The sequence below is a fragment of the Arthrobacter sp. B0316-1-20 genome, from assembly GCF_059091865.1.
Map to the genome: position 1 here is coordinate 1 of NZ_JBNHHC010000010.1, position 57,011 is coordinate 57,011.

The 57,011-nt window shown below is 65.5% G+C and carries 50 protein-coding genes and 1 pseudogene (1 of these 51 running past the window's edge); 30 read left to right on the plus strand and 21 right to left on the minus strand.

The window, feature by feature from the left end; all coding sequences use genetic code 11:
• Nucleotides 1–1,353: 1,353 nt before the first annotated feature.
• Entirely contained in the window at nt 1,354–1,635 is a 282-nt protein-coding gene (locus tag AC5RW2_RS17310; protein WP_493962788.1) for a hypothetical protein, read from the minus strand.
• Complete coding sequence (locus tag AC5RW2_RS17315; RefSeq protein ID WP_493962787.1) at nt 1,635–2,792, minus strand: 3-ketosteroid-9-alpha-monooxygenase, oxygenase component; 1,158 nt, start codon at nt 2,790–2,792, stop codon at nt 1,635–1,637. The genes AC5RW2_RS17310 and AC5RW2_RS17315 overlap by 1 nt, the downstream gene beginning before the upstream one ends.
• 197 nt (nt 2,793–2,989) lie before the next feature.
• Here AC5RW2_RS17315 and AC5RW2_RS17320 point away from each other — a divergent pair, with 197 nt between their 5' ends.
• Nucleotides 2,990–4,546 carry an FAD-binding protein gene (locus AC5RW2_RS17320; RefSeq protein ID WP_493962786.1) on the plus strand — a complete coding sequence of 519 codons (1,557 nt, stop codon included), beginning with the start codon at nt 2,990–2,992 and terminating at the stop codon, nt 4,544–4,546.
• A 497-nt stretch (nt 4,547–5,043) separates the two neighbouring features.
• Here AC5RW2_RS17320 and AC5RW2_RS17325 read toward each other — a convergent pair whose 3' ends face one another.
• Complete coding sequence (locus AC5RW2_RS17325) at nt 5,044–5,631, minus strand: TetR/AcrR family transcriptional regulator (protein WP_493962785.1); 588 nt, start codon at nt 5,629–5,631, stop codon at nt 5,044–5,046.
• 380 nt (nt 5,632–6,011) lie between these two features.
• A complete protein-coding gene (locus tag AC5RW2_RS17330; RefSeq protein WP_493962784.1) occupies nt 6,012–7,361 on the minus strand; it encodes an MFS transporter in 1,350 nt (449 codons plus the stop codon).
• 165 nt (nt 7,362–7,526) lie between these two features.
• Here AC5RW2_RS17330 and AC5RW2_RS17335 point away from each other — a divergent pair, with 165 nt between their 5' ends.
• Nucleotides 7,527–8,618, plus strand: a complete 1,092-nt coding sequence (locus AC5RW2_RS17335; RefSeq protein ID WP_493962783.1) for an MBL fold metallo-hydrolase — start codon at nt 7,527–7,529, stop codon at nt 8,616–8,618.
• Nucleotides 8,619–8,721: 103 nt separating this feature from the next.
• Here AC5RW2_RS17335 and AC5RW2_RS17340 read toward each other — a convergent pair whose 3' ends face one another.
• A complete protein-coding gene (locus AC5RW2_RS17340; RefSeq protein ID WP_493962782.1) occupies nt 8,722–8,850 on the minus strand; it encodes a hotdog domain-containing protein in 129 nt (42 codons plus the stop codon).
• A gap of 294 nt (nt 8,851–9,144) precedes the next feature.
• Between AC5RW2_RS17340 and AC5RW2_RS17345 the strand changes: the two genes are divergently transcribed.
• The 3 genes from AC5RW2_RS17345 to AC5RW2_RS17355 all read left to right on the plus strand — a co-directional run bounded on the left by AC5RW2_RS17345 (nt 9,145) and on the right by AC5RW2_RS17355 (nt 12,559).
• Nucleotides 9,145–9,888, plus strand: coding sequence for an SDR family NAD(P)-dependent oxidoreductase (locus AC5RW2_RS17345; RefSeq protein WP_493962781.1), 744 nt, complete (start codon nt 9,145–9,147; stop codon nt 9,886–9,888).
• A 702-nt stretch (nt 9,889–10,590) separates the two neighbouring features.
• Entirely contained in the window at nt 10,591–11,310 is a 720-nt protein-coding gene (locus AC5RW2_RS17350) for an SDR family oxidoreductase (RefSeq protein ID WP_493962780.1), read from the plus strand.
• Between the two features lie 28 nt (nt 11,311–11,338).
• Nucleotides 11,339–12,559 (plus strand): acetyl-CoA C-acetyltransferase, encoded by a 1,221-nt coding sequence (locus AC5RW2_RS17355; protein ID WP_493962779.1) that lies wholly within the window; start codon nt 11,339–11,341, stop codon nt 12,557–12,559.
• A gap of 1,190 nt (nt 12,560–13,749) precedes the next feature.
• Here the strand turns inward: AC5RW2_RS17355 and AC5RW2_RS17360 are convergent.
• The 3 genes from AC5RW2_RS17360 to AC5RW2_RS17370 form a co-directional block, all read right to left on the minus strand.
• The gene (locus AC5RW2_RS17360) at nt 13,750–15,369 is read right to left on the minus strand and encodes an AMP-binding protein (protein WP_493962777.1); all 1,620 of its coding nucleotides are present in this window, start codon (nt 15,367–15,369) and stop codon (nt 13,750–13,752) included.
• 247 nt (nt 15,370–15,616) lie between these two features.
• Nucleotides 15,617–16,375 carry a CoA-transferase subunit beta gene (locus tag AC5RW2_RS17365; RefSeq protein ID WP_493962776.1) on the minus strand — a complete coding sequence of 253 codons (759 nt, stop codon included), beginning with the start codon at nt 16,373–16,375 and terminating at the stop codon, nt 15,617–15,619.
• Nucleotides 16,375–17,244, minus strand: a complete 870-nt coding sequence (locus tag AC5RW2_RS17370) for a CoA transferase subunit A (protein ID WP_493962775.1) — start codon at nt 17,242–17,244, stop codon at nt 16,375–16,377. The genes AC5RW2_RS17365 and AC5RW2_RS17370 overlap by 1 nt, the downstream gene beginning before the upstream one ends.
• A gap of 114 nt (nt 17,245–17,358) precedes the next feature.
• On the opposite strand from AC5RW2_RS17370, the gene AC5RW2_RS17375 reads away from it, so the two are divergent.
• Nucleotides 17,359–18,099, plus strand: coding sequence for an SDR family NAD(P)-dependent oxidoreductase (locus AC5RW2_RS17375; RefSeq protein ID WP_493962774.1), 741 nt, complete (start codon nt 17,359–17,361; stop codon nt 18,097–18,099).
• A 50-nt stretch (nt 18,100–18,149) separates the two neighbouring features.
• Entirely contained in the window at nt 18,150–18,965 is an 816-nt protein-coding gene (locus AC5RW2_RS17380; RefSeq protein WP_493962773.1) for an aldo/keto reductase, read from the plus strand.
• Here AC5RW2_RS17380 and AC5RW2_RS17385 read toward each other — a convergent pair.
• Nucleotides 18,962–19,405 carry a VOC family protein gene (locus AC5RW2_RS17385; RefSeq protein WP_494074329.1) on the minus strand — a complete coding sequence of 148 codons (444 nt, stop codon included), beginning with the start codon at nt 19,403–19,405 and terminating at the stop codon, nt 18,962–18,964. The two genes, AC5RW2_RS17380 and AC5RW2_RS17385, sit on opposite strands and share 4 nt — an antisense overlap.
• Before the next feature lie 50 nt (nt 19,406–19,455).
• On the opposite strand from AC5RW2_RS17385, the gene AC5RW2_RS17390 reads away from it, so the two are divergent.
• Together AC5RW2_RS17390 and AC5RW2_RS17395 are read left to right on the plus strand one after the other, a co-directional pair.
• Entirely contained in the window at nt 19,456–20,202 is a 747-nt protein-coding gene (locus tag AC5RW2_RS17390) for an SDR family NAD(P)-dependent oxidoreductase (protein ID WP_493962771.1), read from the plus strand.
• Between the two features lie 58 nt (nt 20,203–20,260).
• Nucleotides 20,261–21,031, plus strand: coding sequence for a glucose 1-dehydrogenase (locus AC5RW2_RS17395; protein ID WP_493962770.1), 771 nt, complete (start codon nt 20,261–20,263; stop codon nt 21,029–21,031).
• 485 nt (nt 21,032–21,516) lie between these two features.
• Here AC5RW2_RS17395 and AC5RW2_RS17400 read toward each other — a convergent pair whose 3' ends face one another.
• Genes AC5RW2_RS17400 through AC5RW2_RS17415 form a run of 4 tightly spaced genes read right to left on the minus strand, consistent with a single transcriptional unit; the run spans nt 21,517 to nt 25,634 of the window.
• Nucleotides 21,517–22,629, minus strand: a complete 1,113-nt coding sequence (locus tag AC5RW2_RS17400; RefSeq protein WP_493962769.1) for an acyl-CoA dehydrogenase family protein — start codon at nt 22,627–22,629, stop codon at nt 21,517–21,519.
• Between the two features lie 7 nt (nt 22,630–22,636).
• Nucleotides 22,637–23,605, minus strand: coding sequence for an acyl-CoA dehydrogenase family protein (locus tag AC5RW2_RS17405; protein ID WP_493962768.1), 969 nt, complete (start codon nt 23,603–23,605; stop codon nt 22,637–22,639).
• Nucleotides 23,602–24,780: an acyl-CoA dehydrogenase family protein gene (locus AC5RW2_RS17410; protein WP_493962767.1), complete on the minus strand. Its 1,179-nt coding sequence runs from the start codon at nt 24,778–24,780 to the stop codon at nt 23,602–23,604. Before AC5RW2_RS17410 ends, AC5RW2_RS17405 begins: the two co-directional genes overlap by 4 nt.
• On the minus strand, nt 24,777–25,634 hold the full coding sequence (locus AC5RW2_RS17415; protein ID WP_493962766.1) for an enoyl-CoA hydratase: 858 nt from the start codon (nt 25,632–25,634) through the stop codon (nt 24,777–24,779). Before AC5RW2_RS17415 ends, AC5RW2_RS17410 begins: the two co-directional genes overlap by 4 nt.
• 150 nt (nt 25,635–25,784) lie before the next feature.
• On the opposite strand from AC5RW2_RS17415, the gene AC5RW2_RS17420 reads away from it, so the two are divergent.
• The 3 genes from AC5RW2_RS17420 to AC5RW2_RS17430 are packed head-to-tail and all read left to right on the plus strand — an operon-like array spanning nt 25,785 to nt 28,901.
• A complete protein-coding gene (locus AC5RW2_RS17420) occupies nt 25,785–26,936 on the plus strand; it encodes an acyl-CoA dehydrogenase family protein (RefSeq protein ID WP_493962765.1) in 1,152 nt (383 codons plus the stop codon).
• Nucleotides 26,933–27,736 carry an SDR family oxidoreductase gene (locus AC5RW2_RS17425; RefSeq protein ID WP_493962764.1) on the plus strand — a complete coding sequence of 268 codons (804 nt, stop codon included), beginning with the start codon at nt 26,933–26,935 and terminating at the stop codon, nt 27,734–27,736. The genes AC5RW2_RS17420 and AC5RW2_RS17425 overlap by 4 nt, the downstream gene beginning before the upstream one ends.
• Before the next feature lie 13 nt (nt 27,737–27,749).
• The gene (locus AC5RW2_RS17430; protein WP_493962763.1) at nt 27,750–28,901 is read left to right on the plus strand and encodes an acetyl-CoA C-acetyltransferase; all 1,152 of its coding nucleotides are present in this window, start codon (nt 27,750–27,752) and stop codon (nt 28,899–28,901) included.
• Nucleotides 28,902–29,758: 857 nt separating this feature from the next.
• Here the strand turns inward: AC5RW2_RS17430 and AC5RW2_RS17435 are convergent.
• The 4 genes from AC5RW2_RS17435 to AC5RW2_RS17450 form a co-directional block, all read right to left on the minus strand.
• Entirely contained in the window at nt 29,759–31,360 is a 1,602-nt protein-coding gene (locus AC5RW2_RS17435; RefSeq protein WP_493962762.1) for a flavin-containing monooxygenase, read from the minus strand.
• 2 nt (nt 31,361–31,362) lie between these two features.
• Nucleotides 31,363–32,280, minus strand: a complete 918-nt coding sequence (locus AC5RW2_RS17440) for an alpha/beta hydrolase (RefSeq protein WP_493962761.1) — start codon at nt 32,278–32,280, stop codon at nt 31,363–31,365.
• A gap of 176 nt (nt 32,281–32,456) precedes the next feature.
• Nucleotides 32,457–33,296, minus strand: a complete 840-nt coding sequence (locus AC5RW2_RS17445; protein WP_493962760.1) for an SDR family NAD(P)-dependent oxidoreductase — start codon at nt 33,294–33,296, stop codon at nt 32,457–32,459.
• Nucleotides 33,293–33,808 carry a PadR family transcriptional regulator gene (locus AC5RW2_RS17450; RefSeq protein ID WP_493962759.1) on the minus strand — a complete coding sequence of 172 codons (516 nt, stop codon included), beginning with the start codon at nt 33,806–33,808 and terminating at the stop codon, nt 33,293–33,295. The genes AC5RW2_RS17445 and AC5RW2_RS17450 overlap by 4 nt, the downstream gene beginning before the upstream one ends.
• A gap of 319 nt (nt 33,809–34,127) precedes the next feature.
• On the opposite strand from AC5RW2_RS17450, the gene AC5RW2_RS17455 reads away from it, so the two are divergent.
• From AC5RW2_RS17455 to AC5RW2_RS17485, 7 genes are all read left to right on the plus strand, one after another.
• Nucleotides 34,128–35,336, plus strand: a complete 1,209-nt coding sequence (locus AC5RW2_RS17455) for an ABC transporter substrate-binding protein (protein WP_493962758.1) — start codon at nt 34,128–34,130, stop codon at nt 35,334–35,336.
• A 90-nt stretch (nt 35,337–35,426) separates the two neighbouring features.
• A complete protein-coding gene (locus AC5RW2_RS17460; protein WP_493962757.1) occupies nt 35,427–36,284 on the plus strand; it encodes a branched-chain amino acid ABC transporter permease in 858 nt (285 codons plus the stop codon).
• A gap of 2 nt (nt 36,285–36,286) precedes the next feature.
• Nucleotides 36,287–38,107 (plus strand): branched-chain amino acid ABC transporter ATP-binding protein/permease, encoded by a 1,821-nt coding sequence (locus AC5RW2_RS17465; protein ID WP_493962815.1) that lies wholly within the window; start codon nt 36,287–36,289, stop codon nt 38,105–38,107.
• Nucleotides 38,100–38,825: an ABC transporter ATP-binding protein gene (locus AC5RW2_RS17470; protein WP_493962756.1), complete on the plus strand. Its 726-nt coding sequence runs from the start codon at nt 38,100–38,102 to the stop codon at nt 38,823–38,825. Before AC5RW2_RS17465 ends, AC5RW2_RS17470 begins: the two co-directional genes overlap by 8 nt.
• A 160-nt stretch (nt 38,826–38,985) precedes the next feature.
• Nucleotides 38,986–40,266 (plus strand): LLM class flavin-dependent oxidoreductase, encoded by a 1,281-nt coding sequence (locus AC5RW2_RS17475; protein WP_493962755.1) that lies wholly within the window; start codon nt 38,986–38,988, stop codon nt 40,264–40,266.
• Between the two features lie 98 nt (nt 40,267–40,364).
• On the plus strand, nt 40,365–41,486 hold the full coding sequence (locus tag AC5RW2_RS17480; protein ID WP_493962814.1) for a flavin reductase: 1,122 nt from the start codon (nt 40,365–40,367) through the stop codon (nt 41,484–41,486).
• Nucleotides 41,487–41,732: 246 nt separating this feature from the next.
• Nucleotides 41,733–42,083, plus strand: coding sequence for a hypothetical protein (locus AC5RW2_RS17485; protein WP_493962754.1), 351 nt, complete (start codon nt 41,733–41,735; stop codon nt 42,081–42,083).
• On the opposite strand, the gene AC5RW2_RS17490 is transcribed toward AC5RW2_RS17485, so the two are convergent.
• The 4 genes from AC5RW2_RS17490 to AC5RW2_RS17505 are packed head-to-tail and all read right to left on the minus strand — an operon-like array spanning nt 42,080 to nt 45,507.
• Nucleotides 42,080–43,153, minus strand: a complete 1,074-nt coding sequence (locus AC5RW2_RS17490) for an NAD(P)H-dependent flavin oxidoreductase (RefSeq protein ID WP_493962753.1) — start codon at nt 43,151–43,153, stop codon at nt 42,080–42,082. The genes AC5RW2_RS17485 and AC5RW2_RS17490 overlap by 4 nt on opposite strands.
• The gene (locus tag AC5RW2_RS17495) at nt 43,150–43,905 is read right to left on the minus strand and encodes a CoA-transferase subunit beta (RefSeq protein WP_493962752.1); all 756 of its coding nucleotides are present in this window, start codon (nt 43,903–43,905) and stop codon (nt 43,150–43,152) included. Before AC5RW2_RS17495 ends, AC5RW2_RS17490 begins: the two co-directional genes overlap by 4 nt.
• Nucleotides 43,898–44,752 (minus strand): CoA transferase subunit A, encoded by an 855-nt coding sequence (locus AC5RW2_RS17500; protein ID WP_493962751.1) that lies wholly within the window; start codon nt 44,750–44,752, stop codon nt 43,898–43,900. Before AC5RW2_RS17500 ends, AC5RW2_RS17495 begins: the two co-directional genes overlap by 8 nt.
• Nucleotides 44,749–45,507, minus strand: coding sequence for an enoyl-CoA hydratase family protein (locus AC5RW2_RS17505; protein ID WP_493962750.1), 759 nt, complete (start codon nt 45,505–45,507; stop codon nt 44,749–44,751). Before AC5RW2_RS17505 ends, AC5RW2_RS17500 begins: the two co-directional genes overlap by 4 nt.
• Nucleotides 45,508–45,624: 117 nt before the next feature.
• Between AC5RW2_RS17505 and AC5RW2_RS17510 the strand changes: the two genes are divergently transcribed.
• From AC5RW2_RS17510 to AC5RW2_RS17560, 11 genes and pseudogenes are all read left to right on the plus strand, one after another.
• Nucleotides 45,625–46,530, plus strand: a complete 906-nt coding sequence (locus tag AC5RW2_RS17510; RefSeq protein ID WP_493962749.1) for an SDR family oxidoreductase — start codon at nt 45,625–45,627, stop codon at nt 46,528–46,530.
• Nucleotides 46,527–47,318, plus strand: a complete 792-nt coding sequence (locus AC5RW2_RS17515) for a MaoC/PaaZ C-terminal domain-containing protein (protein ID WP_493962748.1) — start codon at nt 46,527–46,529, stop codon at nt 47,316–47,318. Before AC5RW2_RS17510 ends, AC5RW2_RS17515 begins: the two co-directional genes overlap by 4 nt.
• A 36-nt stretch (nt 47,319–47,354) precedes the next feature.
• A complete protein-coding gene (locus AC5RW2_RS17520; RefSeq protein WP_493962747.1) occupies nt 47,355–47,567 on the plus strand; it encodes a hypothetical protein in 213 nt (70 codons plus the stop codon).
• A gap of 54 nt (nt 47,568–47,621) precedes the next feature.
• Complete coding sequence (locus tag AC5RW2_RS17525) at nt 47,622–48,413, plus strand: electron transfer flavoprotein subunit beta/FixA family protein (RefSeq protein ID WP_493962813.1); 792 nt, start codon at nt 47,622–47,624, stop codon at nt 48,411–48,413.
• Nucleotides 48,410–49,396, plus strand: coding sequence for an electron transfer flavoprotein subunit alpha/FixB family protein (locus tag AC5RW2_RS17530; RefSeq protein WP_493962746.1), 987 nt, complete (start codon nt 48,410–48,412; stop codon nt 49,394–49,396). The genes AC5RW2_RS17525 and AC5RW2_RS17530 overlap by 4 nt, the downstream gene beginning before the upstream one ends.
• Before the next feature lie 193 nt (nt 49,397–49,589).
• A complete protein-coding gene (locus AC5RW2_RS17535) occupies nt 49,590–50,543 on the plus strand; it encodes a cytochrome b/b6 domain-containing protein (protein WP_493962745.1) in 954 nt (317 codons plus the stop codon).
• A 195-nt stretch (nt 50,544–50,738) separates the two neighbouring features.
• Nucleotides 50,739–51,941 (plus strand): acetyl-CoA C-acetyltransferase, encoded by a 1,203-nt coding sequence (locus AC5RW2_RS17540; protein ID WP_493962744.1) that lies wholly within the window; start codon nt 50,739–50,741, stop codon nt 51,939–51,941.
• Nucleotides 51,938–54,097 (plus strand): 3-hydroxyacyl-CoA dehydrogenase NAD-binding domain-containing protein, encoded by a 2,160-nt coding sequence (locus tag AC5RW2_RS17545; RefSeq protein WP_493962743.1) that lies wholly within the window; start codon nt 51,938–51,940, stop codon nt 54,095–54,097. The genes AC5RW2_RS17540 and AC5RW2_RS17545 overlap by 4 nt, the downstream gene beginning before the upstream one ends.
• 216 nt (nt 54,098–54,313) lie before the next feature.
• Nucleotides 54,314–55,234: an SDR family NAD(P)-dependent oxidoreductase gene (locus tag AC5RW2_RS17550; RefSeq protein WP_493962742.1), complete on the plus strand. Its 921-nt coding sequence runs from the start codon at nt 54,314–54,316 to the stop codon at nt 55,232–55,234.
• Nucleotides 55,235–55,570: 336 nt separating this feature from the next.
• A complete protein-coding gene (locus AC5RW2_RS17555; protein WP_493962741.1) occupies nt 55,571–56,215 on the plus strand; it encodes a nuclear transport factor 2 family protein in 645 nt (214 codons plus the stop codon).
• Between the two features lie 250 nt (nt 56,216–56,465).
• Nucleotides 56,466–57,011, plus strand: a pseudogene (locus AC5RW2_RS17560) (transposase) (it continues 454 nt past the right edge of the window).

Genomic DNA, 57,011 nt, shown 5'->3' on the forward strand with positions numbered 1-57,011 from the left:
CGCGCTGTTCCTCGGATAGTGAACTACTTGCCTGCATAAAACTGCTCCCCGGGAGTCGGAACTGAATTTCTCAGTCCAACTTCCGGGGAGCAGTTCAAAGGCAGCATGACCCCTTGACGAAGAACATAGGGACACCCCCCCGATTCCCCCGATGAGCGGCTGACCGTCTGCCGCAACCCCGCCCTGGCCAAAGACGGGCCGCCAACGCACCGAGCTGCTCGCAGCCACCGAAGAAGAACGCGCCGCCGTTGCCGCTGCCGTCAAGCGGGCCGGCTCACCGGGGCCGGGAAGATCGGATCCTTGCCGGCAAAATCATCCACATATACAAGATGGCCAAACACTTCGACCTGCACATCACCGACACCACGTCGGCCCCACAAGACGGCAGTAGGAGATCGAAGACGAGAGCGCGCTCGACGTGATCTACATCATCCGCATCTCTGTAGTCGCCGAGCGGATGGATGCGGCCGAAACCGTGCATGCCTACAAGTCGCTGGCCAAGGTGGAGAAGATGTTTGATCGCTGAAATCCGTCGGACTGCTGATCCGCCGGGTTTACCACCGTACCGAGGACAGCACTCGCGCCCACGTCTTCCTCTGTATGCTCGCCGGGCACCTGATCTGGCACTGTGCCACGTCTGGGCGGCGCTGACCTACACGGATGAGAACCAACCCGAGCCCGAAAAACCGGTCGCGGCCGGCCTATCCGCTCACCCGAAGCCGGGCCAAAAGGCTTCCACCCGCACCCTCGCCGACGACACCCGGCCTACAGCTTTCCGCGCCCTGCGGGGCCATTTAGCCACCCGGGCCCGGAACACCCTGCGCTCGACCGGCACCACTACCAACTTCGAACTCACCGCCCTGTCGACACCCGTCCAACGCCAAGTACAGGACCTCATCGACCAGCCTGAACACCTGGCGCAAGTAGAAAACCACCCACAAGAACTCCCGGAATCCCCGAAAACGCCGGGATTCCGGCGTCTCCGCTTAATGATCGATCCCTGTTGCCGCGATTGGCCGGAGGACTGCTCGCTGGGCACGAGCTCGAGGTAGGAGCCGATGGAGGAACCGGCGAACCCGGTCAAGGTCACATACGACGCGTAGGGCGCCGATTCCGAGCAGGATCCTGCTCCGGACCGGCCGTCCCGGTCATTCCGATCTGCCGAATCCGGGAACAGCCGCCCAACCGACAAAGCGCCGTCCGGCTTCGAGTGGAGCCGGACGGCGCTTTGTCGGTGCTCAGGCAGGGCGGGGGATGAATTCGAACCGCCAGGTGGGGCGACACACATGTCTGGTGACCGGAAGAGGGCCGGGAGATCCGGCCCTCTTCCCAGCCCCCGCTTCCTTCCGGAAACTACGCCGCGGGCACGTCCCGGTATATGACGTCGATCCTGCCTTCAAGAGAGGCTTCACTGATACTGTCCCGCAGCGTCTCGCAGCCGGCGAACTGTTCCACCGGATCATCCCCCCGGCAGGAGGCGGGGCGTTCCCGGCAGGCGTTCATGGCCTCCGCGGTCCACTGGATGCTGGTCTGCTGCCAGCTCGACTTGCGGACCAGCACTCGGGCGATGCATTCGCGGCAGGCCAGCGGCTGCATCGGCTTGTCCAGCAGCCTGTCATCAGTTGTCGCTTCCATCAGACCAGCTGCCCCGCTGCAGCCTTGCGCAAGGCCAGGTTGTTGGCTACTTCCTTCTGCCAGCTTTCCATCGGCCTGGTGGTATCCAGCTCGTACTCAAAGCGGTCCGTCATTTCCGGTTCAACGTCCGCAACGTCCCGGAAGAATTGTTCGTACCACCGCCGGAGCTGGTAAACGGGCCCGTCCTCCTCGCACAGGAGCGGATTGTCGATCCGGGCCTTGTTCTTCCAAATCTCCACGTCCTGGCCGAATCCATAAAGGACCCAGGCAGCCTGCTCGGACGCGATTTCGTCCGGGTCACCCTCCAAGTCCGGGTTCTTATCCACAATGATGCCGGACATAAGCACAAACGAGTTCGCATCTATGGGGTAGTGCGCATTGATCAGCACCGTGTCCAACTCGAACTTGTCATAAACGTAGTTCAGTTCATCGATCATGAAAGAAGGTCCAAAGTACGATGCCACGGAGTTGGTCCTCAGCATCTTCGGTGCATTGGGATCGGCATTTTCCGGGGCAAGATCTTCACGGACAATGCCGTCGAAATACTGGGTTGCCACATGGCCCTCAAAGACGTTCTTGAAGTAGGTGGGGAAGCTGCCGTGGATGTAGAAGAAGTGCGCCATGTCGACGATGTTGTCCACGACCTCGCGCGTGTTGGTGTGGACCACGATCTCGTTCCACACCCACTTTGTCCACCTGTCGGACGTCGCCCCCTCAATCCGGGGAATGATGACGTCCTCCGGCGGAGGATTGCCTTCGGGATCATTCCAGACAAACAGCAGGCCGTCCTGGTCCAGCGTCTGCCAGGTGCTGGTCCGCGCGCGCAGTGGAACCCGGCGCCCGTAGGGAATTTCCTTGCAGCGCCCATCGCCTCCCCAGCGCCAGTCATGGAACGGGCAAGCAATCTCGTTGCCTTTGACGGTGCCTTGCGAAAGATCCCCGCCCATGTGGCGGCAGTAGGCGTCCAAGACGTTGACCTTGCCGTCGCTGCCGGTGAAGATCACCAGCTTCTGGCCGAACGCGTTGATGGTGTGCGGCTTGCCGTCCTTGTACTTCTCCGACAGTCCCAGGCAGTGCCACCCCCTGGCATAGCGTGTTGGTACCTCGCTGGTTTCGATCTTCCTGATTTCGTCCTGCTCCGGCTCAACAGTGCTCATGTGGAATCCGTCCTTTCAGATACGCCTATTCGGACTCGAACGTCTCGAACCTGAAATCTAGGCACACCTCACGGCGCGCGCGGGGAGAAGTCCCGATGTGCGGGACAGGCAATGGTCCTGCTGGGTGGGACGGCCCGCCGACGGATGCCTACCGTTCTGGTTGTCTGGGTCCGTACCGGCCAACGACAGGAGGGGCAATGATGGAAAGCGAACAGGATTGGGACGGCGAGTACGACGTCGTCGTGGTGGGTTCCGGGGCGGGAGCCATGGCGGGGGCCTTCAGCGCAGCATCCCGTGGATTGCAGACAGTGGTGGTAGAGAAGACGGAACTTCTGGGCGGCGCCTCGGCCTATGCCGGCGCCTCCTGCTGGCTGCCCGGCACCCAGGTGCAGGAGAGGGCAGGGGTGGAGGACTCCACCGAGGCAGCAGAGGCCTATCTGGTATCCGTGCTAGGCGAGGAGCAGGCCGAACGCCGAGAAGCCTTCCTTGCGACCGCGCCTGAGCTGGTCAAGACGCTTGAGCATGATCCGGCGATCGAATTCTATTGGACCGCCTTTCCCGACTACTTTCCGGGCCCCGGCCGAATGGACCTGGGACGCTCGATGATGCCGGTAGACCTTCCGCGCGAGGAGATCGGTGAGCTGGCCGCCCTGGTGCGCCCGCGGGTGGAGAATGACCGCTACGGCGATCCGCATCCGGATGGCCCGCTGACCGCAGGGCAGGCACTGATCGGACGCCTGCTGCTGGCCTTCACCAACACCGGCAACGGCACCGTCCGCACTGGAACCGCGATGACAGGCCTCATCATCGAGGACGGGAGGGTGGTTGGCGTCAGCGTCGACACTGCCCACGGCCCGCAGCGGCTTCGCGCCGCCTCGGGAGTGCTCCTTGGTGCCGGAGGCTTCGAGGCCAACGGGCAGATGCGGCGGGAAAGCGGGACCCCCGGATCCGCAGACTGGACCATGGCTCCTCGTGGTGCCAACACCGGCACTGCCATCCGTGCCGCGCAGGCGGCCGGGGCCGTCGTCGAGCTGATGGATGAGGCCTGGTGGTGCCCCGGTGCAGCGCAGCCTTCGGGAAGTGCCGCTTTCACCCTTGGTCTCCGGGGCGGCCTGATCGTGGACGGAACCGGGAAACGCTACGCCAACGAGTCCCAGCCCTACGACCGGATGGGCCGCGAGATGGCGTCCGCAGCAGGGGAGCGCATTCCGTCCTGGTTCATCTTCGATTCGCGCTTCGGCGGGCAGCTGCCGGCCATTATGCGCCCGGACAATACACCGCCGGCGGATCATCTTGCCGCCGGAACCTGGATCCAGGCGGACAGCCTCGGCGAGCTGGCCGAACACACCGGACTTCCCGCGGATGCGCTGGAGGAGACCGTGGGGCGGTTCAACGGCTTCGCCGAAAACGGAATTGACGAGGACTTCCACCGGGGAGAGGACCCCTACGACCTCTTCTTCACCGACCCCTCGCATGGCCCCAATCCCGCCCTCGTAGCGCTGGACACGCCGCCGTACTTCGCCGCGCGCATGGTGCTCAGCGATCTTGGCACCAAGGGCGGACTGCGCACCGACCCGGACGCCCGCGTCCTCACGGACAGCGGGGAGCCGCTTCCCGGGCTCTACGCGGTGGGCAATACCAGCGCCTCCTTCTCCGGCCGCTTCTACCCCGGGCCCGGCATCCCGCTCGGCTCCGCCATGGTCTTCGCCTACCGTGCGGTCCAGGACATGGCCGCCCCGGCAGCTGCCGGCTGAGCATATCCATTGCCTCCGGCCTCGGATACATGAGGCGGGGGCCAGGACAGGGAGGGCACCGGCTAGGGAATGGGGCAAGCCCTATCTTCGCTGATGCGCAACGCAGAGACCCGTTTCCCCAACCCTCCGGCGCCGTCCCGTTCTGCTCCAGCCCGTCCAGGAAGACGACGGCGACGTCACCGGAGAGGTCCTCATAGGAGTATTCCGGGGAGAGCCGGGGAACCGTCGGCCGGTCACCCAGGTCTAGTCGTGCATCATCCCGTGCGCCGCCTTGCCACCCCGGGAATGCGCCTGCCCGAATGCCCCTCTCGGGCGTTTCCACCCAAGCGTTTCCACCCGGGCGTGTCACGGCGGGCCGTTCTGCGCCGCTGACTCTTGTCGGATGGTTCCCTCGGTGTCAAGAGTTGTTGAAACTGCCCGCCAATGCTCTCCACCCAGACGGTTATTTTCGACAAGTGGCGAAATCACACCCCAGTGGTCTCAGCGGGCTACTGGAACTAGGCCATCAACCCATCGAGAAAAAGAATGGCGCAATCGTCGGCTAGCCGGTCCATCGAATATGTCGATGACGGCTTGAACCATCGGGCAGTCAGCCAAATGGAATCGCGCAGCAGCCGGTGGACAACGTGTGCATCGAGATCTTTTCTAAAAATACCAGCGTCGAGGCCGCTTTCTAGGGTGTCAACCCACATCCGGGCGATCTCGCTACTAATTGCACGGGCTCCCGTGGCTTTCGGAAGCTTCTGAACGTAGGCGACTTCATTCTGATAGATCTGCGTAGCATTCGGGTGGTCCTGGATGATCTCCAGGGTCACGCGAATGAGGCTCTCGAGGGTGGCACGCGGGTCAAGTTCGCGGTCAATCACGTTCTGGTAGCGGCCCTGCAAGTCGGCGAGGAAGCGCTGGAGTATCTCCTCAACCATTTCGTCCTTTGACACAAAATAGTGGTAAAGGCTGCCTGAGAGTATGCCCACGGACGCCGAGATGTCTCGGACCGATGTCGTTCCTATCCCCTGGACTGCGAAGAGTCGGGCGGCGTTGTTGAGGATCTCGGTCCGACGGTCAGGCGCTGTCTTTCCAGCCATGGTTACTCTTTCCGGGTTGGAAGCTGATCACACCTGGCGGTGGATCGAAGGATCATGAACAATCCTAGCAACTAACCAAGCGCTAGTTTTTAGGACACTCTCTGGCGGTCTGGGCTATAGCGGCCAGGGCTTCGTGTTGCGGCAGGAGTGATGCCCGTAGAGCGGTTCTGTGAAGCATGGCGCTTCATCACGCACGGCACACGTGAAGGGTCTGAAAACGGACATGCCGCGGCGTAGGACTTCCTCCTCGGGCAAAGCTTGATGACAAGGGCGGAAGTGGCCATGCCGCGGTGATACGGTCACGCGGCGAATCATGACCGATAAAAGGTGATCCTGATACCAGTCGCACCGTATCAATGGGAGCCAAACGCTTGCTCGAGTCATGCCGCGACATTGCCTGGTTCCGGTCGTGCGGACGGCAGCAGGACGGCCAGCAGTGCGGCGATACCGCAGCTCGTCGCAATTGCCAAGAAGGCGATGCCGAGACCGGTGCCGTTCAGGAATTCGACACCGCCGGCATCGACGGCGAACGCCGAGATGAGTAATGCAAAGACCGAGCTCGCCGCGGCTCCAGAGAGCGCACGGACGAGTGAATTGATGCCATTCGCTGATGCCGATTCGGCTGGGGGCACGTAACTCATGATGAGGGCGGGCATGGCTGCGAAGCTAAATGCCGTGCCGACACCCACGAATGTCGCCCCGATCAACACGGTCGCCAGTTCGTCATGGGTGAGCAGGCGAAAAACGAATGACAGCGACATGATCAGCGAGCCCAGTGCGAGCACCGGCCGTCCGCCGAAGCGATTTAACAGCAGTGCGGCCACCGGGGCGAGCGCGATCATGGCGATGGCCGCAGGGATCATGGTGAGCCCAGCGCCGAGCGGGCTCAGAGCAAGGCCGGCTCCGGTACCGACCGGAGCCTGAACCTCGTGCACTGTGAGTAGATGATTGCCGAACATGCCAACAGCGGCAAAAAACGTCGCGAGATTAGTTTGCAAGACGGGGCGTCGAAACGAGGTCCTCAGATCGACGACGGCGTTCGGGTGCCGCAGCTGGAGTGGCACCCAGACGATGAGAGCCACGATTCCCCCCGCGGCCACGGACAGGAATAGGCCACTGTTCCACCCCCAGACAAGCCCCTTGGAGATGACGAGCAGGATGCAGGCGAGGGCGACCGTCAGAATTGTCGCCCCGACCAGGTCGAATCTACCGCCGGTCTGTGCACTTGATTCGCTCACGGTAAGCAGTATGCCGATGCCAGCGATCGTTCCGGCGATCGCCGAGAACCAGAACAGTGCCGCGATCCCGAGATTTTGGCTGAGCACGCCAGAGAGCAGCAGCCCTGCAGCCGACCCCATGCCGACCGTGGCACTCATGAGCGCCATGGCCGAGCTCGCCCCCTCGGACGAGAGTTGATCGCGCAACAGGCTGATGCCAATCGGAATGATCGAGGTGGCGAAGCCCTGCAGGGCGCGCCCGATTAGTGCGGTTGGAAACGTCATTCCGAGGGCAGCGATCACCGAGCCGAGGACGAGCAGGCCGAGCGAAATCAGGAGGAGCCGGCGTCTCCCGTACATGTCGGCCATCCTTGTCAAAATGGGCGTCCCGACTGTTCCTGTGAGAAGCGTGATCGTTATCAGCCACGCCGCGTCATTGGTGGAGGTGTCCAGCGAGGCGGCCATCGCATGCAGCGAGGGCACGACGAGCGTGAACTGCAGGGAGGAGAGCATCCCACTCGCGGTGAGAATGGCGATAGCCAGTCTCTGGGCGCTTTGGGGGCGGTTCCCGGGCATGTTGTGGTTTCCGATCGTTTCAATGACCTGGTCAACAAGCTTGACTGGGGAAATGTTAGAGGTTTAGCCGGTTTCGGCCAAGCGCTTGCTAGTCTAGTCGATATGAGTGGCCAAGTAGCAAGCTGTGTCCGTCCGACCAGCATCACGCAGGTGGCAGCGCTCCAGGCCGGGGAACTGCCTCGGCCGGAGCGTGTCGCGGACGGCGTGTGGGCGATTGCTGCCCCGATACCCGAGGGGCCCATCAGCCACACGCTGAGCTATGTTCTGATCGGCGTCGGCTCGAAGTTCCATCTCGTCGACCCGGGCTGGGACTCGCCGGAGAACTTAGCGGCGCTTTGTCACTCATTGGGGGTGATCGGCCTATCACTGCAGCAGCTCGAGACCATCCTGGTCACCCATCACCACCCCGATCATCTCGGCATCGCAGCCAGGCTCAGGACCACCACGGGAGCAAAGATCGTGCTCTCCCGCAGGGAACGCGCGGTGCTCGCGCACCAGGTCAGCCCGGAGCGTCGCGATCCGGCGCACTACGCCGGGGTGCTGGACTCCTGGGGTGTGCCCGAAGGGCGCCGTGGGGAGCTCATCGCATCTTTTGCTCGTGCACCGCTGTACTCGGATATAGAGCCGGACCTGCTCCTGCGCGACGGCGACACGCTGGAGCTGCACAGCCACCGGCTGAGTGCTGTCGCGACCCCCGGCCATACTGGAGGGCATCTGTGCTTCGTCGACCATGGGCGCGCCGTCGTCTACAGCGGTGACCACGTTCTGCCGCAGATCTACCCGGGGATCGGGCTGGGGGCTCTCTCCGGCGATGAACCACTCGGTGACTACCTCACCTCGCTGCGGGCCCTGGGACCGATCGCCGACTACGAGGTTCTACCCGGGCACGAGTTCCGCTTCCGGGGTCTGGCCGCGCGGGCGGACGCCATCGCCAGACATCACCTGCGCCGGACGCAATCCGTCGTAACCCTGCTTACGGAGCTGGGTGACGCCCCAGTGTGGGAATATGCACGGCGCTTGTACTGGACCGCCGGATGGGACAACCTCGAAGACTTTTTCCTGCACTCGGCCCTACATCAGACCGAGATGCACGTCGAGCTGGTCCGGAGCGGCCTAGCAACCGACATGATCGCGAGGCATTCAGGACCGGATGCCGCCTGGCCGCCGGCGTCGCCATCAGGCGTCGGTGGCTAGGTGCTCGCGCAGGATCTCGGGGGTATGCGGATGGTCACTGATTGAATGAGACCCTGACAAGCCAGTTCGAGGCCGTAGCAACGAGTGTGCCGTCGGCACAGCGCTACATCGCGAAGTCTAAGCGGATCGAGGACGTGCCGATCTCACCGACGCGTAGTTCAATCGTGATCTCGTCGAAGAGCCGGGCCGCCTCGAGATAATTACAGCGCGTCGCGCGAGACCGTCCACCCAACCGAATTACTCCAACAGCGTGTCTTGCCGGAACCCGTGAAGGAACAGCCTTTCGGTTTGCAGCGCCTCCATGCGGGGGAATTGGTCACATGCCGGCCGCCCCGACAGCAACTTCGAATGGGCGAGAGGCGCCCCGGCGCACCAGCACACACAACGGCTGAGCTACGCAGACACCGACCCCGCTGGAATCCACCTTCCTCGCCTTCGCGAAATACCACGGTCTCTGGGCCGCGGGCCCACGCTGAGTTAGTGTAATGCACAAGCAAACGCTTGGTTGCAGTACAAGGAGCATCACGTGATCTCACCAGACTTCGGATTCCATCCGGGCGACGCCATCATAATCACCGGCGCTGGAAGTGGTATCGGCCGCGCGACGGCGCTGCGGGCATCCCAGCTCGGGCTGCACGTGAGCGCCTGGGATATGAGCGCGGCTGGATTGGCGGAGACTGCTGCGCTGATCCGTGCCGCAGGCGGCGACGTTCACACGGTGGTCGGGGATGTCGCCGATGAGGCCGTCGTCGCGGAAGGCCTCAAGGCCGCGAGCGGCGCACTGGGCCAACTGCGATACCTGCACAACAACGCAGGCCCGTCATCCGCCGCACCGCTGGCTTTCGATGACGCGCTGGGCGTCAGCGTCGGCAGCGTACGCCGGCTGACTGAGGCATGGGCGGCTGGTGGGCTCCCCAACGGTGCCGCGATGGTGGTAACCACATCGGTCGCCGGTAACGTCGTCGGCACGGAGGTCGACTGGTACTCGGCCTCCAAGGCCGCGCTGATGGGTTATGTGCGGCACACCGCCGCCCATCGGGCGGCACTGTTTCGCTCTAACGGCGTGGCGCCAGGCATGACGGACACCCCCCGGCTGCAGGGCTTCACCGAAAGTGACCGCGGGCAAGCCGTTCTCAAGCGCATCCCGCTCGCGCGCATGGCGAGCCCGGATGACATCGCCTTTGCGGTACTGTTCCTGCTCTCGCCGCTCGCTTCCTACATCAACGGTGTGTTCCTGCCGGTCGACGGAGGATGGACTATAACGCAGTAGCAGCAGAGGAGCGCCGTCGCTCGCGGGCCGCTCGTTAGCGCCCACTGGAGGCGAGGTGTACTCCTTGTCTGCCAGCGCCAGGTCAGGCCGACTATATACGGCCGTTCCGGGAAAACGCCGGCGGCCAAGATGGTCTCCAGCGCTGTTTAGGAAATGACTTTTCGGCGGCTTGGCCGGCAATGAGGGCCATGTCCACCCCGCCAGCAGGTCCCGTTCGTGGAGCCTCTGCCACTGCTCGGCGGTGCTGCCGAGGATCACCGTCGACGCCGACCGGAAGTCGCCAACATTGTTGTCCAGCAAGTCGGACCCGTCCGACGGCCCAATCACATATCGGGGCATATGGCGTATCGACGCTCGCCTGCTACGTGATGTCTCCGACGAGCACCGTGCAGCGGCCGCTCACAGCTGCGATGTCCGAGCTGGTCGTGGCCGCCGCAGCGTCCCAGCCTACTAGGATCCCTTGGTCGCCGCTCGACGCAAAGCGCCGCTGATGGCCCTGCTCATACCGTCCCGTCCGGTGACAACAAGTACCGTGTCGAGTCGGACGCGGAGAAAGTTGACGCTAGGGCGGATAAAGCAAAGCAAGCACTTGTTTGGTATGATTGGCGAGTTGCACCGTGGCGGAAGAAGGGCAGGGAGCGGATGCCGATTGTTATCGATCTCACAGGATGGGTCGTACTCGTCACAGGGGGAGCCCGCGGCGTGGGCGCCGGCATTGTTGAGGCTTTCGTCAACGCCGGCGCCAATGTGGAGATCTGCGGCAGAACAGGGCCGGAACCATCCGAGACGTTGAGTCGGCCCCCCGTGCAATACAGCCGTGTCGACGTGCGCGACGATGAGCAGGTGCGGGGGTGGGTCGCCGATGTCGTCGGTCGCCGCGGGCGCATCGACGTCGCCGTCAACAACGCCGGTGGCTCGCCATTCGGACGCTTTGAAAGTGGCTCGGCGCGCTACCAGCGCGCAATCACCGAACTGAACTTCCTGTCGGCGGCCCACATGGCCAGTGCAGTGCACCCGATTATGATGGCGCAGAAGCAGGGCGGCTCGATCGTGAACATCACCTCGATCAGTGCCCGCAGGCCGAGCCCCGGCACCGCAGTCTACGGCGCAGCGAAGGCTGCGCTCGATAGCCTGACTGGCAGTCTGGCCGTGGAATGGGCGCCGCGCATTCGGGTAAATGCCGTGAGTTGCGGGCTCGTGGCTACCGAGGGCGCCGTCGACCACTACGGCAATGCCGAGAGCTACGCCCGGATTGCTGCGACGATTCCGCGCGGGCGGCTGGCCGACCCCAGCGAAATCGGGGCTGCATGCGTCATGCTGGCTTCTCCGCTGTCCAGCCACATCACCGGCGCCGTTCTTGACGTCGACGGTGGCGGCGAGTGGCCTGCATTCCTGGCCCACACCCCGAACGCAATTCTCTGAATCCGAATGAAGAAGAAGGAGCACACTCATGACCGAGGCAGTAATCGTTTCTGCAGTACGTTCGCCCATCGGTCGGGCCAACAAGGGCTCGCTGCGTGAGATGCGAGGCGACGACCTCGCAGCCCAGATGGTCCGCGCGGCGCTCGATGCCGTTCCCGGGCTCGATCCCAGCACTGTCGATGACCTGATGATCGGATGCGCGCAACCGGCCGGCGAGCAGGGGTATAACATCGCGCGCATGGTCGCCATGCAGCTCGGTCTCGAGTCTGTTCCTGGAACAACCGTTCACCGGTACTGCTCATCCTCCCTGCAGACCACCAGAATGGCGTTCCACGCGATCAAGGCAGGCGAGGGCGACGTTTTCATCTCGGCAGGCGTCGAGACCGTTTCGCGTTTCGGCTTCGGCAAGTCCGACGGCATGCCCGACACGAAGAACCCGGCGTACTTCGAGGCGATGGAGCGCACCAAGGCCCTGGCCGCAGATCCCCACGCCCGCTGGAGTGATCCGCGCCAGCGAGGAGAGCTGGCCGACATCTACATCGCCATGGGTGACACCGCCGAGAACGTCGCGCAACTGCGCGGGGTCTCCCGTGCTGCGCAGGACGAGTGGGCCGTGCGAAGCCAGAACCGTGCGGAGGCCGCTGCGGCCCGCGGCTTCTGGGACAAGGACATTACGCCGGTCACGCTGGCCGACGGCACAGTCGTCTCGACGGATGACGGTCCGCGCGCCGGTGTGAGCATCGAGAAGCTCTCGACGCTGCAGCCGGTGTTCCGGAAGCACGGCACAGTCACAGCTGCCAACTGCTGCCCACTCAACGACGGTGCCGCCGCCCTCGTGATCATGAGCGATCACCGGGCTGCCGAACTGGGACTGACTCCGCTGGCGCGCATTGTCTCGACCGGTCTCGCGGCGATGACGCCAGAGCTGATGGGTCTCGGCCCCGTCGACGCGGTGCAGCGTGCATTGGCGAACGCAAAGATGTCGATCTCCGACATCGACATCATGGAACTCAACGAGGCCTTCGCGGCTCAGGTTCTACCCTCGATCGACGACATCGGCATCGACGCCGACAAGGTGAATGTCAATGGGGGTGCAATAGCGCTCGGCCACCCATTCGGCATGACTGGGGCGCGCATGACCACGACCGCAATTCACGCCCTGCAGGAGCGCGATGAGCAGTTCGCAGTGGAGACAATGTGCGTTGCCGGTGGGCAGGGAATGGCCCTAGTTCTTGAGCGCCTGAGCTGACGGCGAGGGATTGCTCCGATGCACGCCTGCGACCGGGAGACGTTGCCCTAGCTGTTCGATCTGTACAAGCCCTGACGGGATCGATCATCACGCGACCACCTCGCACCGCCTCTGGCTGGAGAATCCTCGAACGGTGGGCCGTGCAATGTTACTTGACCGAGGTCGCTGGCGGGTCTAAGGGTGGACCTCCAGCGTGGTTCGCTGCGGCCAATGTGGCGCTGCCGAGCGATCCCACAACGCAGCTCGACGGCCAGATCCTGCGCTTCGATGGTCCGAGCATCGGCCTGATTCCGCCGCCGCAGGTGGCGGCGTAACCGAGGAGCGACGTCGGATTCCGCGAGTGGGTGCAGTCCCAAGTCTCGCGGCCGCAAGGCGCGCGCGGCTAGCCTGGATCAACAAACTCGTTGCCGGCCGGAGCGCTGTATACGCCGAAACGGTGCCCGCTAACGGTCAGAAGGACCGGTTGCGGTCATCGAGCTGTTACGTGCAGCCGAAGGGGGACCGCATCGCGCCCGACGGTGAAGTGCCGGTGCCCAGACGGGATATCAAGATGCCACGCCTACGGTGCCGCAGGGTGACCTGGATCACCGGGTCGACCGCTGCGTTCAGGCAGCCGTCCATGGTGGCCCTGTCACGGTTGCTTCACGGATCCTGACTTCGACTATCGTGCCAGCCCTGGTGTTTACGACCTGTCCCTGCCTATTCGGAGACCGGCATGACTGTGCCCTGTGCCTTCTCATATGGGGTCCGGGGCTTGACACCGTCGTCGGCGCAATCTGAGCGCGTCAGCGGCCGCAGCGGATGCGTCGGCCTGACCGATGCGGATGATACGCCCGCCTAGCTGAATCTGCCCCTGCCAGCTGAATCCCCTGACGCTGCCTTTCGTATCGCAATTTTGATGTTGCCGTACGCGTGCGCCAAAACACAGCCGTGTGCACTGGGCTTGGCGCGGTGCCCCGGCAAAGGCAGGCCGCCAACCGCCGGTACAAGAGCCCGCCGTTCCCATAAACGTCGATGCCGAGGCGTCGAGGGCAGGAGGTGGCGACAATCCTTCAGCCGCTTCAGGCTTTGGGGCGAAAGCGGTACCCCCCTGCGGCGCCGCCCGCGTTCACCTGCCGGCGGGCGTTGCCCTGCCGGTGTCTAATCCAGCAATGCCGATAAAGAGGCACTTTAGCGGCGAATTAGCGAGCTCAATCGACGCTCGAGTGCACGGTTGACAGGTCCGACTTCCTAATCTTTCCGGTGCCGTTGCGCGGGAACTCATTGACGATCACGAACTCGCGCGGCACCTTGAAGTTGGCCAGCCGGGCCTTACAGAATTCCCTGAGATCCTCCGCCGTTGGCATCGGATGGGCGTCGTGCAGCAGCACAACGTAGGCCCGGCCGACCGAACCCATCCTGTCGTCGTCGATGCCGATAACAGCGGACTCATTGACGGAGGGATGCTGCCGCAGCACGTTCTCGATCTCTGCCGGGTAGACATTGAACCCGCCGACGATGAACATGTCCTTGAGGCGGTCGGTGATCTTGAGGCAGCCGTGTTCATCCAGGCGGCCGATGTCACCGGTGTGTAACCAGCCCTCCTTGTCGATGGCGGCGCTGGTGGCCTCGGGGTCTTCGAAGTAGCCAAGCATGACGTTTTCACCGCGGAGCAGGATCTCGCCGTCCTCCCCGGTGGGGAGATCTCTGTTGCCAGCATCCACAATGCGGATTTCGGTGCCAGCAACGGCCGGGCCCGTTGTCTGCTTGGCGTGCTCGAGAGCCTCACCTTGCCGTGAGAGTGTTGCGACGACGCATTCGGTCAGGCCGTATGCCTGCGCAACCGTGCGGAACCCCAAGACCTCAACCATGTCGCGGAAGAGGGTCTCGGGAGCCGTTGTTGCGCCGGCGATGGCGAAGCGCAGTGATGAGGTGTCAAAGTTGCCGAGATCGGGGTGATCGAGCAATGAGGTGAAGATCGTCGGCACGCCGGGCAGCACGCTGATGCGCTCCGCTTGGATCAGGCCCAGCAGCTCGGAGGGGTCGAACGTCTCGACCGGGTAGATCGTGGCACCGGCCAGGAGTGATGAGATTATTCCCGCCTTGTAGCCGAAACCATGGAAGAACGGGCCCACGATCGCGTAGCGGTCCTCCTGTGAGAGCTGTGCGCCCGCCGCCCATGCTCGGGCGACACCCAGTGTCTGTCGGTGTGCGCTCATCACGCCCTTGGGAACCCCCGTCGTGCCCGAGGTGTAGAGGATGTCAGCGACATCGTCGGGGACGACGGCGGCGACGGCTGAGCTCTGACGCCCGAGGCCGACGCTGACACCGGATGCGAGGAACGACGTCCAGCTCGTTTCGCTCGCGGTGTCTATTTCACTGTCGAGGTTCACGACGAGCCGGAGTGCCGGCAGTCCGGGGACAGGCGTATCCGATGCCCTGCCATCCGCGAGGGCGTCCCGCAGCGCCTTCATCGGGCGGCGGCCGAGGAAGCTGTCGGCAACAATTAGCACTGATGTTCCGGAGCGTTTGAGGATCACGGCCGCCTCATGGCCGGTGTAGCGCGTGTTCAGGGGCACGACCACGGCGCCGATCGATTGGGCGCCGAGCATTGCGAGGATGAAGTCCAGGCGGTTCGGGGACCACAGCCCGACACGGTCGCCTCGCTGCACCCCTTGGGCGAGGTAACTTCGCGAGACCGCGGAGACACGATCATTGAGCTCGCTGTAGGAGACGGCGGATCCACCCACGACCACGGCCGGGTGATCGCCGAGACTTGCCATATCGGCGAGCAGTTCGGGGATGGTCTGTGCGTCCGAGAGGTGCATCATGTGAATCCTTTCGTTACCGGTGACTGCCGAGAATCTGGGGGCATGGCCAAACGGCAAGCGCCTATAGTCCGAGAGAGTCGAGCAAACACTTGGGCGTGGCGATCGGCAGAGATTTGATATTAATGAGCAAGAAGGTGGACGGCTTCACTACTGCGAGAAGATCCTCGACGAGATCCTGCGCAGCTTCATGGACGGGCTGCTGAATGGATTCGAGGAGACCTGCCAACTGGAACGGCGGGGAGGCCGGTCAATTCGGCACTTCCGAGGTCCTGGCTCCGTGTGGATCCAGAACCTCACGGATGAGCCGCAGTTCCTCGGCAGTGGGGATACGGGTGGGCGGGGCTCCGTCGACCTCCAGGGCGAATCCTGTGTTCTGCGCCACTGCCTGCGGATCGACACCCGGGTGGATCGAGAGTACGGTAACAAGGCCGTCTTCGTCGTAGCCGAGCACGGCGAGGTTCGTGACGATCACACCGAGGTGATGAAACCTCAGTGCGGAACCGGTCGCGCGCGCCCTGTCATTGCCAACGCCGGAGACCATGTCGACCGACTCCACGAACAGGCGTGCGCTGTGGCGCGATATCCAATAGTCCACGCGATGGTTGGCCGTGTTGCCCGGCGCGCCGCGCACGCCAATGAGCTGACGCTTGGGCTTGTCCCAATCGCCGATCAGCGAGATGTTCTGGTTCCCGTATCGGTCGATCTGGCTGGCCCCCATGATGCTCTGGCGCCGACCGGTTGCGATAATGTCGAAGATGCGGCGGAACGGGGCCCAGCCCTCAACGACCCCGCCGGACGCAGCGGACTTGCCGATGGGCGGCGGCTCGCTCATCATGAAGGCCTCGCCGTCGCTCAGGATGATGTCGGGGGAGTGCGTGAGCTTGGCCAGCCGCGCACCGAGCGTCGGAATCGTGCCGACGGCGTGCGCGAGCAGCTCCCCGGATTCGCGGTAGGTGTCCGAGCACGCGGCGATGCAGATCTCGGCTATGGTGACGTCGTTGGCCATTAGTTCTTCTCCTGTGCAGCTGCGTGGAAACGGGCGACTGCCTCGTGGTAGCCGGCCTCGTCGCGGTCGATGAACTCGGCAACGAAGGCGCGCCAGCTTTCCGGGTCTTTCGCCGAGTTTGCGTAGTGCCTCTGGAACGGCTCGTCGCGACCGTAGTCCGGTTCGCAGGTGGTGAAGTGCGCACCTCTGGGGGTCTCGGTAATGCCCGTGACGTACATCCGGCTGAGCATGAGGGTGTGGAACGAGCCCTCGTTCAGAAGCTCCTCCGTCTGGATGATGCGTTCCGTGCTCACGAAGGTGCGCGTGGCGGCCATGGCAAAGAGGTCGTCGAAGTACGGGTCGGGTCCGAGGAACTGGACGTTGCCGCCGCTGTCGGCGCGATTGACGTGGATCAGTGCGACGTCCAAGGGAATCGCAGGTACCGCGACGTACTCGTCGTCGGAGTAAGGCGAACGAATGGTTTTCAGGTGCGGGTTCGCCGTCATCACGTCGGAGCCAAGCCCTGCCAGGGTGGGCAGGAACGAGAGGCGGGATGCCGCGGCGCGCAGCCCGCTAACAAACATGCCCTCGTCGTACTCGTCGATCTCCAGTTCACCGCGCTCGCGTGCGGCGGTAAACAGCGGATCCAGCGGGATGCTGTCGAGCGAGACGAAGCCGTAGATGAGCTTGCGCACCTTGCCTGCCGCGACAAGCAGGCCGACATCTGGGCCGCCAAGGGCGACAATGGTGAGGTCCGTCACGTCGCTACGCAGCAGCTCCCGAACCAGGGCCATCGGCTTGCGACGCGACCCCCACCCCCCGATGCCAATAGTCATTCCTGACTCAATGGACGCAATCGCCTCACTGAGTCCGATCCTCTTGTCGGGCATCCCCTGCTCCTCTTCTTTCCGTAACGCATCAAATCTAGCGCTTGTTTGGTTTTAAGACTAGCATGGTCGCACGACGCCACGACGGGCGCCGTAAAACGTCAGGGAGGACGGCAAATGCGTGAGGCAGAGATGCCAAGGGAGCACATCATCGTGACTGGGGGTGCCAGTGGGATTGGAGCTGCGGTCGTCGAGCTTCTCGCCGCACGCGGGGCACGGGTGACGATCTTTGATCTGCAGGAGCCCGCGCGATCATCCGAGCCGGCGCACGCAGGATACTTCGCCGTTGACGCCTCCGATGAGGCTGCGGTGCAGGATGCAGTAGGGGCGGCGCAGGAGCGCTGCGGCGTCGCGACCGGCATCGTGCTCTGTCACGGCATCCGCGGTGAATTCGTTCCCGCACTCGAGCTTGACCTCGACCGCACGCGCCGGGTTCTCGACGTGCATGTGCTCGGCACGCTCGCCGTTAGCCGTGAGGTGGTTCGGCGACTTGAGGGAAGATCGGCGTCGATCGTGACGGTGTCGTCGACAACCGCCTTCGGTGGTTGGGAGAATCAATCCGACTATGGTGTGGCCAAAACTGCTGTTCGCAAGCTCACCGAGAACCTGGCGATCGAGTGGGCATCGCTCGGGATAAGGGTCAATTCTGTCGCACCTGGTCACACCCTGACGCCGATGGTGCAGGAGATGATCGACGGCGGTTATGACCCGGCCGAGGTCTTCGCGCGAACACCGCTCGGACGTTTCGCTACCCCGCAGGAGATGGCCGCGAGCATCGTGTTCCTTTTGCTGGACGCAACTTTCGTTACCGGCCAGTGCCTCGCCGTGGACGGCGGCTGGACGGCGGCTGGAAAGTGAGCGGGCTCCCGGTGCGCAGGCTCGGGGATCTGAGCGTCTCCGCAATCGGCATGGGTGCCATGACCCTCACCCAGGTCGAGGGTTTCGATGCCGCAGGGGCGGTTCGCGTGGTGCACGCCGCACTCGACACGGGGGTGACGTTCTTCGACACGGCGGACAGCTACGGGCCGAGCGGAGCCTATGGCGTGAATGAGCTCGCCCTGATCAATGCCGTGCGCAGCTATCCCGGCGCGCTCGACCGCGTCATCGTGGCGACCAAGGGCGGTCACACCCGCCACGAGAACGCCAGCTGGTGGATCGACGGGTCGGCCGCGCACTTGGCCCGCGCCGCCCGCGAGTCCGCCTCACGCCTCGGCCTCGACTCACTCCCGCTTTACCAGCTTCATCGGCCGGACCCCAGGGTCGATTATGCCGAGTCGATGGGCGCGCTGCGCCAACTCGTCGACGACGGCGTCGTGCAGCGCGTTGGCGTCTCCAACGTCGATCCCGCCCAGCTGGCCATCTCGTTGGGCGTGCTCGGTGGCGCGCTCGTCAGTGTACAGAACGAGTATTCCCCCGTTGCTCGCTCCGAGGCTCCGATGATCGCCCTGTGCGAGCGGCACGGGCTGGCGTTCCTGGCCTGGGGGCCGCTTGGCGGGATGCGGGCGGCGAAGGGCCTGGGGCAGGCCTCGGGCGCCTTCGCCGAGATCGCCGCGGAGCGCGGTGTCAGCCCGCAACGGGTGGCAATCGCGTGGGCCCTCGCTGCCTCGCCGGCGCTGATTCCTATACCTGGCGCTAGTCGTGTCGAGAGCGTTCGGGACACTGTTGCCGCAGTGGACCTCGAATTGACGCCGGACGAGCTGCGTCGACTGGACGGCGACGCCTAGTGCGGAGCCTCGAGGAGCTCGACCCGCAGCCTGTCGGGGCCGATCAGATAGACATAGCGGTAGCCCTCGAGCGGTCCGTCGGTTGCGATCTTGGGGTTGGAGGTGGCATGCACCCCACGGGCGCGCATGTGTTCGAGCGTGGCATCCATGTCGTCGACGACGATCGCGGGATGCGCCGAACCCGCCTTCCCGTTGTCGGGATCGATGCTTTCGCCCGATCCGCCGCGATACTCTGCAAGCTCGATTACGGCGTCTCCGCCCGGCAGAGTCACGAAAGCCAGGTGCACTTCGATGCCCGGGTGACCAGTGACGGACTCGACGGCCGGTCCGCTCTTAATCAGTGGGCCGACGACCTCTCCGGCCGTGAGTTCCCGGTAGAACTCGATTGCGGTGTCCATGTCGCTCACCGTAATGCCCATGTGATGAAGTCGACGCGCCATTGCTTCCCCTATCAAGCGTTTGTTAGGCACTATACTACTGGAGGAAAACCATGAAGACGAATACCCCGATCATTGAGTTGCGCGACAGGGTCGTGCTGATTACCGGTGCCGCCGGCGGGCAGGGCCGTGCGCACGCCGCGCTGCTGCACGGCCTCGGTGCCCGCCTTGTGCTGACAGATGTCGACGCGGCTGGCGTGACCGCTCTGGCCGCGACCTTCGGCGGGGATGCGATCGGCCTCGCACACGACGCAGCGTCGCCCGCCGAGTGGGACACGGTGGTAGACGCTGCGGTGAGGACGTTCGGGCGTGTGGACGTGCTGGTGAACAACGCCGCCTACTGCCCAATCGCACCGCTGGCGGAGACGAGCGAGCGAGCGATCAGGCGCACCATCGACGTCAACCTCATCGGACCGATCCTGGGTATGCAGGCCGTGCTTCCCGCCATGCGCGAGGCCGGTGGCTCCATCATCAACATCTCCTCGACGGCGGCAATTGCCGGCTACGCGGGGCGGGTGCCGTACGCGGCGTCCAAGGGGGGCCTGCGCAGTGCGAGCCGATCCGTGGCCAAGGAGTACGGTCAATTCGGCATCCGGGTCAATACGATCTGCCCCGGCGCAGTCGACACCGCCATGATCAGCGAAGACACCCGCGCGGGCGTCGGGTTCATTGCGAACATCCCAATCCCACGGGCGGGCAGGCCGGAGGAGATCTCGAATATGGTCGCATTCCTCGCCAGTGATGCGAGCAGCTATTGCACCGGCCAGGACTTCATCGTCGACGGCGGAGTGACCGCGTGACCCGGCGACAGGAAGATCCAGAGAGCCGCTTCGTACACGAATTGAGGGGTAACCAGGCATGCCCCACGATCTGAAGAGCAAGGTGGTACTCGTATCGGGCGGTGCGCGAGGTCTTGGCGAGGCATTCGCGAGAGCGATCGTCGCATCTGGCGGACGGGTTGTCATCGCAGACATTCTCGACGCGGAAGGTCGCACCCTCGCCGATCAACTCGGATCTGCAGCGAGGTTCGCTCATCTCGACGTGACCGACGCTGAGCGATGGCGAGAAGTCGCCGCTTTCGCAGTGGCGGAGTTCGGCGAACTCAACGGTCTCGTCAACAACGCTGGTGTGACGACATCGCGCTGCACCGTGGCCGAGGAATCGCCGGAAGATTTTGCCCGTATCGTGCGGATCAACCTCGTGGCCGTCCACACGGGTATGCACACGGTCATTCCGCATATGCGCACAGCGGGAGGCGGCTCGATTGTAAACATCTCGTCGGCCGCCGGGCTGATAGGAATGGCAAGGACGGGGGCATACGGGGCTGCGAAGTGGGGCGTGCGTGGCCTCACCAAGGTCGCTGCCGTCGAGTTGGCTTCCGAACGCATCCGAGTGAATTCCGTCCATCCGGGTGTCATCATCACACCCATGACCGCCAAGATGGGCCTGACCGCTGAAATGGGCGGATTCACGAACAATCCCAGTGGGAGAGCAGGGCACCCTGAAGAATTGGCAGGCGCGGTCACCTATCTGCTATCCGACGATGCGAGCTACACGACTGGTTCGGAGATCGCTGTTGACGGGGCTTGGACAGCCGGCCCCACCGCGGAGTATATCGCCGGCCGGTAACGGCAACCCTCAGCTGGCCGAGTCAAGATTGTGCTTGATTCGGCCAGCTGCTCCAACTCGAGCGGGGCATCCGTCGGTCGGCGTCGCCTCTGGAAGGCACGCCCGCGCCACTCGCCGAGTTGGGCGAGACCCGCTCAGACGGTTCGCCCTGAGGCCGTCTTAGCTGCCACGTCCGCAAGGGGCGACGGATGCCACGGGGCGAGCAGTGCGCGGCCCGCTTCCGAACCGTTCAGAAGCCGGTTCACTCGGCGCTCCACGAGCCTGCGTTCGGCGCCGTGTAAACGGGCTGCAGATCGCGTTTGAGCGCGTCCCGGTCCTTCTTAAGGAGTGAAAGACTTATGGAAGTGCGTCAGATGAGGGGAGGAGAACCGACTGCGGCGCTCGACCCCGGTACAGCGAGAAGAATGAACCGGGGGCGGATGCTGCTCAACCTTCCAGTCGTTTAGCTCAACCATCTTGGCGGCTCTGCGCGGCTTCGCCCCGCCTTAACCCGGGGTGATGCCCAGCAGCACGCCCAGGCGACGGCGGTGTTCGCGTGCCTGGCCGAACAGGTGGCTCGTGGCGTGCGCTCGCTTGAAGACGAGCTGGGCATCATGCTCCCAGGTGATGGCAATGCCGCCGTGCATCTGCACGGTCTCGGAGGCGACGTGATCGAGGGCGTCCGAGCACCATGCTCCGGCAGATGCCGCACGCTCCGGCAGATCGGCTGCATCCGTTCCAGCCGACCAGGCCGCGGCCCAGGCAGTTGTGCGCGCCGTCTCCACCTGCACCAGCATGTCGGCCATGCGGTGCTTGAGCGCCTGGAACGAGCCGATCGCGCGGCCGAACTGCACTCGCTGCATGGAGTACTCCACCGTCATGTCGAGCCCGCGCTGCGCCGTGCCCGCCTGCAGACAGCTGACGGCGACGATGGCGACGTCGCGAATTTTCTCCAGTGCGGAGGCAGCGTCCAGCATAAGCGGCCGCGCAATGACCCGGTTGAACGTCATGGTTGAGAAGCGGAACGTCGTGTCCATCGCCGGCGTGTCAACGCGCCGGATCGCGTCGGCATCGAGCACCTCGAACAGCCCTACGCCGCTCGGGGTCGTCGCGACGGCGATGACGACGTCGGCGCTGCCGCCGTCGAGCACGAGCGTTGCCGTGCCGTCCAGCGTCCAGTGCTCGCCAGCCGTGGCCACGATGCCGGAGCCCGCCGTGCCCCAGGGCCCGTGCGCGTCGGCCCAAGCCAAAGTTGCAATGGAGCTGCCGTCCGCGATGCCGGGAAGCAGCCGCCCGCCAGCTTCCGCATCACCAGACTCCAGGATCGCGGCGGCGGCGAGCACCGCGGAGGCGAGCAATGGGCTGGGGGCCAGGTGGTAGCCGAGTGCCTCCAACACGAGGCCGGTCTCGAACCAGGTGAAGCCCGCCCCGCCGTACTCTTCCGGAATGGCGAGCGAGGCCACACCGACCTCTTCAGTGAGTAGACGCCACAGTGAGAGGTCGTATCCGGCCTCGGATGCGGATGCTGCCCGCACCGCGGCGGAGCTTGCGTGGCGGGCGAGCACCGCACGCAGTGTCCTGACGAGCTCGTTCTGCTCATCGGTCAGTGAGAAATCCATGGTGTCCTCAGTGTGTGGGGGAGAGAATGAAGGCCGCGATGCGGGAGCGGTGGTAACGGGGAGTCCCCCAAGCGCCGAGCAGGGCCTGCACTCGGGTGATCCAGAGGCCAAGGTCGTGTTCCACCGTGTAGCCGATCGCCCCGTGGACCTGCAGCGCAACCCTTGCGGCAAGGTTCGCCGCATCGCCGACAGCGACCTTGGCCGCCGAGACGCTTCGTGCGCCCACGGGGCTGCCAAGCTCCACCGCAGCGGCGCCAATCAGCGGGCGCGCGAAGGTGAGCGCGATCCGTACATCCGCGAGCTGGTGCTTGAGCGCCTGGTACTCGCCGATCGGGCGGCCGAACTGCTCACGGAGCTTCGCATACGAGACGGCCTCGACCAGCAGGCGCTCGCCGGCGCCGAGCAGCATCGCTGCACACGCCAGCGTCGCCCTGTCGATGGCCAACGCCACCACGGCGGGATCTAGCCGGGTGGCCTCGCCGTTGGCGGTGAGCGCACTGAGTGTGCGGACCCTGTCGATCGAGGTGATACCGGGGCCGGGCGTCGCGCTCGAGATGGAGTCCACGTCGACGACGAAACTGTGGCTGCTCGCTGCGGCGTCGAGCGCGTAGGGAACGAGACCGGGCACCGCCGCGGTGGCGATGATCGAGCCGTCAACGATGCCGCCGCGCACCGCGGAGTCAACCAGGTCGGGCAGCAGCGCCGCCGATTCGATGTAAGGGCCGGGAACGGCGTGGTAGCCCAGACGTTCGAAGGCGACGATGAGGTCGGCGGCCGTGCCGCCCATGCCGCCATCCGTCTCCTCGACGCACAGGCCGAGCAGGCCAAGCTCGGCCAGTCGGGCCCACAGCGCGTGGCCGGAGGCCATGTTGCGGTCTGCCCAATCCCGCGCGATCGTCGTTTCTCCTGCACTCTCGATGATCTCGTCGATGGCCTCGGCCAGCGCATGCTGTTCTTCACTCGTCACGAATTTCATGACACTCTCCTGCCGTCGCCACCGCGGGGGAGGCCAAGTATGCGTTCTGCAATGATGTTGCGCTGGATTTCGTTGGTGCCCGCGTAGATGGGCCCGGCTATGGAGAAGAGATAATCATCCACCCAGCGGCCGTCGGCCACAGCCGCTGCTCCGCGCAGTTCGGCGACAGGCCCAAGCAGGGTCAGCGCTGTTTCGTGCAGCGCAATGTCGAGTTCCGACCAGAACACTTTGTTCACGCTGCCCTCTGCGCCGATGTCGCCGCCGTCCTGCAGCGTGCTTACGGTTCCCCAGGTGTAGAGTCGGTAGGCCTCGGACCTGATCCACGCGTCCACGACAGCATCTTGCGCAAACGGATCCTCGTGCTGCTGGGTGTGCCAGAGCTCGATGAGGCGCTCCGCTGCGGCGCAGAACCGGCCGGGGGAGCGCAGCGAGAGCCCGCGCTCGTTCCCGGCCGTGCTCATGGCCACGCGCCATCCGTCGCCCGGTGCTCCGAGCACATCCTCGTCGGGGACGAACAAGTCGTCGAAGAACAGTTCAGCGAAGCCAGTTGAGCCATCGAGCTGGGTTATCGGGCGCACGCTGAGGCCCGGGGCGTCCAGAGGGAAGAGGAAGTAGGTCAGGCCGCGGTGGCGTTCGGCGGCCGGATCGCTGCGGAACAGCCCGAACCCGCGATCGGCCCACACAGCTCGCGAGCTCCACGTCTTCTGGCCGCTCAGCAGCCAGCCGCCCCGCTCGTCGTCGCGGCGGGCGGTGCTGCGGATCGCTGCGAGATCGCTGCCGGCACCCGGTTCCGACCAAGCCTGCGCCCAGATCAGGGAGCCGTCGGTCATCGCACGGAGGTAGCGAGCGCGCTGCGCGTCTGTGCCGTGCTCGAACAGAATGGGCGCCAGCAGGGAGATGCCGTTCTGGGCGACTCTCGTCGGTGCACCCGAGCGGTAGTACTCTTCCTCGAAGAGCACCCACTCGACGAGCCCGGCACTACGACCGCCGAACTCCTCAGGCCAGGCAACGGCCGACCAACGGCCGCTAGCCAGCTCGGCCTCCCACTCGCGGTGAGCGATGAAACCCTCCGCGGTATCCATCGACGGGAGCGGCGTCGACGGCACGTGGGCCGCCAACCAGGCGCGCGCCTCGGCGGCGAACGCGAGCTGTTCGTCCGTCAGATTGAGGTTCATGCCGTGGCCGCCGAGTCGCGCATGCTCTTGACTCCCATCCCGGCGAGCGAATCGACGCCGACCTCTGCGTTGTGTGAGTGCGCCGCGTGGTGCAGCCCGAAGACTGAGTCCATGCCGGCGCGCAGACCCTGCAGGTCTTCCGACTGGTTCACTGCCTTCTTGGCGAGGGCGAGCCCAAGGCGCGGCATGGCGCTGATGCGTTCGGCCATGGCCATTACGCTGCTTTCCAATTCCTCGCCCGGCACGACGTGGTTCACCATGCCCAAGTTGTGAGCGCGCTGGGCCGAGAAGCGGTCGCCCGTGAAGAGAAATTCCTTGGCGGCACGCGGGTTCATGACCCAGGGGTGGGCGAAGTACTCGACGCCCGGGATGCCCATGCGCACGACAGGGTCGGCGAAGAAGGCGTCGTCACTGGCGACGATGAAGTCGCAGGACCAGGCCAGCATCAGCCCACCGGCGATGCACGCGCCCTGCACCATGGCAATCATTGGCTTGGGGATCTCGCGCCAGCGCCGGCACATGCCAAGGTACACCTCGGATTCTCTGGCGAAGCGGGAGTCAACGCCTGCCGCTCCGACATGGTCCCACCAGATCACCGCCTTGCGCTCGAAGCTCTGGTCGATGTCCCGCCCCGGGGTGCCGATGTCGTGTCCGGCTGAGAAGTGTTTACCGTTGCCGGCGAGGACGATCACCTTGACCGCGTCATCGTGCACAGCCGCGGTGAACGCGGCATCCAGTGCGTAAGTCATCTTCGAGTTCTGGGCGTTGCGGTACTCAGGTCGGTTCAGCCGCACGATCGCGACAGATCCGCGCACCTCGTATGTCACAACCCCTTCGGAATCGTCGTATGCCATCGTTGCCCCTCTCTGGATAAACCGCCGCATGAGACGCAATCACCTGTAATGTCTACCAAGCAATTGCTTGTTTGCTAGCATAAGCGATGCTCGACTTTATGACCAATGGCAGTGGGCGACGAAAGGTATTTCGTGGATCTGACCTATTCAGTGGAGGACGACGAGTTTCGTCAGGAGATCCGAGAGTGGCTGGAATCAAATCTCGTCGGTAAGTTCGCGCAGCTGCGCGGCCTCGGCGGATCCGGCCGCGAACATGAGGCGTTCGAGGAGCGACTCGAATGGAATCGCCATCTTGCCGCGCACGGCTGGAGCTGTGTCAGTTGGCCCCTTGAGTACGGCGGGCGGGGGTTGAGTCTGCAGCAGCAGGTGATTTTCCACGAGGAGTATGCCAGAGCGGACGCCCCGGCCAGGGTCAACCACCTCGGTGAGGAATTGCTGGGCCCGACGCTGATGGCCTTCGGAACTCCGGAGCAGCAGGCCCGCTTCCTTCCGCGCATCCTGGCGGTGGAAGAACTCTGGTGCCAGGGCTACTCCGAGCCCGGAGCGGGCTCCGATTTGTCCGCGGTAGCGACCAAGGCCAGACTCGACGGCGGGGAGTGGGTGATCGACGGGCAAAAGGTCTGGACATCGTTGGCCCACACTGCGGACTGGTGCTTCGTGCTGGCACGCACGGGCTCTGGGCCGCGCAGGCATGACGGCCTCTCCTATTTGCTCGTTCCCATGCGCCAGTCCGGCGTTCAGATCCGACCGATTCTGCAGCTGACGGGAACCTCGGAGTTCAACGAGGTCTTCTTCGACGGTGCCGTCACGGAGGCAGACCTGGTGGTCGGCGAAACCGGTTCTGGCTGGTCAGTCGCGATGGGCACCCTCGGCTTCGAACGAGGGGTCTCGACGCTGGCTCAGCAGATCGCCTTCCAGCGCGAGCTGCAGCTCGTCGTCGAACTTGCCCGCAGCAACGGCGCCATCGCCGACCCGATCATTCAGGAAAAGATCGTCTCGGCGCACATGGGGCTCGAGATGCTCCGCCTGCACGGGCTCAGAACACTGAGCGGCGAGCAGGGTATCGAGGCTTCGATCACCAAACTGCTCTGGGCACCGTGGCACCGCTCGCTCGGCGAACTCGCGATGGCCGTCGCCGGCGCGGGCGGTCTCACCGTCGCGGAGGCGCCCTATCGGCTCGACGAGCTGCAATCCCTCTTCCTGTTCAGCCGTGCGGACACCCTGTACGGCGGTTCGGACGAAATCCAACGCAATGTCATCGCCGAGCGCATGCTCGGACTTCCCAAGGAAGCACGCTCATGATTCCCCAGCGCATCGCCCAACCCGTTCCCCACTATGTTCCCGCCCACGGGCTGCTCCAGGGGCGCCGTGTCGTCGTCACAGCTGCCGCGGGTGCCGGCATCGGCGCTGCTGCGGCACGCCGCTGCCTCGAAGAAGGCGCAGCCCTCGTGGTACTCGGCGACACACACGCAGGAAGGCTTGAGGCATTCGCCGCCGAACTCGGCACGGACTTCGGTTCCGACCGCGTGCGCTGGGCATTGTGCGACGTCACCGTAGAGGAGCAGGTGGAGGCGCTGCTCGACGTGGCCGAGGAGGCGGGCGGAGTCGATGTCATGATCAACAACGCGGGCCTGGGCGGCACGGTCTCCATCCTGGAGATGACCGACGATCAGTGGGGAAAGGTTCTCGACGTCACCCTGACGGGAACCTTCCGCAGTGTGCGTGCGGCAACACGCCGCATGGTCAAAAACGAGACGAAGGGCGTCATCATCAACAACGCCTCGGTCATCGGATGGCGCGCTCAGGAAGGGCAGGCCCATTACGCGGCCGCGAAGGCCGGCGTCATGGCGCTCACCCGGTCGGTTGCCCTCGATGTCGCCCCGCACGGGATCCGGGTCAATGCTGTGTCGCCGAGCCTGGCCATGCACCCCTTCCTCGCCAAGGTAACTTCCGACGAATTACTCGAGGTGCTCACCTCGAGGGAGGCATTCGGACGAGCAGCCGAGCCATGGGAGATCGCCAACGTCATGGTGTTTCTCGCCAGCGACTACTCGTCATACATGACGGGTGAAGTCGTGTCAGTAAGCAGCCAGCAGGCCTGAGAGGAATATCGCCATGACCACCGCATATATCGTCGACGCAGTGCGCACCCCCGTCGGACGCCGGGGCGGCTCGCTCGCCGGCATCCACTCCGCGGACCTCGGCGCCCACGTGATCGCGTCGTTAGTTGAACGCACCGGAATCGACCCTGGAGCCGTTGACGACGTCATCTTCGGATGCACCGACACACTCGGGTCGCAGGCCGGCGACATTGCGCGCACCGCGTGGTTGGTCGCCGGAATGCCCGATCATGTGCCGGGCGTCACAATAGACAGGCAGTGCGGGTCCAGCCAGCAGGCAGTGCATTTCGCTGCCCAAGGGGTCATGTCAGGCACTGCCGACCTGATTGTCGCCGGTGGGGTGCAGAACATGTCCGCCATCCCGATCTCCTCGGCGATGGCCGTGGGTGAACACTACGGGTTCACGACCCCATTCGCGGAGTCGCCCGGTTGGCGGGACCGCTACGGCGACCAGGAGGTCTCCCAGTTCCGCTCGGCAGAGAGGATCGCCGAGAAGTGGAACATTTCGCGCGAGAGTATGGAGGAGTTCGCCCTGGAGAGCCACCGCCGGGCGATCGCAGCCGCGGATGAGGGACGTTTCGCCCGCGAGATGGTTCCGATCGCCGGGCTGACCTACGATGAAACCGTACGCCGTGAGACGTCGCTGGCGAAGATGGCGACACTGGATACTCTGACCGAGGGTGGCCGTGTCACTGCCGCCACCGCCTCGCAGATCAGTGACGCGGCCAGTGCCCTGCTGATCGCCTCGGAGAGCGCCCTGACCGCTCACTCCCTGACGCCGCGCGCAAGGATCCACCATATATCAGTGCGGGCCGACGACCCGGTCTGGATGCTGACCGGGCCGATCCGTGCAACCCGGCATGCGCTTGAGCGTGCAGACATGAGCGTTGGCGACATTGACCTCTTTGAATGCAATGAGGCATTCGCCTCCGTGGTGCTCGCGTGGGCACACGAGCTCAACGTCGACCGGGACAAGATCAATGTCAATGGTGGCGGCATCTCACTGGGCCACCCGATCGGCGCGACGGGCACGCGCGTCATGGCTACCATGCTCAACGAGCTTGAGCGCAGGAAAGGACGATTCGGCCTGCAGGTGATGTGTGAGGGCGGGGGCCAGGCCAACGTCACGATCATCGAGCGCCTCTGAGCCGGCACCCACACTCGGCAAGGATGGGCGATACAGCCAAATCGGCGGTCTTGCCCGTTGGGTGAACGCCCGGCATGGGCATTCGCTTGGACGTGGAAGCCCTCTGGAGGAGAAAGTGGTTGATTCCTAGCTGATCCAGCCGGCTGTGCGCTGATGGCCCGGGTTGTGCAGAAAGTGAAGGACAGCCCGCTGTTTGGCCTGATCCGCCGGTACCTTGAGGCGGATCATGGTCGACGGTGTGACACAGCCGACCGGAGGAGGGCACGCCCTCAGGGATCGCCGCTCTCCGCTGCTGAGCAACATCATGCTCGATGACTTCGACCGCCGATGTGGAAACGCGGCCACCGGTTCGTCCGGTATGCGCACGACATCAGGGTCTTCGTCAGGAGCAAACGGGCAGCCGGACAGGTGCTGGACCAGTACACGAAAGTGCTGGAAGGGGCCATGACACTGAAGGTAAATGGAGAAGTCGAAGATCGGCCGCTGGCGACACACACCGAATGTATTCGCGCAGCTGGGGAGTGGTTCCGGCGGCGGAAGAGCAGAAGAAACTGCGTGCCCACACGGCCACCCTGCCCAAGCTCGGGATCAGGCCGGGCCCGGCCTGGCAATGGGGCATGACCAGCAGGGCTAATGGCGGATCGCGAAATCGCCCATCTGCCCCGGGCGCTGCCCAACGAGTATCAGGTGTTCCTTCACGGCACCACTAGAGGACAACCTGACGAACCGCCGGGGGCGAGGCCCGCACGTACGGTGCCGTGAGAGGAGGGCCGGAAAACCCTGCCCTCCTACTCGGTCCTCAAGGCAACTGGGACTTACTCATCCAGTGCATGTCGGGTACACCGTGCCAAGGGTCCTCACCTCTCGCTCAGCACGAACCCTCGGTAGCCGGCCGCCGCGATCTCTTCGCTCTTCTCGATGTACGGACGGAACCCGCCGATGTACGGCAGGAAGCCGCGCGCCTTGCCCTCGATGTTCGCGCCGGTGTACCAGGAGTTCGCTGCGCCGAACAGGGTGTTGCCAGCCAGCTCGGCGTTATGGTCCGTCCACGCCTTCGCCGCATCCGCCCGCGCCTCGGCGGAAGTGAATCCGTGCTCGTCGCAGTACGCGATCAGGCGCAGCGCGTAGTCGCCCTGCTGCTCGGCGCCGAGCGCCATGTTCGACAGCACGCTGGGGCATCCCGGGCCGTTCAGCGACAGCAGGTTCGGGAAGCCCGGCATGCCTAGACCCAGGAGCGTGACCGGGCCGTCACGCCACTCGTCGCGCAGCAGGCGCCCGTCGCGACCCCGGATGTCGATCGACGTGAGCGCGCCCGTCATGGCGTCAAACCCCGTCGCAAAGATCACGGCGTCGTGTTCGCGCGCACCCGACTCCGTGGTGATGCCCGTCGGCGTGAGCCTGAGGATCGGATCGCGTCGCAGGTTCACGAGGTGCACGTGCGGCAAGTTGAACGTCTCGTAGTAGCCCGAGTCCGTGCAGATGCGCTTCGTGCCGATCGGGTGGTCGCCGGGAGTGAGGTCCGCGAGCGTCTGCGGGTCCTCGACGATGGCGGCGAGCTTGCGCTCGAAGAACGCCCGGGCGGCGTCGTTGATGACCGGATCCGCGGTCTGCCGCTGGAACGCCTTCGCGAACAACACTCCGCCGCGCTGCCAGGCCTCCTCGAAGACCGCGTCGCGGTCGGCTTCGTCGACGTCTTCAAAGGGCACCGGATGACTCGTCCACGGGGATCCGGCCAGGCCGTTCCACGACAGGTCCCGTCGCTGCGCGAGCTGCTCCAGCTCGCGGGCCCACTCGTCATCGTCGAGCGAGCGGTTGAACGCGGGCACGCTGTAACTTGCCGTGCGCTGGTAGACGACGACCTCGGCCGCGCTCTTCGCGATGAGCGGGATCGACTGGACGCCGCTGGAGCCCGTGCCGATCACGGCGACCCGCTTGCCGGTGAAGTCAGGCTCGTCCTTCGGCCAGGCCGCCGTCATGAACACCTCGCCGGCGAACTCGTCACGTCCCGGCAGATCGGGAAGGTGCGGCGCCGAGAGGCTGCCGGTCGCCATCACGACCCACCTGGCGGTCGTGGCGAGCTCGCCCGACGCGCGGACCGTCCACCGCTGCGCCGTCTCGTCCCAATCGGCGGAGGTCACGCGCTCGTTGAACCGGTAGTGCCGGCGAACGTCGTAGCGGTCGGCGACGTGCTCGAGGTAGCGCAGGATCTCGGGCTGCGTGGCGTAGCGCTCGCTCCATCGCCACTCGTGCTGGAGCTCGGTGTCGAATGAGAACGAGTAGTCGATGCTCTCGACGTCGCAGCGGGCGCCGGGGTAGCGGTTCCAGTACCAGGTGCCGCCGACGCCACCGCCGGCCTCGAGGCCTAGCACTGAGAGACCCATGCGTTCGGCGTGGATGACCGTGTACAGGCCGGCGAAGCCGGCGCCGATGACGATCAGGTCGTGTTGGGGTAGGTTCATGATCATCCTTCCTGGACGAACTCGGTGGTGAAGTCCGACCACAGCAGCTCGCGACCCGCCTCGGCGGGGCCATAGCCGGCGATCGTGAGGAAACCGTGGAACTGCTCGGGGTGGTGGCGGTGCAGCGCGGGCACACCGGCTCGGCGCAGCAGTCGTGCGTAGTCGCGGCCTTCGTCGCACAGAGGGTCGAGCCCGGCGGTGACGACGATCGCGGGCGGCAGCCCGGCGTGGCTTGATGCGGTCGCGGGTGCGATGCGCCAGTCGGGATCGACCTCGTCGACGGGCCCGCCGAGGTAGGTCTCCCAGTAGTACTGCAGCGACCGTGCGGTGACGAAGAAACCCTGGGAGCGGGCGCGGTGCGACTCGGAGGACATCGTGGGATCGAGGAACGGATAGATGAGCACCTGCCCGACGAGCGGCGAGTCGCCGCGGTCCCGCAGCGCGATTGCCGCGCCCGCCGCGAGGTTCGCGCCCGAGCTGTCGCCGGCGAGCACGATGCCGGAGTCGGCGCCGCCCGACTGTATCCAGTCGACCGCAGCGATCACGTCATCGACGGCTGCCGGGGCCGGATGCTCCGGCGCCAGCCGGTACTCGATCGAAACGATGACGCTGCCGGTGCCTCGAGCCCACTGGCGGCAGAATCCGTCGTGGCTCGCAATCGAGCCGTGCAGGAACCCGCCGCCGTGCGCGAAGACCACGGTGGGCGCCGCCGGATCGGGGTTATGCGGGTGGTACATGCGCACCGCCAGCTCGCCCACCTCGGTCGCAATGGCCTGGTCCTCGGTGTGGGCGACATCGCCGAGGTTGTCAGCCGGGCGCACGCGCGAGTCGACCGCGGCCCTGGCGGCGAGCGGCTGCATCGAGGCGATGTCGGGGAACGATGCGTTGAGCAGTTCCAGCATCCGTTCGGTGTCATCCATTCGATCTCCCTCGCGCCGAGTTGATATGCCTATTAGAAGTAGTTCGATTAGAAATATGCCATCTCGGATAGAGGAGGTCAAGGGGCGAGCAGCATACGACGCCCCGGGGAACCGGGCTTCACGTCGCCTAGGCCGCCGGCCAGGTGCGTCCGAGCATCTCTGAGTGACTGGTGACGTCAGCGCCGCTCGGCAGTGACATGTCGCGGCGCCGCACGCTGCACGAGCTGCTCCGCGCGTCGACGCATGACCTCGGCCACGTACTCCGGCTGCGGCAGGAGGTAGAACTCCCCCTGCTCGGCCTGCGCGAAGATCTCCCTCGCCGCATCGGCCGGGCTCATCGCTCGCGGCACGATCGCGAGCATCTCACGTCGCGCTGCTTCCGCCGCCGACGCGTCGCCGCCCTCATCCACTGAGCCGGCCGAGTCGAAGATCCGAGAGGCCACGGCCGACGGCAGCACCGCGGCCACGTGGATCGGCGCGCCGACCTCGTCAAGATCGAGCTTCAGGGCTTCGGTCAGGCCGAGCACCGCGTGCTTGCTCATGAGGTACGGCGCTTGACGGGCGATCGACGTCATCGCGCCGATCGAGGAGAGGTTCCAGACATGTGCGGGCACTCCCGCCGCGATCATTCCCGGCACGAACGAGCGAACGCCGTGGAAGACGCCGCTGACGTTGACATCGAGAACACGGCCCCAGTTGCGGGTCGGAGTGTCCCAGAGATAGCCAAACTGCTCGATACCGGCGTTGTTTACGAGCAGCCTCACCGGTCCGCGCGGGCTGCACCGCTCTGCGAGTTCGTCCATCTGATCGGGGTCGCGAACGTCGGTGCGCTCTGCCCAGGAGCGCGTTCCGGCACTCCGCAAGGATGCGGCGACGCGCTCGGCCCCTTCCTCGTCGACGTCGGCGACTACCACGGACATTCCCCGGCTCGCCGCTTGTCGAGCGAGCCCCTCGCCAATTCCGGCCGCGGCACCAGTGATCACCGCGAGCCCTTCGCGGAGGGCCGCGACGGTCATCGCTCGCCCTCCAACGTCTCGATAAGCCAGTCGATCCGGGCGGCTTCGTCTCGGTAGAACCGTTCAGACCACTTCAGGGCGACCGCCGAGTAGCGCCACTCCGGGTCACCTGATGCCCCGACGGCGTGCCCTTCGGCGCGCTCCGCCATCTGCAGGGCCGCGCCTCGGTACTCCAGCAGGGCCGCGCGCAGACGGTCGAGGTCACCATTGTGCGCCGCCCAGAGCCGCAGGATGTGCGAATGCTTTAGCACCACCGGCTCAGGAGGCAGATCGTCGACCCACTCCCGCATGCGGGCGCGACCCGAATCGGTGATCACGTAGAGGCGTCGGCTCTTCGTCTCGTGCGTCTGCTCCACGCGCGAGCGTGCCAGCCCGAGCGACTCGAGGCGACGTAGCTCAGCATAGATCTGGCTCTGAGATGGCGCCCAGTAGAAGAAGGCTAGGCTCTGATCGGCCCATCGCTTGATCTCGTACCCTGACAGCTCGCTCTCGAACGAAAGGATGCCGAGCACTGCCCAGCTCGTAGGGGGAAGCCCCAGCTCCTCCGCCGATCTGTTGTCGCCCACATTACCTCCGCGTTTCGGGTGGTGAATTGCAATTCATAGTATGACTAATCGTCATGGAAGTTGCGCGAAGGATCGCCCAGGCCGAGGCGCTGTTCCCGCAGCACGGAAGTCCTGTGCGTGCTCTGCGAAGGTCATGCGCGGCACCATAACATCGATGCGCAGCCGTTACCAAGCAAATGCATGGTTGGTATTGTGAGCTATGCTGATGCGTGCTTGACTAAGCAAGCAAGCGTTTGGTAGCTCTCAACGACGAGAAAGGTCGACTATGCACCGCACCAAGGTCACAGCAGCATTGGCAGCGGCGGCCGCCACTGCCCTCGTCCTCGCCGGATGCGCCGGCGGGGGCAACGACGGCAATGCACTGGCCGACGACGAAGGTCCTATAAAGGCGGTCGTCTTCGGCGCGCTCGGCGCAGAAGGCATCCTCGCTAACAATGCTGCCACGTCGGTGACGGCGGCACAGGCGTCGGTCGCGGCCGTCAACGAACTCGGCGGTATCCTCGACCGTAAGGTCGAGATCGAGGTCATCGACGACACGGGCGATCCCACGGTGGCCATCACCAAGCTGCGCGAGCTCCTGGCGAGCGACAAGCCCGATGTCGTGATGAACTCCGGCCCCTCTACGGTCGCCGATGCGATGCTGCCGGTCCTCACGCAGAACAAGGTCCTCTCCTTCAACATCGGCCCAACCCCGACCTCGGGCGATCCGTCGACGAACCCCTACAACTTCGACGTCTCCGCAGCAGTGCCCGACTACATCGGCTCGTTCGTCGCCGAGCTCAAGGCCCGCAAGGTCAAGAAGGTCGCGATCCTGCACGGCTCGAGCGCATACGGAGAGCTCTTCGGCCAGCTCACGGACAAGGCGTTCACTGGTGCCGGGCTCGAGGTCACGGGAATGCAGGGCTTCGACAACGCGGCCCTCGACATGACCCCGCAGCTCGAGGCGCTGCAACAGTCCGACCCCGACGTGCTCGTCCTCGACGCCTACGGCGCCCCGCTCGGCTACGTGCTGCAGGGCATCGAGAAGCTCGGCTGGGACGTGCCGATTATGGGCAACACCTCGGTCTCGGCAACGGGCCTCATCGCCACCAAGCCTCCGACGGGGGTGCTCGGCACCGACCAGGTCAAGAACCTCACCATGCAGGTGTACACGAGCACCAAGTACGACCCGGCCGACGAGAAGGTCAAAGCGGCGGTGGAGCTGATGGCCAAGACCGGACCGATCGAGTCCTCGCTCATCCTCGCCTACAACTACGACGCCATGCTGCTCTTGCGCGCGGCGGCCGAGAAGACCGGCTCGCTCGACGCAGCCGCGATCGCTGATGCACTGCTCGACCCTGAAGTGCAGAAGGCGGCCGACACGACGATCCTCTCCACCTACCGCTTCACCCAGGACTCGCACACGCCGCATGTGGCGCCCGAGGACTTCCTCTTCATTACGCCGGGCCCGCTGGTCAACGGGCAGTACCAGTAATCCCAAAATGCAGGTGGCCCCTGGATGCCGGTTGCGGCATCCGGGGCCGCCGCAGCACCTGACACGACCTGACAAAAGGACACAGGACCCATGACGATCATCTGGTCCGGTCTGGCCCTCGGCGCGGTGTACGCGCTGGTGGCCATCGGATACAACATCGTTTTCTTATCGCAGAAGACGTTCAACTTCGCCCAAGCGGCGCTCATGATGTTCGGCGCGTTCATCGCGTACGTAGGCATCGCGGTGGCGGACCTGCCCTGGTGGCTCGTGGCCTTTATCGCCGCCATCGTGGTCGGCGGTGTCGCCGCGCTCGAGGAACGCGTCGCCATTCGTCCTGTGAAGGACATGCATAACGTGCTGGTTACCACCCTCGGCGCATCGATCATCATCGAGGGTGTCGCCCAGCTCATCTGGGGTGGCGAGCCGCACCGTGTGCCATTCCTCCTCGGTGACGGCGTCATCGACGTGTTTGGCGGCCGGGTGTACCCGGTCGAGATCGCCCTCATCGTCCTCGTCGTGCTGCTCGTCGTGGCACTCACCCAGTTCGCGAAGCGGAGCCTCACCGGCATCGCCCTCATGGGCATGAGCGAGGACCGCGAAGCGGCCCAGCTGCGCGGCGTGAGCGTTCGGCGCCTCGCCTTCTGGGCGTTCGTCTTTACCGGCGTCCTGGCCGGCCTGCTCGGCGTGTTCGTCGGGCCCAAGACATACGCCGTCGCTACACTCGGTGCCGCGCTCGCCATCAAGGGCTTCGTGGTGCTCGCCATCGGCGGCTTCGGATCGCTGTGGGGCGTACTGGTCGGCGGGCTCATCGTCGGCCTCACCGAGGCGCTCGCCAGCCGGTACATCGGTGCCGACGTCGCGAACCTCAGCGTGTTCGTCATCCTTATCGTGATCCTTATGGTCAAGCCGACGGGGCTCTTCACCCGTCGCAAGGAACGGGTGGTGTGACAATGGCCGCATTATGGCTCAAGTTCCGGGCGGTGCCCGGTTGGATCTGGCCGCTCCTCATCGGCATCGTTATCCTGGTTCTGCCGTTCCTCGGGCTCGGCTACGCAGCCACGCGGCAGGTCGAGCTGACCCTTTTGCTCGCGCTGATCGTCTCGGGCATGAACCTCTCGCTCGGGTACGCGGGCGAGCTCGCGATGGGACAGGTCGCTATGTATGCGGCGGGTGCCTACACGGCCGGGCTCGTGAGCAAGGCGGGGTACACCGAGTTGTGGCTCCAGCTGCTCGCCGGCGCCCTTGCCGCACTCCTGGTCGGCCTACTCTCGGGCATCCCCGGCCTGAGGCTCGGCAGTTGGTCGCTCGCGATGACCTCGTTCTTCCTCATCCTGCTGGTGCCCGACGTGCTGTCGATCTTCAAGGAGGCGACAGGTGGCCGCAACGGCCTGGCCGGCATCGCGCCGCCGACGATGTTCGGCGAGCCGATCGACGGCGGCATGTACTACGTCATCCTCGTCGTCGTCGCGATCCTCTGGTTCGCGGCCATGCGGAACCTCATCGTCTCTCGGCACGGCACGGCATTGCGAGTGCTCAAGCAGAGCCCGGTACTCGCCTCGTCGATGGGGATCTCGGTCTTCCGGGCGAAGCTGACGGCATATGCGTTCGGCGCGCTCCCGGCCGGCGTCGCGGGTGTCCTGTTCGCCAACCTCGACCTGTTTATCTCGCCTGAGGCCTTCGCGTTCTCCTTCGCGATGACCGTCCTCGCTGCGTCGATCTTCGGCGGCTCAGCGAGCATCTACGGCGCGCTTATCGGCGCGGCGGTGCTCCAGTTCGGGATGAACCAGGCGACGAATTTTCAGGAGTACGGCCTCATCATCACGGGTGTATTTCTCCTTGTCGGCGGCGTCCTCTTCTCAGGTGGGCTCGCGTCGCTTGCCACCGGGCTGCTGCGTCGTCTCGACGCAGCAGCGCGCGCGCGGACCGAATACACGGAGAAGCCTGCAACCGATGCCGTCATCGAGCCCGTCGACGGTGCCTTCCTCCGAACAGAGGGAGTCTCGAAGGCGTTCGGTGGAAACAAGGCATTGACCGACGTCAGCGTAGCGGCCAAACCGCGGGCGGTGACGGCGATCATCGGCCCGAACGGCTCTGGCAAGACGACGCTGCTTAACATGATCTCGGGCTTCTATCGCACCGATGCGGGTTCGCTCACCATCGACGGGGAGCCGATCCACGGCCTGAGCGCGTACCGCGTGGCCCGGGCCGGGGTCTCGCGCACCTTCCAGACCCCGAACGTGCCCGAGAAGCTCACCGTGCTCGAGGCGGTCGAGGCCGGCAGGTATGCCCGCGCCCGCACGTCGGTGCTGGCCGCGGTGCTTCGCCTGCCGAGCCACCGGCGCTCGAGCCGAGCCGACCGTGCCGAGGCCGAGCGCGCCCTCGCCCTCGTCGGGCTGAGCGCGCAGCGGCATGTCGCCGCCGACTCGCTGCCCCTCGGCAACCGGCGACTCCTCGAGGTGGCACGGAGCCTCGTCGGTTCTCCGAAGGTCCTCCTGCTCGACGAGGTTGCATCGGGCCTCGACGAAGACGAGCTCGAGGTGCTCGCGAGCCTGATCCTGCGCCTGCGCGATGCCGGGCTCACGGTCGTCCTCGTCGAGCACAACTTCCAGCTCGTACTTCGGCTAGCCGACGAGATCTACGTGCTCGCCCACGGAAAGGTGATCGCGCATGGCACCTCGGAGGAAATTGAACATAACCCGCGCGTGATGGAGGAGTACCTGGGCGTCACGCCCGAACACGACGTGATTCACAGTGGAGGCGGCAATGAGTGAGAGGGTCCTGCTCGAGGTACGTAAACTGCAAACCGGCTATGGCGAGCTGAAGGTGGTCCGTGACGTCTCGCTCACCGTGCGCCGTGGCGAAATTACCGTGCTGCTCGGCCGCAATGGTGCCGGGAAGACCACGACGCTTCGTGCCATTATGGGCCTCAACCGCACCACCGGCGGGGAGGTTCGGTATCTCGGCGAGGAGCTCACGGATGCGCCGGTGCATCGCCGCGTGGCATCCGGCATGTCGTACGTGCAGGAGGGCAAGCGCGTGTTCCACGAACTGACTGTGGAGCAGAACCTGCTGCTCGGCGGTTACTCGACGAAGAAGAGCAAGCGCGCCCTCGCCGGCCCCGTTCAGGAGATCTACGAACTGTTCCCGATCCTCGCCGAGAAGCGCGCGCTGCCGGCGGCAAGCATGTCGGGCGGGCAGCAGCAGATGCTCGCGATCGGCCAGGCACTCATGGCCAGGCCGCAGCTGCTCATCCTCGATGAACCGAGTCAGGGGCTTGCCCCGGTCATCGTCAAGGAGGTCATGGAGCGCGTGCACGCGCTGAAGGAGACCGGAATGGGCATCCTGCTCGTCGAGCAGGCGGTGCAGGACTCCGTCGCGATCGCCGACGAGGTCACCGTCGTCGAGATGGGACGCACCATGCTGTCCGGCCCGGCAGCGGCCATCACCCACGACGATCTGCAGGCGGCCTACTTCGGCTCCGAAGCCTGACGCCGACGACAGGGGCGGCGCGCGATCTCGGGGCGCGCACCGTTCTCATCGTTCCGACCCATCTCCACGGTTGACCACTCGTGCTGACTCAAGCAGCCTAGCAAGTGCTAGGTGCGAAAACTCTGAAGGGAAAACTATCATCAGGCGACCTGGGAAGCAGATGAAGCTGGCTCTGTTCGCGCAGGGCACTGGAGTGGCGCAGTCGGTCTGGCGCTCTCCCCGCACCCAGCCCGAGCGGCTCCACTCGCTGGACTACTGGGCGGAGCTGGCCCAGCTCGCGGAGGCCGGCAAGCTCGACGCCTTCTTCATCGCCGACGCACTCAACCTGACCCCCTCCATCACGGTCGACGCCACCACCCGTCCGGATCCCGTGGCGATGCTCTCGGCGCTCGCGGCGGGCACCTCCCGGATCGGGCTGATCGGCACCAGCTCCACGACGTACAACGACCCCTTCACGGTGGCCCGGCAGTTCGCGACGCTGGACCACCTGAGCCAGGGGCGAGCGGGGTGGAACGTGGTCACGACCGCGATTAGTGCCGCTGCGGCGAACTATGGGGCGGCCGACCTGCCCGACCACGGGGACCGGTACGGCCGGGCCGAGGAGTTCGTCGACGTCGTGACGGCCCTGTGGCAGGCGTGGGGGGAGGACGCCGTGGTGGCCGACCGGGCCTCGGGACTGTATGCACACGCGGACCACATCCGTCCCATCGACCACCACGGCCAGCACTTCCACGTACAGGGGCCGCTGACCATCCCACGTTCTCCCCAAGGCCGCCTTCCCCTGGCCCAGGCGGGCTCGTCCGGCCCGGGGATGAGCCTCGGCGCGCGGGTCGCGAACCTGATCTTCACCACTCAGTTCGACCCGGGGCAGTCGCGCCAATTCGTGGCAGATGTCAAGCGACGCGCGGCCGGCTTCGGCAGGCGACCGGAGGAGGTGTCGGTGCTGCCCGGACTGACGCCCATCATTGGGCGCACCGAGGCAGAGGCGCGGGACCTCGCCGGCAACCTCGGGTCCCACCTGAGCGAGCAGGCGACGCTGCAGTTCTTGCAGCAGTCGTTCGGTGGCGTCGACCTCACCGGATACGACCTCGACGGGCCCTTCCCGGACATCAGGCCGCAGCTTCCTGCCCACGCCAGCGTGTCACGTCCGGCGCTGTTCATCCGCACCGCCCTCGGCGAGGGTCTGACCCTCCGGCAGATGGTGCAGCGCATCGGGCTCAGCATCGGCCACAGGTCGTTCGTGGGCACCGCGGACCGGCTGGCGGACGAGATGGAGGACTGGTTCGTGTCAGGCGCCGCGGACGGCTTCGTGATCCTCCCGGCGGACATGCCCGTCGGGTTGCGCGACTTCGTCGAGGAGGTCGTGCCACGGCTCCAGGACCGGGGTCTGTTCCGGAAAGAGTACCGGGGACGCACGTTGCAGGAGCACCTCGATGACTGAGCCGGTGGACGCGGTGGACGGCCAGCGGATCCGGGAGGTGCTCGGCCACTATCCGACCGGGGTGACGGTGATCACCGCCATCGGCGACCAAGGGGCAGCTGGCCGGGATGGTGCTGGGGTCGTTCACCTCCGTCTCCCTCGATCCGCCGCTCATCGCCTACCTTTCCCAGAAGTCCTCGAGCAGCTACGCACGGCTGCGCGGGTCGACCTCGTTCGTCGTGAACATCCTCTCCGTCGACCAGGAGAACCTGTGCCGGCAGTTTGCCTCGAAGAACGACGACAAGTTCCGTGGCGTCGACTGGCGACCGGCGCGGGGAGGCGCACCTATCCTCGGGGGATCCTTGGCGTGGCTCGACTGCGAGGTCGTGGAAACCATCGACGCCGGTGACCACGACATCGTCCTGGGCCGGGTCCGCGACATGGGCGTCCACGGGCCCGGTTCGCCGCTGCTGTTCTTCCAAGGTGGCTACGGCGGCTTCGACCCCCACGCACTCGTGGCGCCGTACGCGGCCGACCTGCGCGAGCAGTTGCGGGTGGCCGACCTGTCACGGGGGCCCATGGAGCGCCTCGCCCTGGAGCTACGGCTCGAGTGCAATGCACAGGCGGTCGTCGACGAGGACCTGGTCATCATTGCCGGAGCCGGCCTGTCCGCCCGCTCTTATCTCGCGCACGTAGGTCGCCGCCTGCCGTTCGTGCCGCCGTACGGTGCGCTGTTCCTCGCCGATCGGGACGACCGGACGGCGATCGAGTCGTGGACCAGGCATCCCGCCGACGCGCTGCCGAGCGCCACGCTCGAGGCGTGCAGCCGGCTGCTCGCCCGAGTAAGGAGCCGAGGGTGGTCGATCGGCCTGGTCGCACCGGACCACGACGCGGTGTGGCAGGAGGTCTCCGACCTCACCGCCGCGCCGGGACCGAACGGACTCTCCCGCAGGTCGCGTCCGCTGCTCGACCGGCTCGTCCCCTACTACGAGCCGGAGGACATGGTGGACGACCACGAGTACGACGTGCGGATCCTGGCGGTCCCGGTCCACGCGCCCGACGGACGGGTGATCGAGGTGCTCGCCCTGTGGGGCATGCCGCCCGGCGTCTCCGGGGCCAAGGTCCGCAGCTGGCTGGACCGCCTGCTCGCCACGGCGCACGAGGTCACCGGGCGGGTCGCGAGCGCTCAGGCCGGGGGCCCGACCAGCTCGGCCGGCACCCGGTTGGGGGCGAGCACATAGACGCAGCGGTGGCCCGCCATCAGCTCGTTGGCCACACGATGGGGCCGGAGAGACCTCGCCGTTCTCGTACTGGAACAGCTCGACCATAGCCCTCGAGCGCCGCGGTGAACGAGCGCTGCTCCTCGGTGAGTGCGAACCGCATCGCTCAGCCCCCTCCGCTCGCACCGGGGCAGGCCCAGGATGCGCGGCGGCGATGTTGGCCTAGATCTCGTTGGTGCCCGCGTAGACAGGGCCCCATCAGGTCGGGTGGCCGAAGCGGCCAAGCTCCACCGTGAGGCTCTTCGTGAACGCCGAGACGCCCGCCTTGTACGCGGCAGCGTCATCAATATCACGTCGATCTGCGTTCGGCGCGCCCGAGCACTGCGGCGACGCCGAACGCCGGCATCTTCACTTCAGAAGGAGCGCAGTAAGACCGAAGCCGTCATCGTTTCCGCGGTCCGACCGCCGATCGGGTGGGCGAACAAGGGCTCGCTGAAAGACATGCGGGCCGACGACCTCGCCACGCAGATGATCCAAGCCGCGGTCGACACCGTCGCGGGTACCACGGTGCACCGGTACTGCTCCTCGTCGCTGCAGACGACGCGCCTCGACTGTTAGGCGACGACGGTTCCGGCTGCCGCTGCCAGCCGCACGACGGCTTCATCAATGATGCGATCGACGAGTTCCTCGCACGAGGGCAGCTCGTCGATGACGCCGACGACTTGGCCGGCGGCCAGCATGCCTGCCCTGGTGTCGCCGTCGACGAGCCCGGCCTTTAGCAGCATCGGAGTGTTGGCCGCTAGCATCATCTGGCTCCAGCTCCTGCCGGTGCTGCGCTTCATCGACAGGCCGTCCCTGGCGAGCACCCACCAGGCCTGGCCGGAGAGCTCCTTGAACTGCATTGAGCGGCGGAGCGTCGGCAGCAGCTGGCGCAGTCGCCCACCGGATTCCAGCCCATTGACGAACTCAGTACGCAGTAGTCGATGGGGCATTCCGTCGGCCTTCGTGGTGACCACCGTGCCGTCGAGCCCGAAAGTGAGATAGCGCTGTTTGATCTCCGTGGGCACCGCGCTGTCGCTGGTGAGAAGGAATCTGGTGCCCATACCGATACCGACGGCGCCGTAGGCAAGCGCCGCGGCCAAGCCTCGGCCGTCGAAGAATCCTCCGGCGGCGATGACGGGGATATCCACGGCATCGACAACTGTCGGCAGTAGCAGGGTCGTCGGCGTGGCGCCGGTGTGGCCGCCTCCCTCTCCGCCCTGAATCATGACGGCATCTGCCCCCCAGCCCGCCACCTTCTCGGCGTGGCGAACAGAGCCGATAGAGGGGATGACGACCGAACCGTTTTCCTTGAGCTTCTCGATGAGCTCGCGCTTGGGGGCCAAGGCGAACGAGGCGACCTTCACCCCGTATTGGACCAGCAGATTGGCCCTGTCCATGGCATCGGCGGCGTCGGCGCGCAGGTTGACGCCGAATGGCTTGTCTGTGCGGTTCTTCACCTCGACGATGGCGTGCTCGAGCTGGGAGAGGGTCATCGTCGCCGACGCCAGGATGCCGAGCGCGCCTGCCTCAGCTGTTGCTGTGACCAAGCGGGGCCCGGCGACCCACCCCATGCCCGTCTGCACGATCGGGTGCTCGATCCCTGTGAGCACGGTGAGAGGGGTTCGGATGCGATTCGCGGTGCTCATGCTGGTACCTCGTGTTCTCTGCGATTTAGTGGGTCGAGAACCTCCCGGATGAGCTGAAGTTCACGCTCATCGGGGAGGCGGGTTGTGCTGATAGCGCCCGCCGTGTGTACGAAAAAGCCGGTGGCCTCCATGAGTTCGTCGAGACTGACGCCGGGGTGCAGCGATACCAGCGCCATGCTGAAACCCGGACCGCTGAAGTCGAAGACACCGAGGTTGGTCACGACCTGGTGCAGCCGGTGGAAGCGGGAGGCGCCAGCGCCAGCGGCCCGGGCGCGATCGGTGCCGACGCCGGTCACGAAGTCCACCTTCTCGACGAGGGTGCGGCGGCTGTGCCGTGCGATCCAGTAGCTCGTCGCGTGATTGATGGTATTGGTGGCTGCGGCCCTAGTGCCTAAGAGCTGTCGTTTCGGCCTCCGGTGCTCACCGATGGCGGACAGGTTCTGATTGCCCATGCGGTCGAGTTGGGCCGCACCCATCACGACGTGGCGGCGCCCCGTCGCGATCAGCTCGAACAGCTCCCGATACGGCAGGTAGCCGGCGGTGACGGCGCTCGGCTGGTCGATTGCCGGCACATCGCCGAGGATCGTCGACTCCCCATCGCTGATCATCAGGTCGGGGGCGTGGGTGAGAAGTGCGAGGCGAACGCCGATGGTTGGGACAATACCGGCCGTGCTGGCCAGAATCTCGCGCTGCCCGCGGAACAGATCGCTGCACGCCGTGACTGTAACTTCAGCGCGGGTGACGTCACTCATCGCCCACCGCCCGGTTCGTGCGGTAGCTGGCGTCGTCGGCATCGATATGGCGGCTCCGGAAGTGCTGCCAGGCTTCGGCCGACGACGCCGACAGCACGTACTCGCGCTGGAACGACTCGTCCCGTGCATAGTCGGGCAGGCAGGGAGTGAAGTGCGCCCCGCCCGGCGACTCGACAACGTGGTGGACCATGGTGCGGTTCAGCAGCAGCGTCGAGGGGTGGGCGTCCCGGGTGAGCTCGGCCGTTGGCACGATGGACTCCGCGCTGACGATGGTGCGTTCTGCGGCGCGGGCAAACAGATCGTCGAAGTACGGATCAGGACCCAGGCTTTGCGCGTTGCCGAGTTCATCGGCGCGGTTGAGGTGCACAAGGGCGACGTCGAGGGGGATGGCGGGCATGGCAACGAGCGTCTCAGCGTCATCATAGGGCGAGAGGATCGTGCGGATCTGCGGGTTGCTTGCCAGTACGTCCGAGCCGAGGCCGGAGCGGGTCACCTCGAACGGGAGACGCCGCCCCGCCGCCCGGAGGCCGGAGACGAGCAGGGATTCATCGAGCTCGACGACCTCGACGCGGCCGGCCTGCCTGGCTGCGGCGAAGTGCGGCTCGATCGCGGTGGAGTCGAGAGTGACGAATCCGTAGACTGCGCGCCGGAGCTGGCCGGTCGCACAGAGCACGCCGACATCCGGGCCGCCGAAGCTAACAATGGTGAGGTCGCGCACTCCCGAGCGCACGAGCGCGCGCACCAATGCCATTGGCTTGCGCCGGGACCCCCAGCCGCCGATGCCGATGGTCATCCCATCGGTGAACTGCCCGATGACGCCCTCGGCATCAATGACTTTGCTGGTCACTGGCCGAGCGAGGGTCCGGTGCCGACGAAGTCGTCGCGCAGTTCGTCGGCGACGCCCTCAAGGTTGAGCTCGAAGGTGAAGCCCTGCTCGAAACGGTAGCTCTTCACGACGTCGATGGGATCGATGCCGTTGAGGGCCTCCTTCGCGGCCCGCACCACCCGGGTGTCCTTCGCAGCGATCTCGGCCGCGAGGGCGAATGCCGCGTCGTCGAGCCGATCGGCGGCGACGACCTCGGCTACGCTGCCCAGTTCGGCCAGGCGCTGCGCCGTGATCGATCGGCTTGTGTAGTACATCGTTCGCAGCAAGTGCGCCGGCACGAGGCGGGAAAGGTGGGTCGCGGCGCCGAGTGCGCCGCGGTCGACCTCGGGAACGCCGAAGTAGGCGTTATCGCTGGCGATGATCGTGTCGGCGCTGCCGGCCAGACCGACGCCGCCGCCGAGGCAGAAGCCGTTCACCGCAGCGATCACGGGTACGGCGCACTCGTAGATCGATTTGAAGGCGAGGTAGCAGCCTCGGTTGGCACCGAGGATGGCGCTGAAGCCCGCCGTGGCCTGCATCTCCTTGATATCGACGCCCGCGTTGAAGCCCCGACCCTCCGCGCGCAGAACGACGACGCGCGTGTCCGGATCTGTCCCGGCTTCGTTGAGGGCATCGCTGATCGCATACCAGCCTTGGACGGGAAGCGCATTAACCGGCGGATAGTCCATAGTGACTACCCGCACGCCGTCACGGTGCATGTTCGATGTGATTGACATTTGAGTTCCTAACCTAGCGCTTGCTTGGTATTTGAGCGTTGGCTTGTTACCCTAGCAATTGCTTGGTAAAAAGTACACCGGCCAGGCGCGGCAGCGAACTCAAGGAGTGAAGACGACATGACGGGCATCTGCAAGGGGCGAGTGGCCATAGTGACGGGGGCAGGCCGCGGGCTGGGACGGGAGCACGCTCTTGAGCTTGCACGACAGGGAGCGAAGGTCGTCGTCAACGACCTGGGCACGACCCTGGCCGGCGTAGTCGAGGCCTCGGGCCCCGCGCACGAGGTCGTAGAGCTGATCCGGGCAGCAGGAGGGGAGGCGGTGGCCAACGGCGCCGACGTCGCAGACTTCGAGCAAGCGGCCGGGCTGATCAAGCAGGCGATCGACACCTTCGGACGCCTGGACGTGCTGGTAAACAACGCCGGCTTCGTGCGTGATCGTATGTTAGTAAACACCTCGGAAGAGGAATGGGATGCGGTGATCCGCGTGCACCTTAAGGGGCACTTCTCGCCGCTGCGGCACGCCAGCGAATACTGGCGCAGTGAGGCCAAGGCGGGCAGGATGCCAGATGCCCGAGTGATCAACACCTCATCTGGTGCGGGTCTGCAGGGCAGCGTAGGACAGTCAAGCTACTCGGCCGCGAAGGCGGGGATCGCCGGGCTTACCCTGGTGGCTGCACACGAGCTCGCCCGTTACGGCGTGACGGTGAACGCCATCGCCCCGTCGGCGCGCACGCGCATGACCGAGGGCGCATTCGCTGAAGCCATGGCGATTCCCGAGCGCGGCTTCGATGCGATGAATCCCGCCAATGTCTCACCCATCGTCGCCTGGCTTGCCAGCGACTCCTCGGCTGCCGTGACCGGCCGCGTGATCGAGATCGAAGGTGGCCGTATCTGTATCGAGGAAGGCTGGAAACATGGGCCGGCCCGCGATGCGGGAGAGCGCTGGGATGCCGCGGCCGCCGGTGTGGCGATCGAGCAGTTGCTCGCGGAATCCGCCATCCCTGAGCTGGTATACGGCGCATGAGCGGCAACGGGGCAGATGCCTGGGCGGGACAATCGCTCGGTGAGCGCACCGTCGGATACACCGAGATCGATGCCATTCTTTATGCCCTCGCCATCGGAGCCCCCGCCAGTGAGCTCGACCTTGTCTTCGAAGACCGCCTGCGTGTTCTTCCCTCGTTCGGCCTGACACTGGCTCAGTGGGCCCCCGATAAGCTGTCGCAGCAGGGCGCGTTCGACAATCGGGCAGTTCACGGTACGCAGGAGTTGATTGTCATCAAGCCCCTGCCCCGCAGGGGAGAGATCCTGCTCAACGCGCGCGTCGGCGAGGTGTGGGACAAGGGTAACGCCGCTGTTTTTAACGTCATCGTCGAGTGCGACTACTTCCAGGCGACGTGGGGTATCTTCGCCCCCGGATTCGGCGGCTACGGCGGCGAACGCGGCCCAACTCGACCGGCAGCGTCAGGTCAGGAACCCAGCGGCGGCGGCAGCATACAGACCATGCCCAATCAGGCGGCGCTATACCGCCTGCTCGGAGACCGGCACCACATCCACATTGACCCGCAGGCCGCACAGCGCATAGGCCAAGACCGCCCGATTCTGCACGGGCTCGCCTCACTGGCGTCCACAACACTTCCTCTGGCCCGTCTCGCCGGCGCGCACCCAGCCGACCTCGTCAAATTCGCCGGCCGTTTCACCGGCGTCGTCTTCCCCGGGGATGAGCTTGCGGTGCGCACCTGGGAAGGCGGCCGCTTCGAAGCCTCAGTGGGTGAACGCACAGTGATCTCAGAAGGTCTGGCGGTTTTCCGATGACCGTCCAACGCGTGGGAGCCGGGCCGGGCATACGTCATGGGCGACGGGAACCTCAGCTACGCCGCGTACTTCGGGATGCTCGCCGAGGTTGTCGGCCGCACCGGGCCGCTCGAGATGCGCGACAAGGAGCATCCGTTCCAGCCGGACCGCTTCATTGTGCAGGGCCGGGGTAACACCATGACTTTTGAACCAGACTCAGCCGAGGTCGAACGCCTCGGTACAACCGTGGCAGCATCCGCCGCGCTTTGACCGAGATCGTGACGGATTCGACGGAGATGCGTCGACGATCAGAAAGGGTAAATGATGAGAGTCATCGTACTGATGAAAGAAGTGCCGGACACCTGGGGTGATCGCACGCTGGATCTGGAGACCGGTCTTCTGAACCGGTCAGCGAGCGAGCCCGTACTCGACGAGATCACGGAGCGCGCGCTCGAGGTTGCGCTGAGCTACCGTGACTCCCACCCCGACACCGAGGTGGTCCTGCTCGCTGTCGGGCCGGCCGGGACACTCCCGGCCAGCTTGCGCAAGGGCCTGGCTATGGGCGCAGATCGCGCCGTGCACGTCGAAGACCCCGCCCTGCTCGGAGCCGACTTGACCCTGACCGCCGAGACCATCGCCGCGGCGGTCCGCCACATCGGCTTCGACCTCGTCGTCGCCGGCAACATTTCCACCGACGGTGGCGGCGGGGTTCTGCCCTCCATGCTCGCCGAACTGCTGGGCGTCGCGGGGTTGAGCTCGCTGTGCTCCGTCGAGCTCAGCGAGCTCACCGTTGCCGGGCGATGCAACACCGAGTCGGGCAGCTTTGAAGCAAGTGCGGCCCTCCCGGCTGTCATCTCGATCACCGAAGCGCTGCCCGACGCCCGCTTCTCGAACTTCAAAGGCATTATGGCCGCCAAGAAGAAGCCCTTCGAGACCATGAGCCTGGCTGAGCTGGGCATCACTCTTGACGACGCGGCCGCTCGGTCCATCGTCATCGCGGTCGCGCAGCGCCCGGCACGCACCGGAGGTACCCGAATCACCGACGACGGCGACGCCGGACAGCAGATCGCAGACTTCCTTGCCCGGAACCAACTCATCAAAGGACGCTCAGCATGACCGGCTACCCCTCGAACTCAGTTCTCGTGCTCGTCGAAGTCTCGCCGTCGGGTCAACTCAGTTCCAGCGCGGCGGAGGTGATCGGCGCGGCATCGACCGTCGGCAACGCCGTCGCCCTCGCCGTTGCAGCACCTGGCAGCTCTGCCCAGCTCGGAGCTGAACTCGCCGCACTTGGCGCTCCCCATGTGTTGATCGCTGAGTCGGCGCAATTCGCCAGAGCCCTAGTGTCGCCGCTGGTGGACGCGCTCGCAGCGGCCGCTGTGGCGGTGAGCCCTGAGGCGGTTCTGGTGTCGAACTCCGTGCAGGGCCGGGATGCTGCAGCACGGTTTGCCGCACGGTCCGGCTCGGCGCTGGCAGTCGACGCCGTCGCGATCTCCCGCGACGAGGAGGGTATGATCGCGCACCACTCGGTCTACGGCGGCGCCTATTCCGTCGACTCCGCGGCGACCACAGGGGCGCTCGTGATCACGCTGCGCCAGGGCTCGTCCAGCGTGCGTGCAGCGGCACAGAATGCCGCGGTTCAGGTGCTGGAGGTTGCGGCGTCCGGGGTTCCCGACGCCGTCATTACCTCCTACCAGGAGACCGCCGTCGGGTCCTCACGCCCCGAGCTCCGCGGGGCCGATATCGTGGTATCAGGCGGCCGAGGTGTCGGCTCTGGCGAGAATTTCGCGCTCGTCGAGGATCTGGCCGATGCCCTCGGGGGAGCCATCGGCGCCTCGCGGGCGGCCGTCGATGCCGGCTATGTGCCGCAGTCGTTCCAGGTCGGCCAGACCGGTGTGACAGTGGCCCCGCAGCTCTACGTCGCGCTCGGCATCTCCGGGGCAATTCAGCATCGCGCCGGAATGCAGACGGCCAAGACGATCATCGCGGTCAACAAGGACCCCGATGCGCCCATCTTTGAGATTGCCGACTTCGGCGTCGTTGGCGACATTTTTACCGTGGTGCCGCAGTTGGTTGCCGCGATCGAAGCGAAGCGAGGTTAGTTCGATGGTGAGGGAGGGGCTTCCCCGCGTTCCCAGAGCCGCCGGCTCCGGTTCGGGTGCGGTGGCGAAGACCGCAGAGCAGATTACGCCGTCCCCGGCCCCGACTACGGGGGCGAATACCGGGGCTCCGTCGACTCCAGCACCGGCCGGTAGGAGGCAGGGACTGCCCCGCCCGGATGGCGCGGCAGCCGCCGTGCCTGCCCCGCCCATCGTCGCCAGCAACGTGCCGACGACGCCCAGTGCACCTGCATCCGAGGCGTCACGCCGCGGCAGGCTCGTACGCGCAGGCGTTCTGGCCGCCGCGCTGCTCATGGCGCTTGCGGTCTTTGTGCTCGTCGCCCGATGGCTCGTCACGCTGGAACCTGTGCAGGGCTTCCTGGCCCAGTACCCGGGCGAAAGCGAGCTCCCGCACGGGGCGCCCGTCGGACTGCCGGCATGGCTCGCCTGGCAGCACTTCTTCAACGTCTTCTTGATGGTGCTGGTCATCCGGTCGGGTTGGCAGGTGCGCACAGAGCGCCGTCCACCGGCATTCTGGACGCCGCACCGGGGCACGAACCCCCAAAAGGTCAGCATCACCCTGTGGTTTCATCAGTCGCTCGACATTCTGTGGTTGGTCAACGGCGCGATCTTCGTAGTGCTGTTAGTTGTTACCGGGCACTGGATGCGGGTCGTGCCGACAAGATGGGATGTCTTCCCGAACGCGCTCTCCGCAGCAGTGCAGTACGTCTCGCTGGATTGGCCGACCGAAAACGGCTGGGTCAACTACAACAGCCTGCAGGTGCTGGCCTACTTCGTCACGATCTTCATCGCGGCGCCATTGGCGGCGGCAACCGGGTTCCGCATGTCGGCGATGTGGCCGGCGAAGGCGAAGCGGCTCAGTAGTGCTTATCCGATCGAGTTGGCCAGAGCCATTCACTTGCCCGTTATGCTCTACTTCGTCGGGTTCATCATCGTGCATGTCGCGCTCGTTCTATCGACCGGCGCGCTGCGCAATCTAAACCACATGTACGGCGCCCAGGATGCGGTGAACTGGCTCGGGTTCTGGATCTTCTTCGCCTCGTTGCTCGTGATCGTCGGAGGATGGCTCGCCGCCCGCCCGCTCGTGTTGGCCCCCATCGCCTCGCTGTTCGGCAAGGTCGGACGATAGAGCTACTGCATGCGCAGGCATTGCACGGACCTTAAGGCGAGTCACACATACGTGAGCACCGAAAGGATGCAAGGCCTCGTCGTGGGCCGCTCCATGACCGCATCTTCGCCTTCAACTGAACGAGTGCAGCCGGCGGCGGTGGCAGCCGCCGCTCCTCTCCTGCTTGTCTCCTGAGTTCCCCGAAAGGCATTCCCCATGAATCCAGAGAGTAGAACACCCGTCATCCTCGGCGGGGCACGCACTCCGTTCGGCCGCTTCCGTGGCGGCCTGGCCCCGATGTCCGCCAGCGACCTCGGCGCCCACGCCATCCGTGCCGCGCTGGAACGCACCGGCGTGACCCCGGAAAAGATCGATGCCGTGATTGTCGGTCAGGTCATCCAGGCCGGCGCGGGCCAGGGCCCGGCCCGCCAGGCCAGCCTCGGCGCCGGCATCGGCTGGGACGTACCCACCGTGACTGTGAACAAACTCTGCCTCTCGGGCCTGACCGCCGTGATCGATTCCGCCCGGATGATCCGCACGGGCGAGGCCGACTTCGTGGTGGCTGCCGGCCAGGAATCCATGACCAACGCCCCGCATCTGGTCAGGGGGCTGCGCACCGGCGTCGCCCTCGGGGACACCCCCATGCTCGACGCGCTGAACCATGACGGCCTGCAGGATCCGTTCAGCAGGGACCTAATGGGCACCGCCACGGACGCCGGCAACACCGTGCGCGGCATCAGCCGCCAGGAGCAGGACGAGGTCGCCGCCCGCTCCCATCAGCGCGCCGAAGCGGCCAAGGCCGCTGGCATCTTTGATGCCGAGATCGCACCCGTCAAGGTCCCGCAGCGCAGGGGCCCCGCGCTGACCCTGGATGTCGACGAGGGCATCCGCCCGGGAACGACGGCGGAGGCCCTGGCTGTTCTCAAACCCGCCTTTTCGTCGGACAAGAACGCGACCGTCACCGCCGGCTCGTCCTCACCACTGTCCGACGGGGCCGCCGCCGTCGTCATTGCCAGCCGGGCCGCGGCCGAAGCAGCCGGACTGGCATGGATCGCCGAGGTCGGGGCCCATGGCCAGACCGCCGGTCCCGACGGCTCACTGCACTCCCAGCCCTCCCGGGCCATTGAGGCGGCCCTCAAGCGCGAAGGCCTGACCGTCGATGACCTGGACCTGATCGAGATCAACGAGGCCTTCGCCTCCGTGCTCATCCAGTCGGCCCGGGACCTGGGCCTCGAGACGGACCGGATCAACGCGGACGGCGGTGCTATCGCCCTCGGCCACCCGGTCGGTGCCTCGGGCGCCCGGCTCGTGCTGCACCAGGCCCTGGCCCTGCAGCGCCGCGGCGGCGGGACAGGGGTGGCGGCCCTTTGCGGCGGCGGCGGCCAGGGCGACGCCCTGATTCTGAAGGCCGCCCGATGAGCGCGGCGACCACCACGGGGCGGGCCGGCGCGTTGCCCGGCGGAGGCTCCCGCCATGCACGGCTGCAGGACATCCAGATGCCCGATGCGGGCACCTTCGCGCTGATCACACTGACCGGCGGTCAGGACCACAAACCTGCCGTCTTCAGCCCTGGAGCATTGCAGGAACTCGGCACGATGCTTGAGTACCTCCGGGAGCGAACGGCCGCCGGTGAACTGGCCGGCATTGGCATCACCGGGCAGGACCGCGGCTTCGTGGCCGGCGCCGACCTCACCGCCATGAAAGCCCTAAAGGAGCCGGACGACGCCCGCACGATGGCCCGGCTGGGACATCAGGTCTTCGACACCCTCGCTGCCATGGACGTGCCCACCTTCGCCTTCATCAACGGGGCAGCTATCGGCGGAGGCTTGGAAATCGCCCTGGCCGCCGGCTACCGCACCATCTCCGCCGACACTAATGCAGTCTCGCTGCCCGAGGCGTTCCTCGGCCTGGTCCCGGGCTGGGGCGGGGTGTACCGGCTGCCCCGACTCATCGGCCCGGCCAACGCGGTCAAGGTGATGATTGAGAATCCCCTGAGCAACAACAAGGTCCTTGACTGCGATGCCGCCTTCGACCTCGGAATCGCCGACGCCGTTTTCGAACCGGGTGATTTCCTGGGGCAATCCCTGACCTGGGCGGCCCGAATCATCACCGCAGATACCGCTCTGACGCAAGAACTCCATCAACGGCGGGCCCGAAAGGCCGGATACACCAACGCAGACTGGGATGCGGCCATCGCGGCCGGCCGCGACCTAATTGAATTAAAGACCGCCGGTGCCGCGCCGGCCCCGGCACGGGTGCTGGACTTGCTTGAACGCGCCAGGTCCCTCACCCAAGCCGACTCCGCCGAGCTGGAAATCCAAGCTCTGACCGAGTTAATCCAGACTCCACAGTTCAAAGATTCGGTCTACGCATTCCTCGACCTGCTCCAGCGCCGGTCCAAAAATCCGTCGGACGCCCCGGACCCGAAGCTGGCCCGCGCGGTCACCAAGGTCGGCGTCGTCGGCGCGGGGCTGATGGCCGGCCAGCTGGCGCTGCTCTTCGCCCGGCAGTTGCAGGTGCCCGTGGTGCTAACCGACATAGACCGGACTCGCGTGGACAAAGGCGTGGCCTACGTCCACGCTGAGGTCGACAAGCTGCTGGCCAAAAACCGCATTTCTTCTGATGCAGCCGCCCACATCAAGACCTTGGTCACCGGCTCGGTGTCCAAGGACGCCTTCGCTGACGCGGACTTCGTCATCGAGGCCGTCTTTGAAGAACTCTCCGTCAAGAAACAGGTTTTCGCCGAGGTCGAAGCCGTCGTCTCCGACAAGTGCATCCTCGCCACCAACACCTCATCCCTGTCCGTAACGGAGATGGCCGCGGACCTGCTGCACCCCGAACGCCTCATCGGATTCCACTTTTTCAACCCCGTCGCCGCCATGTCCTTGGTGGAAATCGTCCGCGCCCCCAAGACCAGCGACGAAGCCCTCGCCACCGCCTTCATCCTCGGCAAGGCACTGAAAAAGACCACCGTACTGGTCCGCGATGCCGCCGCCTTCGTGGTCAACCGCGTGCTGCTGCGCCTGATGGCGGAAGCCACCAGGGCTTTCGACGAGGGCACCCCGGCCGAGGTCGCGGATAACGCACTCAGACCCATGGGCCTGCCGATGACCCCGTTCACCCTGCTGGCCATGATCGGCCTCCCGGTCGCCCAACATGTCACCGAATCCCTGCATGCCGCCTTCGGCGACCGTTTCCCGGTCTCGGCCAACCTGCAGAGGCTTATCGACCACGGCGTCACATCACTCTGGGTTACCGACCCCGACGGCCGACGGGACATCCCGCAGTCCACACTGGACCGGCTGGAATTCGGCAACTGCCCGTCCACCGCCGAACAACTGCTCGAACGCGTCCAGGACGCGCTGGCACAGGAGATCGGGCTCCTGCTGGACGAAGGCGTCGTCGCCGCCCCCGAGGATGTGGACCTGTGCATGATCGCCGGCGCCGGCTGGCCGCTGCACCTGGGCGGCATCACCCCCTACCTGGACCGCACCGGCGCCTCCGAAAAAGTCAACGGGCGGTTGTTCCATCCAGCCTCGAACCAAGCGCTACCAAATCACCAGCAAGTTCTTTAACGGATGCGAAGTGAGGCAACCCGCACCCGAACCGTCGTCTCCATTCACATGTTTAAGGGCACGAGGGCAACGAAGCGGTCTTCTGTCGGAAACCGGCACGGATGAGATCGGATTGACCGCTGGTGAACAAGACCGCTCACCGGGAAGCACGCAGGTGGGGCAATCCCGTCCAGCGGGACAGGGTATGCGCGGTTTCGGATCGATACGGTGTAATCAATGAGACGTGGGCCATACCGAAAGTGTGTGGTCGCCCGACTGCGAGAGGAGTCCATGGTGGGCATGAGTTCGGAGCGGGTGGTGGTGGTCACCGGGGCCAGCCGGGGTGCCGGTAAAGGCATCGCACTGGCGCTGGGCGCGACCGGGGCCAAGGTCTACGTCACGGGACGCACGCAGACCGAGGGCGACTCGCCGCTGCCCGGCACCGTGTTCGCGACCGCCGAAGAGATCACCCGTCGTGGCGGCCTCGGGGTGCCCGTCGTGGTCGACCATAGCGACGACGCACAGGTGCAGGCGCTGTTCGAGCAGGTGGGTGAGGAGGACGGCCGCCTCGACATCCTGGTCAATAACGCGCTCGCGGTGCCGGACGCGCTCACGACGCCGGGACCGTTCTGGGAGAAGCCGTTGTCCCTGCTCGATCTGTTCGACGTCGGCATGCGGTCGAGTTATGTCTCCAGCTACTACGCCGCGCCGCTGCTCGCCGCGAACGGCGAGGGGCTCGTGGTGAACACCTCGTCGTTCGGCGGCACGTGCTACATGCACGGCCCCGCCTACGGCGCCGGCAAGGCCGCTGTCGACAAGATGGCCCACGACATGGCCGTCGACTTCCGACCGTTCGACGTCGCGGTCGTCTCGATCTGGATGGGTCTGCTCAAGACCGAGCGTACGCTCGCCGCATTCGCCGCGAACCCCGGGGCGTACGAGGAACTGGCCGCCACCGCGGAGTCTCCGGAGTTCACCGGACGCGTGATCGACGCCCTCGCCCGCGACCCGCAGCTGATGAAATACAGCGGACGGGTACTGATCGGTGCCGAGGTCGCCGAGGAGTTCGGGGTCCGCGACACCGAAGGCCAACAGCCGCCCTCACACCGCCCGTTCCTCGGCAGTCCGCCTGTCTTCGCGGACGCCATCATCGACTGACGCATCACCTGTAAGTAAGAGCACCCCGAGACGACTACGACATCCTCTCCGAGGAAGCGGACTTCACCCAAGTATGGGCCCACCCGCCCGCCAGCTCCTACCGCAAAGCACCCCGGGAACCGCCTCAGCTGCCATGGTCGCGGCTGAAGGAATGGGAGCTTGGATGTACGTCTCCGACTATGCACGCAGCGGCTTCCGCGATGGCATCAACTGGTACCTCGCCGGGGACCTCAATCTCGCGCACTGGATATAGAGAGGACCCCATCAAGTATATGAAGCAACACCGTCAGGATGTCCGTGCCGTGAGAGCGGTGCCCGGTGGCGGCTACATGCGCCATGGATAAGCCAGGTGAGGTCAACGCGGCGTTTATCGAGTTCCTCCGCGACCTCGACCTGCCGGAGGGCAGTCAGTACGCCGGCCATAACGGTGCCCACCCAGAACAGTGGCTCGGCCATGAACCGAAGAAATGGAGAGAACCGATGGACCTGACGCAGCGAATCAACGCCCTCGAACGGATCGAGGCGATCAAGAACCTCAAGTACCGGTACTGGAGGGCCTGTGACGGCAAGGACCCGAAGACGTTCCGCGACTGCTTCATCCGTTCGGGAGCGAACATCGACTACGGCCGGCTCGGTTCTTTCGACGATGCCGACCGGATGACGGAAATCTTCACACGGATCGCACTGCACAGGGTCGAGGGCCAATACGTGATCTACGACATGCGCCATGGCATGCACCCCGAGATCACGCTGGCCGGCGAGGACACCGCGTCCGGCCGGTGGACACTTCGGTTCCGGCAGGTGAATCTGCTGGACAACACCGAGACCCTCTCAACCGGGGAGTACAACGACGAATACCGGCTCGAGGACGGCCAGTGGAAGATGTCCAAGTGCCACTTTATTGAGACGTGGTCCATTCGGCGCCCGCTGTCCGCCGACGCCGTAATCACCGAAGGTGCTTTCGCGGAGGTGATGCGGTGAGCGCCGGGAACGCATCAAAGTCATGGTGGTGATCAGCACGTTGTCCCGGTCCCAACCAATGCCCCTCCACTAGCCGGGGGGGAATTGCCGGGCTGAGGTTCGGGTGGCTGGAAGAATTGGGGTATGAGCTCTGACTCCCAGGACGGCCTGTTTGACGAGGGACGGAGCGCGTCGAGCCTGCCGGCGGGGACGCGGTGGAGGCTGGCGCCGGGGTGAACAAGCGGTTCAAAGCCTTGAGCCTCACGCGGCGATGCTGGTGCCGCCGTCTTTGGGATGAGTGGTCGTCCCCGGTAGAGGAGGAACTGGATCTGTCCCGTTCTATGACTCGTATGCGAAGACGAAGGGCCAACCGCCGTACGACCCGCGGCTGATGCAGTGGATCCTGCTCTACGGGTACTGTGACGGGGTTCCGGTCCGCCCGGGAGCTGGAACGTGCCTGTGTCGATGTGGACGCGTTCCAGTGGCTAGCCGCGCAGCAGGCCCCGGACTTTAGGTCCACCAGCCGGTTCCGCAAACGCCATCTGGCCACGTTGGGCAACGTGTTCCTGCAGGCCCTGGAGCTTTGCCGGGCCGCTTACATGGTCAAACTCGGCCAGGTGGCCCTGGACGGTACGAAGGTGCGGGCCAACGCCTCGCGGCGGAAGGCGATGAGCTACGTCGAAAATGGCCGGTGACCCGGGAGTCGCTGGAGCGGAAGCGGCTCAAAAAAGCGCGGGCGCGAGCCCGGAGGCCAAGGCCAAGGCCAAAGACCGCAGCGGTGATGACGGTACCGCGGCCGCCAAGGGCGAGGAAGCAG

Coding starts and splice junctions, on each gene's coding strand:
- AC5RW2_RS17540 (WP_493962744.1), top strand. CDS start 50,739: ATGAATCCAGAGAGTAGAACACCCGTCATCCTCGGCGGGGCACGCACT.
- AC5RW2_RS17410 (WP_493962767.1), bottom strand. CDS start 24,780: ATGAACCTCAATCTGACGGACGAACAGCTCGCGTTCGCCGCCGAGGCG.
- AC5RW2_RS17390 (WP_493962771.1), top strand. CDS start 19,456: ATGAAGACGAATACCCCGATCATTGAGTTGCGCGACAGGGTCGTGCTG.
- AC5RW2_RS17495 (WP_493962752.1), bottom strand. CDS start 43,905: ATGAGTGACGTCACCCGCGCTGAAGTTACAGTCACGGCGTGCAGCGAT.
- AC5RW2_RS17475 (WP_493962755.1), top strand. CDS start 38,986: ATGAAGCTGGCTCTGTTCGCGCAGGGCACTGGAGTGGCGCAGTCGGTC.
- AC5RW2_RS17510 (WP_493962749.1), top strand. CDS start 45,625: ATGACGGGCATCTGCAAGGGGCGAGTGGCCATAGTGACGGGGGCAGGC.
- AC5RW2_RS17375 (WP_493962774.1), top strand. CDS start 17,359: ATGCGTGAGGCAGAGATGCCAAGGGAGCACATCATCGTGACTGGGGGT.
- AC5RW2_RS17360 (WP_493962777.1), bottom strand. CDS start 15,369: ATGATGCACCTCTCGGACGCACAGACCATCCCCGAACTGCTCGCCGAT.
- AC5RW2_RS17400 (WP_493962769.1), bottom strand. CDS start 22,629: ATGGATTTCTCACTGACCGATGAGCAGAACGAGCTCGTCAGGACACTG.
- AC5RW2_RS17325 (WP_493962785.1), bottom strand. CDS start 5,631: ATGGCTGGAAAGACAGCGCCTGACCGTCGGACCGAGATCCTCAACAAC.
- AC5RW2_RS17365 (WP_493962776.1), bottom strand. CDS start 16,375: ATGGCCAACGACGTCACCATAGCCGAGATCTGCATCGCCGCGTGCTCG.
- AC5RW2_RS17470 (WP_493962756.1), top strand. CDS start 38,100: ATGAGTGAGAGGGTCCTGCTCGAGGTACGTAAACTGCAAACCGGCTAT.
- AC5RW2_RS17460 (WP_493962757.1), top strand. CDS start 35,427: ATGACGATCATCTGGTCCGGTCTGGCCCTCGGCGCGGTGTACGCGCTG.
- AC5RW2_RS17525 (WP_493962813.1), top strand. CDS start 47,622: ATGAGAGTCATCGTACTGATGAAAGAAGTGCCGGACACCTGGGGTGAT.
- AC5RW2_RS17455 (WP_493962758.1), top strand. CDS start 34,128: ATGCACCGCACCAAGGTCACAGCAGCATTGGCAGCGGCGGCCGCCACT.
- AC5RW2_RS17550 (WP_493962742.1), top strand. CDS start 54,314: ATGAGACGTGGGCCATACCGAAAGTGTGTGGTCGCCCGACTGCGAGAG.
- AC5RW2_RS17380 (WP_493962773.1), top strand. CDS start 18,150: ATGGGTGCCATGACCCTCACCCAGGTCGAGGGTTTCGATGCCGCAGGG.
- AC5RW2_RS17530 (WP_493962746.1), top strand. CDS start 48,410: ATGACCGGCTACCCCTCGAACTCAGTTCTCGTGCTCGTCGAAGTCTCG.
- AC5RW2_RS17355 (WP_493962779.1), top strand. CDS start 11,339: ATGACCGAGGCAGTAATCGTTTCTGCAGTACGTTCGCCCATCGGTCGG.
- AC5RW2_RS17465 (WP_493962815.1), top strand. CDS start 36,287: ATGGCCGCATTATGGCTCAAGTTCCGGGCGGTGCCCGGTTGGATCTGG.
- AC5RW2_RS17315 (WP_493962787.1), bottom strand. CDS start 2,792: ATGAGCACTGTTGAGCCGGAGCAGGACGAAATCAGGAAGATCGAAACC.
- AC5RW2_RS17385 (WP_494074329.1), bottom strand. CDS start 19,405: ATGGCGCGTCGACTTCATCACATGGGCATTACGGTGAGCGACATGGAC.
- AC5RW2_RS17405 (WP_493962768.1), bottom strand. CDS start 23,605: ATGAAATTCGTGACGAGTGAAGAACAGCATGCGCTGGCCGAGGCCATC.
- AC5RW2_RS17435 (WP_493962762.1), bottom strand. CDS start 31,360: ATGAACCTACCCCAACACGACCTGATCGTCATCGGCGCCGGCTTCGCC.
- AC5RW2_RS17515 (WP_493962748.1), top strand. CDS start 46,527: ATGAGCGGCAACGGGGCAGATGCCTGGGCGGGACAATCGCTCGGTGAG.
- AC5RW2_RS17335 (WP_493962783.1), top strand. CDS start 7,527: ATGAGTGGCCAAGTAGCAAGCTGTGTCCGTCCGACCAGCATCACGCAG.
- AC5RW2_RS17520 (WP_493962747.1), top strand. CDS start 47,355: ATGGGCGACGGGAACCTCAGCTACGCCGCGTACTTCGGGATGCTCGCC.
- AC5RW2_RS17440 (WP_493962761.1), bottom strand. CDS start 32,280: ATGGATGACACCGAACGGATGCTGGAACTGCTCAACGCATCGTTCCCC.
- AC5RW2_RS17310 (WP_493962788.1), bottom strand. CDS start 1,635: ATGGAAGCGACAACTGATGACAGGCTGCTGGACAAGCCGATGCAGCCG.
- AC5RW2_RS17395 (WP_493962770.1), top strand. CDS start 20,261: ATGCCCCACGATCTGAAGAGCAAGGTGGTACTCGTATCGGGCGGTGCG.
- AC5RW2_RS17330 (WP_493962784.1), bottom strand. CDS start 7,361: ATGCTCTCCTCCCTGCAGTTCACGCTCGTCGTGCCCTCGCTGCATGCG.
- AC5RW2_RS17490 (WP_493962753.1), bottom strand. CDS start 43,153: ATGAGCACCGCGAATCGCATCCGAACCCCTCTCACCGTGCTCACAGGG.
- AC5RW2_RS17545 (WP_493962743.1), top strand. CDS start 51,938: ATGAGCGCGGCGACCACCACGGGGCGGGCCGGCGCGTTGCCCGGCGGA.
- AC5RW2_RS17505 (WP_493962750.1), bottom strand. CDS start 45,507: ATGTCAATCACATCGAACATGCACCGTGACGGCGTGCGGGTAGTCACT.
- AC5RW2_RS17370 (WP_493962775.1), bottom strand. CDS start 17,244: ATGCCCGACAAGAGGATCGGACTCAGTGAGGCGATTGCGTCCATTGAG.
- AC5RW2_RS17430 (WP_493962763.1), top strand. CDS start 27,750: ATGACCACCGCATATATCGTCGACGCAGTGCGCACCCCCGTCGGACGC.
- AC5RW2_RS17555 (WP_493962741.1), top strand. CDS start 55,571: ATGGATAAGCCAGGTGAGGTCAACGCGGCGTTTATCGAGTTCCTCCGC.
- AC5RW2_RS17445 (WP_493962760.1), bottom strand. CDS start 33,296: ATGACCGTCGCGGCCCTCCGCGAAGGGCTCGCGGTGATCACTGGTGCC.
- AC5RW2_RS17320 (WP_493962786.1), top strand. CDS start 2,990: ATGATGGAAAGCGAACAGGATTGGGACGGCGAGTACGACGTCGTCGTG.
- AC5RW2_RS17415 (WP_493962766.1), bottom strand. CDS start 25,634: ATGGCATACGACGATTCCGAAGGGGTTGTGACATACGAGGTGCGCGGA.
- AC5RW2_RS17425 (WP_493962764.1), top strand. CDS start 26,933: ATGATTCCCCAGCGCATCGCCCAACCCGTTCCCCACTATGTTCCCGCC.